This window comes from Cytobacillus sp. T106 (genome assembly GCF_040492155.1).
In the GTDB taxonomy this organism is placed as follows: domain Bacteria; phylum Bacillota; class Bacilli; order Bacillales; family Cytobacillaceae; genus Bacillus_AB; species Bacillus_AB infantis.
In genome coordinates this window covers 1-55,206 of record NZ_JBEUMK010000002.1, presented here as the reverse complement: position 1 = coordinate 55,206, position 55,206 = coordinate 1, and the positions used below count along the sequence as shown (strand labels likewise).

The following is a 55,206-nucleotide window of genomic DNA, read 5'->3' as shown; positions in this document are numbered from 1 at the left end:
CCATCTGATTGTTCTTTTGCCCTGCTGAGCATTTCTGTTCCTATCCCTATACCCTGATAGTCAGTATGAATATAAAGCTGGCTGATTTCGGTTTTATTATAGGCGACGATGCCGACTACTTTTTCACCCGACAATGCCAGATCGATCTGACACTGGCGTGCTAGAATGTTATTTAAAAAATATATATGTTCCTCAAAGCTGTGGATTTCTTTCTGCCCAATCGCCTTCTCCTTGCTGTCCCTCCACATTTTCACGGTCTCTGAGGCATAGCGCGGGTGATACGGGATCATTTTCATTTCTTTTCTCCTGAAAATGATGCTGCAAAAATAAAATGATCGTTGGGATCCCAAATATGCAGGTAATCCGCAATATAACCGCGCAGCCATATGGCGCCGTCCATGCTTCTTAGATAAAAGCCCTTCGGGAAATCATGGTCATCTGTCAGTACGGCTGAAGCAATGGTGATGGAGCCGGTAGGTGCCTGATGACGCTGTGATAATTCTGCGGATAACTTTTCAGGCTGATCCTGATACTGCAGCCTCATGTAAGGACCCAGCTCCAGCGGACACAAACCCAGCCCCAGTTCACCCGCTCTTTGAAAAATCCGATCCAGAGGAGCTCCCTGCTGAAAACCAAGCCCAGCCACTGTCAGTTCAACGGTTTCAATCATGTATGTTTCAGCAGAAGCCGTGAACAGATCATCAGAAAACAATCTTTCTCCATATTCGTTCATCAGGATAGAGGCTTGCTGCAATCTCTGGAGAAGCTGTTGTTTCGTCATGCCGCCCGCTTCTATTGTTCTTTTTACAATAGGGCAATCCGGGTATATTTTTAGGCTGTTAATGGCCAATGTGATCACTCCTAATCTGTGCTTTTATATATTCATATTCAATGCAGCAGGCCTATTTCCTTTTTCTATTCTCCGGACAAAAAAAACAAGACAAGCGCTCAGATGGCTTGTCTTGTTTTTACCGGGTACGAAACTTCCTTGAAACATAAATGAGCAGAATGGCGGCAATCACGATTGCGGCTATTCTCCACTCCCATTCCATATTGATAATCTGGTATACCGAAAAACCTTCAATCAGGATGGCTGGTATTTTTCCAAGGGTGCTGGCAAGGAAGAACGTGAGAAAAGCGGTTTTTCCAATTGAGGCAATGAAAGTGACAAGGCCTGAAGGGACAAAAGGAAGAATTCTAAGAGCAAGAATCAGGGAGAATGCTTCCTTGCCGTTGGCTTCCAACAGTTTCTGTACTTTGGGATGGGACAGGCCGCGCATGTCCTTTAACCTTCGAAATCCTTTTCTGTAGAGGATGAAGGCAACGGCTGCCCCAGCGGCCTCACCTGCAAAAGATACAGCGATTCCTCCCCATAAACCAAATACCGCCAGATTCGCGGCAGTCAGAAAAACACTGGGTACAACCCCAAGCAGGCTGATGATAATGTTGATTATAAGGCTTAGCACCAAAGCTATATGCGTATATGACTCAAATAAATCAATGATCATTTCCTTCATACTAAATAGGCTTTCCTTCCTTATAAGGCTGTTTTGTGAACTTTGTGGCTTTTTTGATGAAAATTACTATAATAGTACAACCGAATGTAAAATATGTTAGTTCCGGAGGGGAAGGTATGGCAGGCTTTAGAGTTTTTATCTTTATATTATTAGGAATCAGCATTTTATTTGCAGCTGCATCCAAAATTTTAAAAGGTTCTGTACAGAAAGACAAGTACCTTAAAGCAGGCTTTTCAGCTTTAATAATAATCAGCATAGCCATTATCATTATCAGTCTGTTTATCGGCGGCTGGAGCGGTATGGGATATGGATTTATTGGAGTTTGTATTTTTATTGGAACTATTTTAACCGGAATTATAAATTGGCTTATGAATTCTATTCGTAATCGAAAAAAATAGCCGTATACGTCAGATAGCTTTATTGCAATGGCTAAAAAAGAAAATTTAATACTTAAAACGGCTTATAGAATGAAACAGAGGGACAAAAAATGCCCCTCTGTCCTTTTATTTCTGTTCTGCTTCCCACTTGGCAATTTCCTCACGCACAATCGGCGCAACTTCCCTGCCGAGCAATTCAATGCTTTTCATGACATCTTCATGCGGCATGCTTCCGACTGGCACATGGTGCATGAAGCGGGTAACGCCGACGTTCTTTCGAAGGTCGATGATTTTTTTAGCAACAGTTTCCGGATCTCCTACATACAGGGCGCCTTCAAAGCTGCGTGCCGCATCAAAGGCTCCGCGGTCATAATGGCCCCAGCCCCGTTCTCTGCCAAGGACGTTCATGGCCTGCTGGGTCGGCGGGAAGAATTTGTCCGCTGCCTCTTCATTGCTTTCTGCCACAAATCCGTGAGAATGGGAGGCTACCTGGAGCTTGGAAATGTCATGGCCGGCTTGTGCTGCAGCCCTGTAGTACAGCTGTACGAGCGGGGCAAACTGCACCGGACGGCCTCCAATGATTGCGAGGACAAGTGGCAGTCCCAGAAGTCCGGCGCGGATGACAGAATCACTGCTCCCTCCGCTCCCGATCCAGATTGGCAATGGATCCTGGACCGGGCGCGGATACACACCGAGATTTTCAATTGCCGGACGGTGATTTCCAGCCCAAGTCACTTTTTCAGATTTCTGCAGTGCCAGGAGCAGGCCCAGCTTCTCATCGAAAAGCTCATTATAGTCCTGGAGATCATAACCGAAGAGCGGGAACGATTCAATGAACGACCCTCGACCCGCCATGATCTCAGCCCGGCCGTTCGAGATGCCGTCGAGTGTGGCAAAGTCCTGGAAGACCCGGACTGGATCGGCCGATGACAGGACGGTGACCGCACTTGTCAGGCGGATTTTTTTGGTCTGCGGCGCGGCAGCAGCCAGGACGACTGCAGGTGAAGAAGCAGCATAGTCCTTCCTGTGGTGCTCGCCGACACCGAAAACGTCCAGCCCAACTTCATCAGCCAGGATAATTTCTTCAACAACCTCGCGCAGCCGCTGTGCATGGCTTGCAGTTTCTCCTGTTTTAACGTCAGGGGTCGTTTCCACAAATGTGCTGATTCCGATTTCCATTTTCATCTCTCCCTGATCGTTTAGTCTCTATCTAATAGTGCAGCACCGGCGATGCCTGGATGTGTCATCTCGTACGGATCCAGGATCAGGTCCAGTTCTTCTTCTGTCAGAACATCATACTGCAGGCAGAGTTCCCTGACAGGGGCGCCGTTCAGGATGGCTTCCCTGGCAATCCGGGCCGCCACTTCATAGCCAATATGAGGATTAACGGCTGTGATAATGCCAACGCTTTTTTCTACATATTGCTTCATCCGGTCCTCATTTGCTTCAATCCCTTTGACACAGTGGTCGGTAAACGACTTGAAAGCATTCGTCATAATGGTGATCGACTGGAGCAGGTTGAAGATCAGCACTGGCTCCATGACATTCAGCTCCAGCTGCCCGGCTTCAGAGGCCAGTGAAATGGTTTGGTCGTTGCCGATGACCTGGAATGCAGTCTGGTTGATCAGCTCAGGCATAACTGGATTAACCTTGCCCGGCATGATGGAAGAGCCCGGCTGCCTTGCCGGCAGGGAGATTTCCCCCAGTCCTGCCCTGGGACCTGAAGCCATCAGACGCAGGTCGTTTGCAATTTTAGACATATTGATCATACAGATTTTCAGCGCGCTGGAGACCTCTGTATATGAATCTGTATTCTGAGTGGCATCAACCAGATGCTCCGCCCCTTTAAACGGAAGGCCGCTGATATCTGCCAGATACTCAACCACTAATTCAATGTAACGGGGCTGTGCGTTCAAGCCTGTGCCGACAGCCGTCGCTCCCATATTCAATTCATACAGATGCTGCCTTGATTGCTTGATGCGCTTAATATCGCGTTCAATCACGCGGCTGTAGGCTTCAAACTCCTGCCCAAGCCTGATTGGCACAGCATCCTGCAGATGTGTCCGGCCCATCTTGATGACATGGTTAAACTGATCAGCTTTATCCATAAATGCCTTATGCATGTGCTCCATAGAAGCAATCAGCTGCTCGAGCACCTTGAGAATGGATATATGCATCGCTGTAGGAAAGGAATCATTCGTAGACTGTGACATATTCACATGAGTGTTCGGGCTGCAGTATGGATAGTCCCCTTTTTCCCTGCCCATGATTTCAAGCGCCCGGTTTGCCAGCACTTCATTCATGTTCATATTAAAAGAAGTCCCTGCTCCCCCCTGGATCGGATCGACTATTACTTGATCATGCCAGTTGCCGGCAAGCATTTCATCTGCCGCCTGGACAACCGCATCTCCAATGCCTGAGTAAAGAGCCTTGACCTCCACATTCGCCATTGCAGCCGCCTTCTTTACCATCGCCATCGCTTTGATCAGCTCAGGATGGATCCGGTAGCCGGTAATCGGGAAATTTTCTACCGCACGCAGTGTTTGAATCCCGTAGTACGCATGTGCAGGGACCTCTTTTGACCCCAGAAAGTCCTTCTCTATTCGAAAACCGTTTGTCTTGACTGACATCGTTGCCTCATTCCTCTTCTTTTCGCTATTTGTTTTTGATGTTATATCTTATTGCTAATCCCACTCTATTGTAAATGACTTCGGTCCAATATTCATCTTTAATATCTGTTTTAGGATGGCCTTTTTTGACGGTGTTCAGCAGGTTATTTCCTTCCAGTGCGGAGGGGTAATGGCGGGGAGAATGGCACATACTATGATGGATGGCTTAGTCGGCTGGTGCGGGGCAGAAAAAATAGCGGATTGCTACCGCGGGCTGGAGCAAGCATTATTATTACAAGCAATTGCACCCATTTCCCTCCCCTTAAAAGGTCTTCACAATACCAGCGTTTAAATCTTAAATTCCAATTAATATTCCCCGCTTCCCCTGCATTTTGAAAATCCGAAAAAAATTTGTTCCACGTGAAACATTGTCAGAAATTTGGAACAATCCTCCTTCTCACCCGGTTAATCCCCTTCTTGCTATGCTATACTTGAGAAAAAATGGGTATGAGAGAAGGAATGTTTTATGGATAAGCTGAATCCTAGAGCCAAAATGGATCCAGCCAAGCAGTATTTATTTATTGCGGGTATCATCCTGGTTGCTTTTAACCTTCGGCCTGCCATCACATCATTAGGGCCTCTGGTGGGGATCATCCAGGATGATATCGGCCTGGCGCACTGGAGTGCTGGTCTTCTGATGAGCCTGCCGCTCCTGGTATTTGCGTTCATGTCTCCCCTGGTGCCAAAAATCGCTTTGCGCCTGACTAATGAGCGGACACTGCTGATCGGCCTGCTTTCCCTTTTCACCGGCATTGCTATCCGCTCGATTCCAATGGCCTTTTTTCTTTTTGCCGGGACCTTTCTGGCCGGATTAGGCATCGCTATCGGCAATGTCCTTCTGCCGGCAGTAGTGAAGGATAAATTTCCGAATAAGTTCGGATTGATGACAAGTGTGTATTCCACTTCTATGGGTTTAATTGCTTCGCTTGCATCCGGAGTAAGCGTCCCCCTGGCAGTCGATGCGAATCTTGGCTGGCAGGGCGCCCAGGCGGTATGGGCCATTCCGGTGATTGCGGCATTCACTGTATGGCTTTTCCTTTTCAGATCTCACCAAAGCAATCCTGGCACCGTCATGCCAAATCCCGGGACAGCTTCCGGGCAAATGTGGAAAACGCCTCTAGCCTGGCAGCTTGCGCTTTTCATGGGTTTTCAGTCATCCTTGTTTTATATTACGATCTCCTGGCTGCCGGAAATTCTGCAAAGCCACGGGATCAGCATCACAACGGCAGGGTGGCTGCTGTCTTTTACCCAGCTGGTAGGACTGCCGGCAAGCTTTTTCATCCCTGTCCTTGCAGGCAGATATCAATCACAGGTCTGGATTGCCTTCGCACTCAGCCTTTGTGCAGTAGCCGGCTACTGCGGGCTGCTGATTGGTTCCACCTACCCTCTCTTAATCATCAGCATCATCCTGATCGGAGTCGCACTTGGCGGCAGCTTTCCGCTCGCCCTCAGCTACATAGGACTCCGGGCCCGGAATGGCAGGCAGGCTGCTGAGTTATCAGGCATGGCCCAATCTACCGGCTATATCCTTGCCTCCATCGGACCACTTTTCATCGGCTACTTATTTGACCTGACACATTCATGGACAATGCCGCTGATTACACTGATCGGCATTTCAGCTATAGTGATGGTGTTTGGAATGCTGTCAGGTAGGAATCGTTTTGTATAATTGGATTTAGTGAAAAAGATATTATATAATCTGTGATATTGTTTAGCTGTGTATGGGGTTGCTCATTTTTACCAATGTTATAAACATCTATAGATGAGGAGATTTGCATGGACAGTTTAATTGTGGATTTGTATCACGAGTATAAGAAGAATAATGGCGGACATATCTGCTATCTTTATAACCAGGAAGAAAATTATATCAATAATGCCGTTTCTTTTATCTCGGCGGGCATCAGGAATGGCGATTTCATCTTTCTTCTTGAAAATGATCGAAATCTTCGCCTGATTCAGGAAAGGCTCCATAAAGAATTTAGCACAGATCAATTATCCAACTTGCTAGTCATGAATAATTACGATTTCTATTATGCCCAAGGTAATTTCCATCCTCATATTGTGGTCCGTGAATTTTTAAAAACACTTGAACCGCATTTAGAGAAAAAGACTTCTATTAGTACTTGGGGACTCGTAGAATGGAGAGAAGACAAGGAGATTTACGAAAAATTAGCAGAGTATGAACAGATAGTCGATAAGAGTGTCAACGAAAAAGGTATCCTGTCTGTATGTGTTTATCCTGCAGGAAAGACCCCTGGTTCATTCAGGAAGGCTTTGCACAATTGCCATAATATAGTTATAAATGATGAGGAAGTCATGTACCTTTCTTAATCATATTTAACCCGGTTCCAACCCTACTGGAACCGGGTTTTTTGCTTAGTTTATCGGCTTTTTGCTTCTTTAATGTATAGATTTCTCATCCCATTCACCCTATGATACAATTAATCAACTGAATATTCATAACATTTTACTGATCTGGTATGGAACCATATCATGCCATCGGCCAGGCAGAAATTGTCAAAGGGGTTTGCTATTTTCGGTGACTCTGCATCTCTTTTGCCAGCATCAAATCGTTCTCTATACTGGGAGGTAAAAACAATGAGTCATTCTCGAAGAAAGGCCGCACTGATAACAGGTGCGAGCAGTGAAAATGAAATTGGTACAGCAATTTGCCGCAAGCTGGCTTCACAGGATATAGATATATTTTTTACACACTGGCATTCTGATGCTGAGTGGATTGAACAATTTCAGCAGGATATTGCTGATATTGGTGTACGCTGCGAGGCACTAAAGGTGGATCTGACAGATGCAAATGCGGCATTGGCCATTTATGAAGAAGCTGCAGGCCGACTGGGCTCTCCGTCCATCTTGGTTAACAATGCCGCTCATTCTGTTAATAATGATTATAAATCGTTAGATGCAAGCACACTTGACCTTCATTACTCGGTCAATATGAGGTCCACCTTTCTTCTGTGTGCTGAGTTTGCCCGCCGGTTTAAAGACTCAGGTTCACCGTCTGGCCGCATCATCAACATGACATCCGGTCAGGATATAGCCCCAATGCCAGGGGAACTGGCCTATGCAGCGACCAAAGGCGCCATTTCTGCTTTTACGAGATCATTAGCACAGGAGCTTGCACCGCTTCGGATTACCGTTAATGCTATCAATCCAGGTCCAACCGATTCGACGTGGATGACAGACGGTATCAGAAATCACCTCCTGCCTAAATTTCCAATGGGCCGGATTGGCACACCGGATGATACTGCACGTCTTGCTGCCTTCCTGGCAAGCGAAGATGCTGAATGGATCACCGGCCAGATTATCCATTCGGAAGGCGGGTTTATGAGGGGATGATCCTGCAGCTCAAAAAAGGTGCCTGCCCCCCTGTTCCGGGCAATGGCACCTCTTTTTTATCAATCCTTCGCCAAGTCCCTGCGATTTGCTGCCAATGGCGGCTGCTCCATCCATTCGTTTTCAATCATCAGATTTACTCCATCCTCAGATAGCTTGAGGACCTCTCCAGTAAACCGCTCATAATCAATAACCAGATCGCTTCTATTGCTCTCTGAAATGGCTATTCCATAGTTCCCGATTCCGGCATAAATCATCAGGCCAAAGTGGAACATCATTAATTTATCTGAAAATGGCGACTCGGTTGATTCGGTTACTTCCTGGTCAAAGCCCATGGGGACAGGCAATGAACACATCTCCAAGTAGCGGCTCAGAACCTTTATATGTTTCCGGGAAACTTCTTTTCCTCTTAATATATATTTCCGGACCTTATCTGATTTGGCCACCTGGCTGAAGGCTGAAGCCATACAGGTTCCTAAATGATTCGTCTGGATATTTGCATGAAGATTCGTCACCTCTGACCCGGTGAGGGATTCCCTCCTCCCCAGCCCTTCCAGAATAAAGGACTGCTTATGAACAAACTCCGTTTTTTCCGGATATGGAATGCTTGGCGGGCGCACACTCAGTCCCTTTTCCAATAACAGCTCATTGGCCTCGGTCTTTAACTCGATTGTTGAGGTTAAGCACTTGGAATAGAATGAATGAATATCAGACCGCCATGTATTCTGCAGCACCCGGCCATAAGTGGCAAGACCCCCCTTTGCCATATTGTGCATGTAGCGCAAATAAAAAACGTCGGAAAACAATCGCTTCGCCTCTAAATTCACATCTTCCTCCGTAAATCCCTGCGGAATCCGGATGCCTTCTTCTGTAAAGATCCCTCTTATGATCTCCACATGCTGCTGTGACAAATCCAAAGCATGGGAACCAAGCTTTTGGATATCTTCATCTTCAATATGACGAAGAAAATACTTTAATACACAAACCGCCATACTGTCTGCCATGAAAGAAGCCCATAAATAACTCAATTCTGCGGCGGTTAGCTTCATATGATTATGATGAGTCTCCATGCCTTTTCCTCCTATTTAAGTCCATAAGGGTTATTATCTCCTGAATAAGGAGAAATATGTTTGAACACATACCTAAGGGCTAGGGGGAACAGTTCCCTTGTCCTTCCTTTTAAAAGCAAGCTCCTCCCAAGTATAAAAGACTTGGAGCCAGACACCATCTCACTTTGAAATTCATAGCCTACTAACGTAATCTGCCCTCTAGGAGTGATGTACATGTACTTTCATGATCCTTATTCTCACCGTTTCATCGTTGGCCATAGGCATAGTGTAAGATATCCATATCCCCATCATGCTGCCAGGCAAAAATCTTTTTCCAAAGAGGAAGCAGCTGCCATCGCTTTGCTGCTGGGAATCGATTTTACTAAAAGCAGGTTTGATTTAAATGAATTTTGGCTTGGTGTAAATACTGAGCTTGAGCACGGTAAGATCTCCAGCCAAACGAATGTAACAGGTGATGACCCTCTCATCACAGGAAAAATTGCCCTCGCACACCTTAACGAGTTTCCTGATTACTACAAACGGCTAAAGGTGCTGGAGAAAGAAGCGAAGGCTTATTGGAATAAATGAGATGCATTCCCCCACTTTCTTAAGTATCTTGGGACAGCGGGACAGGTCGCCTCACTCTTTTCTTCTATACACAGCTAAAACAAGAATAATCACCGCGCCGGCCGCAAAGCCTGCCAGGACACCCAGTGGAAATCCCCCGTTTATAAGATATACAATGAGTCCTCCAACTAAAGCCCCCACTATGATAAATATCAATCGCAAAGACATGGTTTTCACCCTTGCACCCTCCTTATTAAAAAAATGCCTGACTCCATAAGCACAGCTTGTATGCGTTTGGAGTCAGGCACCTTTTTTTTAATGCTTATTCAACAATCCAGCCAATAACCCTTTACCCAAAGCGCCTTTCCTGGCTCTTCCTTCATTCTTCCACCAGTAGGCCCTCTCCGGATTCTTAAGGACTTCCTTCACTTCGCTCTGATGCTCAACAACCGGTGCAGAACCGCGAAGCGATCTTCCTGCCGTCTCCCTGACAAACAGGGTGACAACAATGATGCCGAACAGGCACATGCCCATCAGGTAATAAGCTGGCACCATATTATTGCCGGTTACGCTCACCAGCCATGCGACCAGCAGCGGTGTTGTGCCTCCGAACAGCGACGTTGCTGTATTATACGTGATTGCCAGTGCCCCGTAGCGCACTTTCGTATAAAATAACGACGGGAGTGTTGCCGGCAGTGAGCCCTGCATAGTCGTCAGCAGCAGGCCGAGGATCAGCAATCCAAGGAAAGTGCCCATGGTGCTGCCCGAGCGGACGAGCATGAAAGCAGGGATGCTCAGGACAACCGCGCCAATCAGGCCGGCTTTCAGGATGCGGTTCCGTCCGAATTTGTCGCTCAAATGCCCCATTGCCAATACCATCGGGATCATGACGATCATCACAAGAACAAGCATCAGGAGCCCTTTCCCTTCACTGTACCCGAGCTCTTCTGACATATAAGACGGCATATAAGTCAGAACGGTATAACTCATAACATTGTAGAAAATAACAATCGCCGTACAAGTCAATAATGCTCTCCAATGTCCGGCAAAAATCTCTTTTAGCGTAACACTTTCATTCTTTTTCTCTTCAATCGACTCATTCATCGCCTCAAAAGCCGGCGTTTCACCTAAATGATTACGGAAATAGAAGCCGATGATTCCAAGCGGAGCGGCAATGAAGAACGGAATTCTCCAGCCCCATGCCGTCATCGCCTCGCTGCCAAGCATAAAGGTCAGCAGCGTAACAAGGCCGGCGCCGGCAATAAAGCCGACCAGTGTTCCAACCTCAAGGCCGCTGGCCATGAAGCTGCGTTTTTTATCAGGAGTTGTTTCGGTTATGTAGGTCATAGCCCCGGCATATTCCCCGCCGGTTGAAAAACCTTGCACAAGCCTTGCTGATAATAGTAAAATTTGAGCTGTGATCCCAATCGCTGCAAAGCCCGGGATCAAGCCGATGCTGAGCGTGGAAGCCGCCATCAGGATCATCGTAATGGCCAGCACATTCTTCCTGCCTATCCGGTCACCAAGCATCCCGAAGAACATACCGCCGAGCGGACGAGCAATAAATGCCACCGCAAACGTGGCAAACGCGTATATTAATTGAAAAGATGGGTCAATCTCCGGAAAAAACACCCTGCCCATCGTAACTGCCAAAAATGAATAGATACCAAAATCAAACCACTCCATCGCATTCCCGATGGATGTCCCCATCATGGACTTCTTCGCCATCGAACTGTCCACAACAGTAATATCTTTTGCCTCTAGTGTCTCTCGCTGTTCCTTCACATTTCCCCCTCCTAAATACTATCTAACTAACTAGCTTAGTTGGTTTTTCCCTTTATTTGGGGGTTAAAACATAGGAATACTAGAAAAACAGGCGGGACTGGCAGGAAGAATTTTCGAGAAATGAAAAAAGCCGCCTCGCCGGCAGCCGCAAAAACAACATGATAGATATCTCTTAAAGCTTCACCACTACCTCAGTACCATCCTTCAATTTCGTGTCCACAAGGGTAACCCCTCTGTAATCAGAAATGGCCTCCAGCAGCAGCTTCAAATCCTTTCTGTCAATTTCAGGAAAAACAAACTTACTTCCGTCTTTCTCGATGGCTTTATTGATTAAGCGGTTAATCCTTCTGGATGTGATAACCAGACCGGCTGCGTTCAAAATAGCATAGGGCACGGGTATGGAAAACCTTTTATCCTTTGCTTTCACCTTGACCTTTAACATAATTATTCGATCACCACTAGCACTTTGTCGCCATTGGCCGAGATGATGTCAACGATTTGTCCGTCCAATTCATTTTCAATCGCTGCAATAAGCAGGTCGACATCTATATCTTTCACATATTTGGCTGCATCAGGAATCCTTTCAGCAATATTGGTCCCTACTCTCAGGACAGCCTTGACCAGGTTGATCGGCAAATCCACATTTACATTATCGCCTTCACTGGAGTTCACACGAATCTTCAGCATTTTATTACCATAAGACACTTCTTTTTTCACCGCCACCAGCTCTGGCTGATCTTTGCCTTGCAAGACATTAATTAGCTCACCTGCTTTTTCCTTATCAAGCTTTCCTTCCTCCACCAGCGTTAAGACCCTTGAAATTTCATCTTTCATGGTCTATTCTCCCTCCTTTAATAACTGAATGGCTTTCTCTGCTGAAATCTCGCCTTTTTCGAGCATTGATACAATCTTTTTCTTATCCACTTCAGGTTTCTTTTGAGTGGAGTACCCAAGAGCAGTGATGATTTCATCCAATTTGCCTCTGACAGTCGGATAGGAGATGCCAAGTTCCTTCTCGACCTCTTTGATATTCCCGCGGCTTTTTAGAAAAATCTCAATGAAGTGCAGCTGCTCCTGCCCAAGTGCCGCCAGTTTGGAAACCTCAAATTCATTTTCTACGGTGGTTTGGCAATGGCTGCATTGCAGCTTGGTGATCGTCAGCGCATTTGTGCAAACAGGACAATTAGTGAGTAAAGGATACGCCATACCATGCTCCTTTCTTTTAGTTAATCAAATCATACAACAGGATTTTCATTTTTTAAATAGTTAATTTATAATTTTTATTAAAAGTGTATATTTTATTAAATAATTCAATTTTAACTTTATAAAAATTAATTTTCTTAATGATAACCAAGGAAATTACACAAAAAAAAGCGACCCTCATTGATGAGGCATCGCATCAATTAACGGATATACAATTCTGTCTTAATTCTTTTCATTCAGGAAACGAATATAATTAAACATAAGATCGTAGCACAGCTCGACTTGCCGGCGGCGAAGGCAGACGGCTGATTGTCCATTGACCAGTATCATGAAAAATTGGTGGAGCTGTTTATGCTCGTTACTATGTCCATATGTAAAAGCTTCTTCCTTCTTATTTTACGAATTATCCACCCATTCCTTATATTCATCCTTGTCTATTTCAGAAACCTTCTCCACCTTTCCGCCAATTAACTTGCCCTTTGATTCGATTTCAGTCTGATAAAGTCCATACATATTTTCATTCTCAAGTGAATCAGCAGTATAATAGATGGATTTCCCTGTAACATCCCATTTGACACCGTATATATCATTAAAAATGAGTGAACCTGCAGGAGCCTGAAGTTCCTCATCCATATCAAAGTGATAAATATTTATTCGGGCTGAATCATTATATCCACCGATAAAGGCGATTATATTCTGGTCAGGCGCCCAGGCAATTCCACAGGATGAATGGTAGCCATTGTAGTCATACTTATAACCGATCGTTTCGGACAAATTGACCTTTTCACCCGTTTCTAAGTCAACGACAAAAATTTTAACAGCGTTACCCTCGACAGCATCATAAGCTAAATACCGATTATCATATGAAAAATGAAAACTTTGAATACTGCTGTGATATTCAGGTAAAGAAACCTCGAACTTTTTCTTTTTGCTGTCTATAATTAATTGATCATCCGCTACGGACAGCTGATAGTCACCTCTTTGAACACGATTATTATCTTGAAGCACAGCAACATCTGGATTTGAATAATATTGTATTTCCTTTTGAGAGCATCCGTATAATAGAATGGTCATGATTGCCATCAATATAGATAGCCTGGCTATATTCTTCACCGGTCCCCCCTCCTTTTCTTTTCCCTTATACGGAACAATAGAACACTATTGTTTCATGGTACCATCTATTTTTACTTTGTTGGGGGGTTATAAAGAAAAAGCCGCCGGATCGGCAGCTGAATATAGTGTCAGACTGGCTGGAAGCCAAGGAGCCGCTGTGTAAATAGTTTGCAGATGAGCTCCAGTCAACCTTGAGGACAATTGGCAGAGTTGGCAGATCATTGGGCCAAATAATCAAATTCCGCTCAACACCACGAAAGAGCCTCCTCCTTTTCTTACCGCAATTGCAGTCTAAAGACTTTACCGGCAATCAAATAAGCAATGATCATAATGCCAAGGCACCAGGCAAGTGCTGTCCAGATACCGCTGCCGACAGCCCCATTATAGAAGAGGGCACGAACTGAATTGACGATGGAAGTCACTGGCTGGTTCTCAGCAAATACCCGAACAACTTTAGGCATGGTTTCAGTGGGAACAAAAGCCGAACTGATAAATGGGAGAAATATCAACGGGTAGGAGTATGCTGTAGCCCCTTCCATTGAATCGGCAGTCAACCCCGGAATTACCGCCAGCCATGTCAGCGCCAGCGTAAACAGCAGGAGAATCCCACCCGCCGCGAGCCAATCGAAGATATTAGCATCCGGACGAAAGCCCATTATGAATGCGACGAGGATTACCACCACAATAGCAAGTGCATTGGAAACAAGCGAGGTCAGCACATGAGCCCACAATATAGATGAGCGCTTAATGGGCATGGTAACGAAACGGGCCATCAGCCCGCTCTTTACATCATTAAAGAGCCTCAAGGATGTGTAAGCGACGCCGGACGCGATCGTGATCAGCAAGATTCCAGGCAGTAAATAATTCACGTAGTTCTCCGTGCCCGTTTCAATAGCACCGCCAAATACGTAAACAAACAGCAGCATCATCGTAATCGGCGTAATGGCTACCGTGACGATTGTGTCCGGGCTGCGCAAGATATTGCGCATTAATCGTCCCAGCAGTACCCCAGTTTTATTTTTCATTTCCATCTCCTCCTTTTTTGCCGATAATTGCAAGGAATATCTCCTCTAATGTCGGCTGCTTCTCAATGTATTCTACTTTTGCCTGCGGAAACATCTCCTTGAGTTCAACAAGGGTGCCCGTGGTGATGATCTTCCCGTCATGCAGGATGGCAATGCGGTCGGCCAGCTGTTCGGCTTCCTCCAGGTACTGGGTCGTCAGTAATATAGTCGTACCATTGCCGGCTAGCTCTTTGACAATATTCCAGACTTCAATCCGGGCTTCAGGATCAAGCCCTGTGGTAGGTTCGTCGAGAAAAATGACTTCTGGCTTCCCAATCAGGCTCATGGCGAGATCGAGCCGGCGCTTCATCCCGCCTGAATACTTTTCTGCCCGGCGGCTGGCCGCTTCTGTCAGACTGAATCGGGAAAGCAGATTGTCGGAGACTTCAGCTGGATTGGATACTCCCCGGAGCTTGGCAATCATCATTAAATTTTCCCGCCCGGTCAGCATGCCGTCTATTGCGGCGAACTGCCCGGTCAGACTGATACTCTGGCGGACGTGCTCCGGCTGGCGCTGAACATCAAAACCACCAATAACTGCTTTACCATCATCTGCCTTCAATAACGTCGAGAGAATATTTACAGTCGTTGTTTTGCCCGCCCCATTGGAACCCAACAATGCAAAGATCTCGCCGCGCCTCACCTCAAAATCCACCCCCTTTAAAACTTCCTTGTCTTTGAAGGATTTTGTTAACCCTTTTACAAAAATCGCTTTATGGTTCATATAGATTCCTCCTTTTGATTTGCAGCAAAAACCGAGGTCCGAGAAACAATCTGTTTTCTGCCTTCGGACAAAAAGACACAGGGCTTTGATCACATAATCTTATTCGCTACTCTGTTATACCGATTATCAGTATTACTTACTACCCGCTTAAAAAAATACTGAATAGCAGCAGTCAATCAGACCTGGCTATTCAGCAGGTTTCTAATTCAATTGTTAGATTATTGCCTATCCGCGGCCGATGGTATCATTCAGCTTCTTACGATATTTGTCATTCCAGGTTTTCTCATCCTTCACCAGCTCATCACAGAAAGCAGCAACATCCTCGCCCGTCAGATCAGTGACTTTCTTGCCTTCCGCTGCCCCTTCCTCAAAAAGGTCCAGGATGCCGGTGAAGATGCGATTCGTGCCTTTCCAATCAGTCGGACCGCCTCCAGCCGTCCACATATATTTCTGGATCGCTTTATACGCGGCAGAGTACTCGCTTGGAAGTGCCTTCGCACGCGCCTCCATCGCTTTCCATTCCCGCTTGTCATCCAGGCTGCCGATGATTTTTTCAAAAATACTCATTTCGCATTCTCCTTTTTGATTTGTTTAGTTTTCAGTTCGTCAATTTTGCCCGAGACAAAGGCCCATTTTTCCCAAAAGGCTTTGAGTTTTTCCCAGCCAGCTGCGTTTAGGGTGTAGAACTTTCTCGGCGGTCCCACAGTGGAGGGCTTTTTCTCGATATCCACCAGATTGTTTTTCTCCAGCCGCATGGTAATGGTGTAAACAGTCCCTTCAACCACATCAGTGAAGCCGAGCTGCCGGAGCTGCTGCGTGATTTCATAACCATATGTTTCGCCGCGGCTGATGATCTCAAGCACACAGCCCTCAAGCACTCCTTTCAGCATTTCCGTGATATTTTCCAATTCTTTTACCCCCGTCTATATCTCACTTGTATATTTGGTACTCTGTATAACCGGTATTCAGTAATGCTTATTACTAACTATATAGTAATACCGAGTAGCGTTGTCTGTCAAGTACGTTAAAGCTGTTTGCTGCCCATTTTTGCAAAAAAGAAAAAAGCCGCCTTGCTGGCAGCTGATCGAGAATACTTTATTCATTTAAGGATGCAAATCTTTGTTGCGGATATCGACATCAATTAGAAAACAGCATCCACTGCCCTTCGGAAACAACTTCTACTGCTCCGTCAACCACTTTGATGGCCGTTTGATCATCCATTGCATAAGCTGGCCCCTTCATCCCGGCGGCCCATTTCTCTGCGGCAGCCATGGTGTTTCCCGGAAGCATCTCGTGGTCCAGATGCGGAAACATTGCAAATTCGACCAGTCCAAGCGCGGCATCACCACCGTCGGGCGGAGTCCAGCCTACAAAGTATTCCCCGATGTTAGGTGCCATCACCATGCTTCCGGCACTCATCCCAACATAGACTGACTGCAGGGACGGCAAAAGGTCTGCCAGTCCTGACTGCTGCATCCAGTGGCTAAGGTAGAGGGCGTCCCCTCCTGACACCAGCAGGAAGCTCTACCTTCAATTTAAGGTATCTTCCAATGTGGTCCTTTGACACATCAAGAATCTGAAAGTTATCTAAGTTCATAAGCAGGGCCGTACCTCCTTCTGCATAATGATTGTTTAAATGGGAAAAAGACACTCTCTATATACTTTCTACGTATTTATTGTCAGCCCAGCCATTGCTGATTGTATGCCACGATTCCAAGTATCACCCCAACACCTGCACCCAATGCTAAACCGATCCCTGCCCACATAACTTCTGTTTTCTTTTTATTAGGACCCAAAATAAAAGCCCCCCAACTTCCTATCTTTATTTACTTTAGGTAAAAATCAGAATACATTTTCACCAGAACTATAGCGGAGGTGTATCTTACGCATCAAGCCATAACTGAATATATTCCTGGATGATCCGATTCTTATCCCAATTCTTTTGGAAAAAAGGAAAGATTTCATTTTGATAGACAGCCAAGCCAAATAATGGCGCAATTCTTTGAACGTTCAGGTACTCTTTGCGCAGGTCTTCCTCTAAACCCCACTCTGCCCAACAGCTTAAGTACGCTTCCAGCAATTCATCCGCGAACTCTTCAGAAAAAAGTTCGGCTGCCTCATTTAAAAACACAGTGACGCTTAAGAAAGGATGTGACAAAGAGCTGTCTGACCAGTCATAGATAATGGGCAGCCCTTCCTCCAGTATGACGTTTCCTCCAAAAAAGTCTCCGTGCTCCAGCGACAAGGGCACCAGCGGAGTTTGTAGCATGCTGCAAATCAAGTTTGCTTCAGAGGTACTTTCCGCCAGCCTTGAAAATTGGCCATCTGAAATGGTGCCGTCTTTTAAAAGTGATTCAACAGCCGTCCTTAGCCCGCTAATCACAACAGAGGCAAGCGGACGAACAGGGATACCTGCTTCCCTAAGCCGCCCTGCCTCTTTGACAGACAGCTTTTGAACCCCGGCCAGGGCAAGGAGCGCATCCCTCCAATCCTGCTCTTTTCCAGCTCTGCCTAGAAGCTCTCCCTGTATCTCCTTTATAAGCAGCCAGCCTTCGCTGTCATCTGCAGCAATTACGGCCGGAATATATTTTATGCCGGCTTCCCAAAGAAATGTGCTGACGTTCACTTCATGCCTGAAGATCTTTGGCACCGCTTTAAAATAATAATTTTCCTCACCGGTGATTATTTTAAAAAGAACTGAACGTTCCCAGCTTCTGATCTGCTGGAAGTCTATTCTCTCAGTCCGCAGCTTGTTTCTGACCCACCGCTCCATTCCCTCCCGCCAGTCCGGAGAAAACCATGGTACAGAGCGGTCTGCCTGGAGGCTCTTCCATTCGTTTAAAAAATGAGCGTCCTTTGCAGAAAGCAGACTGGCTGCTTCGTGATAAGGAGCCCAGTAAATATCATTTTCCAAGCCTGACTCAAGGATGGACACTGAATAGACCCTCATACCCCCTTCATCATGGACACACTGCAGGACATTGGCCTTAACCCCAAACTTCTCCTGTAAAAAAGCAGCAATCTCCCCCGTCTCTGCCAGATGTGTCCGGTTAGGACTGAAGCAGGGCAAGGCGAGCCCATGTTTAAAGGTTTCGAGCAATAACCGATCCTGCCAGAAGGCAATTATTTTGTATTGCATATGTTCACTCCCTGCATTTATCGAGCCAAGGGGACAGGTCCCTTGGCTCAGATCCACTAAAAGAAGGATTTTCCCAGCTTTCAGTACCATCTACAAACCTGGGACAGGCCCCTAATTTAGAGTGCTTTTTGAAAAAAGGCTACTTCTCTTGAACCGTTTTATCAGTACTATCGTGTATTTTTTTCAGCGTATTATTGATGTTATTCAGGCTCAACAATATACCAAGCATGATAAAAGTTACAATCTCCCGCGTGAAAAAAGACACAACTCCTAAAATTACGAAATATAAACTATACCACCAGTTGCTCATTAGAAAGCCTCCTCATTTTTGAGCCGAGGGGACAGGTCCCTTGGCTCAGCCCACAGACCTGCACCATATCTCCTATTGTAATGATCATTCCTCAGCTTATTAAAGACGCTGCTCCTCAATCAAATCAATATTCCTCTTATGTATGGCATAATCCTGAATTTGCTTTCCTATGTCTGCATAGAGCTGAATATCTCCAAGCCGCGATAATGCTATCCACTTTACGCCCGTCTGATTAGGGTCTGGCTGTTCTGGAAGCCTTGCAGCCGAGCCGCTCAGTTTAGTACAATCAAACATCATCACCAGGGTATGGACCGGCCCATATTTTTCGCCATTCAAATGCGGTGCATATTCATAGACAAAGGCCAATGGGCCGACCTCCACTTCTATGCACGCTTCTTCTTTAGCTTCTCTTTTAACAGCATCTGTTATAGTCTCGCCAGGCTCCACACCTCCGGCAGGCCAATCATACAAGATACCCCTGTTTGGATCGTTATATTCTATCAGCAGAATTTTGTCCTGCTCGATAATGACTGCACCTGCTCTAACTCTTATATGATAGGACACACTCTATGTCTCCTTCCCTTAAACTACCGCACTTCCCCTTGAAAGACATAGGGAGCTGACTGACCCAGCAAATACCTGATCCCATTTTTATGATATGGCATCATTTCATCAGCAGTTTCTAAACTTACCCATCTTACTTCTGCTATTGTTTCAGCATCTTGTATACTGATCTCGCCGCTTATGACTCTTGCTTTGAATGTAATAAAAACGGCATGTTGGTCATGATTTATCATCATCGCTTCATTTACAGAAATTATGTCATCAACCTCAATCGTCAGGCCTGTTTCTTCTTTAGCTTCCCGAATAGCTGCTTGCGATAGAGTTTCTCCTGCTTCAACCGAACCGCCCGGCAAAGACCAGTTATCATATTTAGAATTCTTAACAACCAATACCTTCTCCTGTTTTTCGTCAAAGATAAATGAATAGACTACATCTACTCTTTCCATGAACACACTCCTTTTTTCTGCCTTACATACCTTCTCTAACACGCAGAACAATTCCTTCTTTTACCAGCCGGCTCCTCTTTCTGGATAAAAGCACAAAGTATGTTATACTTATTATCAATTATTTAAATATGTTGGGAACTACGAGACTTTACTTAGTCACCTCCCCCCATAGTGGAAGGAGGCTGAGACTATATGTCTTTAGATCACATGAGAACAATGTTAACTACCATACAGGAATACCCTAACTGTGAAATTTCATTAACTTTCAATGATGACAACCAGCAGCCGGTATTGTATGTATGCTATAAAGAAAACCTATTTGAAGTCACACATGCCCATACACAGGCTGTTGACACATTTTATACGATAGAATCAACACTCAAAGCGATTGACAAAGAATTGAATTCTGAATTGCAAAAAAACCTCTGATTCAGAGGTTTTTTTGTTTGCCTGCGGGTCGGATAGCCAGTTTTCCTTGTACCCGCCCTTTATAAATGGAACAGTAAAACTGTCCCATTATCTCTTTTTTATATACCCAAAACAATGAAAGCCCTGCCTCTCTTTCATCCTTACGGCTCCGTGTCCGTGCCAGTGTGAATCAGGATTTGCCAAAAACTTTAGGGACAATTTTATCGAGTTGTATGGAGATACTTTGTCGTAGAAATATGAATGATTGAAATGGATGACGGCAGAAATAACAAAAGAGGTTAATTTTCTAATGGTGAGTTGGAGAAGTTGAGTGTCTTGGCAGCCTTACTTTGATTAAGGATATTTTAAGGCTGCTTTAACAGAAACTTTTTATTTGGTTTTCAGTGATTCCTTTCATTAATCCCAGTTCACTGATCAAAATTTCATGTGCGTTATTCAACATTTGTCTTTCGCTTGTGTTAAGTGCTTTTTCTTTCTTCATACGCATTAAATCGCGTACAACTTCCGTACATTCCTGAATTTTCCCTGTTTTTATTTTATCCGTATTCACTTTAAATCGCTGCTTCCAGGGCAGTAATCTATCTGTTTCCCCATTCTGGAAAATATTCATAAGTTGCTTTAATGCAATGATGTCAGTAACAGGACGTATACCTGAATTCACTATCTTACCTGCAGGAATCATAACTTCCATATTGCCGACCAACATTTTAATGACATAATATTGTTGTTTTTCCCCTAAAACTTCCTTTTCTTCTATCGCTTTAATGATCCCTACCCCATGCATCGGATAAACAACATTATCGTCAATTTGAAACAAATAATCCCCTCCATATCGCAACTTCCTTAATCTTATCACATATGTATATTTTAATCAAATTTTTAATAATACCACAAATTATTTTTCACTGTCAATAACTTACCCTTCTAAAATTAAAAAAAGCCAAGGGGACAGGTCCCTTGGCCCATTCCTTTAAAACAGGGACAGCAGACCTGCCCTTATGCCTATAAGCAGGGAGCAGCTTTTACTCAAACTGTATACTTAAATAAAAGCTCTCCATTCTGAGGATCTATTTCGTTCATATCCTCAAAACCGATACTTTTGTATAAACGATAAGCTGTCCTGTTTTCTTCTTTGATACTTAAGTAGATAACATTTACATCATATTGTCTTGAAGCGATATCAATCAGTTTTAACATCGCCAATTTCCCCAGGCCTTTGCCCTGATATCTTTCATCGATCATGATTCTGTCAATCCATGTATCTTTATTGGGTCCAAAAGAGCCGTACATGGCAAAACCAATCACTTCTTCATCACTATATATAACTACTGGCTGCCATTCACTGTATGTACCTGCTTCTTCCAAACACTCATCAACAGTTTCAATGAATTTTTCCTGTCCGGGCTTTAGTTTGATCTTCCTGACTTCACATTCATTGGAAGCATCCATTTTTCTGATATGCACATTACTCATGAGTTAAGCTTTACCTCCACTCCTCTTGGTAAAAAAAGCTCCCCTGGCTGCTACTTAAATTCTGTTATTACAACAACAGTTTTAGTGAAAGGATAATGGTTAATATTGATATGGATGTGATAGCATAAGCAAACGGGGATTTTTTGTTGTCTTTGAAGGCCTGGATGCCCAGAATGATCAGATTTAACGACAGTAAGATATAGCCGATGTATATCAGCTCTCTGTATCTATCATTGCTCAATGCGAATAAGACTAATAACACCGCTGGAAAAACGAGCATGGCCCTTAATTTTTTCTCCATCGTATCTCCCCCTCTTAAGATGCCCTTACTATAATATACCAATATTGACCAGACACCTGTACCTTTTCTGAAACAAGAAAAGCCGCCTGGATGGCAGCTGCTTCTGCTTTCAAGTATTCAGACCGGATCAAAATGACTGTATGTAAAGAAGTGTGATTCGTCACATATTCCTCTCGCTATATTTGACACCAATGCCATCTAACCATTCTCTAAGCTTCATTCTGGGCATATACTCTTTTAATGTATAGATAAACGTGTCATTTTCACTTTCAAACTCCAGCTGTTCGGGCTTGCCATTATCAAGGACGATGACAACCTGATTAATATCATTCCAGAGAGTTACTTCTTCTTTAAATCCCTCCAGCGGTGCAGTGTGAATCCCTGTTGAATCAATATAGGTGTATGTATGAAGGGCACCAAATATAAGCATAAATGCAATCAATATGGCAAGCCCACCAATAGCCTTTATCCACAACTTCTCAAGCAAGAAAAGCAGAACACCTGCTGTTATAAGCAGACCGCCCACTATATTCACCATATAGGCTTTACTCGGCGTATCCTGAAAATAAACAGTATCCGGGAATATATTTATTTTTTGATAAAACATCAAGACTAAAAAGCCCAGAGGAAGCCAACCTAATGCAAAGATTAACCCTAAAGTAAATATCTTCGGCCTGTTTGAAAATTTAATATCCAACTATATCCCCCCCTAAAAATGAAAATCGCAGACAGAAAAGCTCCCGTCCTAACATGGCGATTAGTATGTATGGGCTCTTATATATGAATATACGAATGAGGCAAGGCCAAAGTAACAGTATTTGGTAAAAACAGTCGAGTTTGCGTTAGTAGTTTAACTGGCTGCCATAGTAAAGAATGTTAACCTATACATGAAAGGTGTGTTATGGTTTTAATGAAGGACAAGAAACTTTTCTTAGTCACTCTTTATTAAGGGGGCGAAATTTGAAAAAAATCAATGTATTCTTAGATGACTATAGGAAACCGCCGGATGGATTCGTATATGTGAATACAATTGTGGAATGTTTAGAACTTCTCCGCACCTATGAAATTGGCCATTTATCACTGGACCATGACCTGGAAAGCAAAAGAGAAAACGGTATGCTTCTGGTCAAAATTATGGTCAGGGAAAAACTCTCTGCAGACCATATAACCGTTCATTCAGCAAATGCGGTTGGCGGAAAAGCTATGTATAAATGCCTTAAGCTGGCACAAAGCAGCCATATTTACTCCTATGACACGACCCTCTCTTTAAGACCCCTGCCCTTGGATTCCTATACTCCCATGATGCTGAAACATTACCAGTAATATAGATTGGCCAAGGGATATGATTCTCTTGGCTTATTATTTTTTCCAGATAATTTATGGCATAAAATTCCCAGACATTACATCATTTCAAGCAATAACGTAATGAGGAGAGACTGTCCAAAACAGATGACTATGTCATTTTGCCAATACGTTTTAGCAAACAAGCTCCAGTTGCCGCCAACTAAACTAAACAGCCTTGCAAACATGAAGGTGAAGATCCATATGCTCATGAATGTAATGAGTAAACCCATTCTATCCCTCCTATAGGTCGCGGATTGCAGTTGGTTTTGAAGATTGCACCAGCTGTCTTAATCTCTTACATCTACAATCTGCTCCCTCATCTGAACGATCCGGTAATACCCCCTGCAGAACACTGCGCCTTTCGGCTTGATTGCTATTAAGAAAGAATTAATGATATCTGCAGCTGAAATGATGAAATTAATCCAGCTTACAAATAAGAGAAGCGTTTGCATTTCTCTTGCTACGAAAAGAGCCACTATGGCTGGCACCACTGACAACCCTATAAACGGCAGGCTCATAAAGACCAGGAATCTTCTTTTTGATAGTATGGTATTGGTATTCAGCCAAAAAAATGTTCCGCTGAATGTCAGGCTTATATCACCTTCTTTATATACGGTGATAATGTGCAGAAGTTCATGAACAATAAAGACAGCAATTCCAATTAGAATGAGCATATAAAGGGGTAATTCAGTAAACAGCCCTCCCATGAGGCCAGGCACCAAAAACATAACAATCTGAAGTAAATAAGCAAATTTCATAAAATGTTCCCGGAACCAGCTGTTCTGTATGAAAGGGGTCCATTCAGAGGAATTCATATGTAATTGGGGCAAGTGGCGGAACCAATGAATCATAGGGGTGCTCCTTTAATTTTTCAGGTTGTCTTCGCAAAAAAAGAGGGTCAATATAGCCTTCCTGCCAAGTTATAAGGATCCATTTCCCAAGTCTCATAAGGAACGATATTCTTCGCTTTCATCGCATCCAGTGTCCGTGATTTCATGTGAGGCCGGGTTATGTATTGGCCAATATTGTGTTCATTTAAAAGCACAAACCTGGCTTCGCTTATCTCTTCAGGCGGGATTTTGATTTCCCCTTTGATGTGCCATGCTTTAAAAACAACAGATAATATCTGCTTGGTCGAATTATAATAAACACCTGTGATGCCAACGGGCTTGATATGCAGTCCGGTTTCCTCAAGAACTTCCCTTACGACTGCCTGATCAAGCGGCTCCCCAAGCTCCACCTGGCCCCCGGGCATTTCCCAGGTATCCTTTCTCCATTGGACCTTAACCAGCAGCACTTCATTCTTTTCGTTTTCAATAAGCGCCGAAACCGCAATAATGTGTTTAGGTATTGTGTGCATATCAGGTGCTCCTATAGTTGATTTATATATAGATTCTAGAGAGAATATGAGAATTCCTTTTTTATCCAAATATTGCTGCGGTAAAAAGCTGAAGCTGCTCAGCTTACTTAACGGAACTAACCTGATTGTATATCACTGTTCATAGCGTTTTATAAACGCCAATGTCTTTTCGAACAGCTTCGGCTGGATTTCAGGATAAGTAAGGTTTACGGGTAAATCCTCAAACAGTTTGATCTCATCAATTTCTGAAGCAGGCAGCTGGCCCAATTCCCTTATTACTCCAAGGTATAGCCTTCCGTATTTTTTAACAGCCGTATCGCCTAATGAATAGTCACATATTGGGATCAACTCGCCATCTATACAGCCCGTTTCTTCACATAACTCTCTTTGGGCCGTTCCCTCCATGTTTTCTCCAAATTCTCTATGTCCTCCTGCAATTTCCCATGTGGTTCTATCCTTATGCCTGACATACACCCATTTTCCTTTGTAGATGGCGCTTATTACTGCAAACTTTAACTGCCTCTGGTCCACTATATCCAGTTGGTAAAAGTCAAGTTTCATATAATCGCCTCAGCAGCTTCCGTCCCCTTGACCTGCACTCGCACCTCACTCAAACACCTGCCTAAATTCAATTTGCCCTTCCCCATTTCCCTGCGGGTCCGGCATCCGCTTAGCCCAACCGATGGCTTCTTCCTTTGACTTCACATCAATCAAAATGAATCCGGCGATCAATTCATTCGTTTCAGCAAATGGACCTTCTGTAATCACCGGATCTTCTCCCGGTTTCGGAAAAGAAATGCGCATCCCATCTGAACTGGGATGAAGGCCTTTCGCCATAACCCTTACACCTGCCTTAACTAGGTCCTCATTGTACTTCGTCATGGCTTCCATTAGTTCAGGGCTGGGAAGATTACGTCCTTCCGAATTCTTTGAGGCTTTGACGATGAGCATAAAGAGCATGAAAACCTCCTCCTTTTTCTCAAATTAGATTTGTCTTTTTTACATTCGACTCCGATAAAAACTAACTATGCCTCCAACTGCCCTGCAGCTTCCGTACATAGACAATCTGCCCAATATGATACGCATTGTGCGTGCATAGATTTCCAATAATAGCCCACCATTCTGCCGATTCAGGAAACCCTTCCACTTCACTTTCCAGCTTTTCCTCGGAAAGCAGATCCTGCCACTGAAATAGCACCTCTAACAGCCGCTCCTTTAAATCACTGAATGTTTTATTTTCCGGTATCCCAAAGCTTTCATCATTGCTCCCAATTGGCGCAACTGCATTGACGTGACCCTTTTGATACCTCTTTTGCCAGGTTTCATTCCAATAAATAAGATGCTGGACCAATTCGGCGATGCTGTTGCTCTCCTCATTCGGCTTCCAAAAAGCATCTTTTTCTGATAAGTCTTCAACAGCTTCTGAAAAAGGAACATACCAGCTCGGATCATTCGCATTTGCTGACAACTGGTCGGCCAGCAGATCAATAGCATGAGGCATACTTGCCACACTCCTTTGATAAGATAATGACTAATTCGCCGCAATTTCCTGACTTCCTGCCTTATTGATAAATTGTGAGCATAACAGAAACCTGATCAGAACATCATTCATTATTTTCCAGTAAAATACATAAATAGAAGTATATGCAGGCAACAAATGTTAATATATAGATAAAGGAGGTGGGCGTAATGCCTTTATGGATCATATTGCTGGCAATCGGAGCCTTTTTCTTAGGTTTGGGGAAATTAATTGATTTTCACTACAGCAGGGAAGGGCGCAGTATAAACACCTCAGCATTAAAGGAAAGTACGAAGGATAATTTAGGCGGGAGCGTTTATTTTCAATAAATAAATTTCAGGTGTCCACATCCTGGAAGGCAATTGAAAAAGAATAAAAAGGGGCTGAGACATATGGGAACAATGCACACTGAATATCAAGGCATAAAAATAACAGCCCCTGCAGATTGTGGAAATGCACCTAAAAAGAAGTTTCTATATGATTTCATAATGGCTGCTGCTACTAACGATTTTCATTTTATTTCTGAACACGCAAGTGACGATATTTGCTGGAATATAGTAAATGATAATTCAATACAAGGTCTTGAAGAGCTCGCTAACACTTTGAAGGCTGCTCCAAAAATAACTGAGGTGGAAATATTAAATATCATTACACATGGTAAAACAGCATCCGTTAATGGAACTGTGAAATTTGAAGACCATCATACAGACTCTTTTTGTAACGTTTACACTTTTGTTAGTGCTGGAAAAAACACAATAAAAGAGATTATTTCCTATATAATCAAAATGGATTAATCCATTTTGCCCTTGGCTGCTTTAGGGCAGCACCTATTCACCTTGCATGTCTGCTTCTCGACTAATATGCTTTATTCAATTGTTTGCACGCATAAAAAGAACCCTAATATTATTAGGGTTCCAGTAATTTTATATATTATCATTCAGGCCGCTCTATCGTAAAAACTTCGCCAATCCTGGCATAATCATTCCCAGCCAGTCTGCTGACGGCAGCAAGCCCCTTCTGGTCGATTCGTCCCTTGTCATATAGATCTTCTTCTATATGGAATTGTACAACCTTCCCGATGATAAAGTCGGTACCAGATGAGTCTGTACCACCTAACTCCAGGGCATGTTCCAGCACGCACTCCATCCGGATTTTTGCTTCCTTTACGCCAGGTACTGCTATTTTTTCGCTTGCCTCTGCTGTAAAACCTGCTGCCTCTATTTCGCTCTGGTCAGGAGGAAGGCTGGCCGCTGTCTGATTGACCTTTTCGACATTGAGCTCATCAACGATGTGAACCACAAATTCCTTTGACTCGAGAATGTTTCTGGCTGTATCCTTCTGCCTTCCCTGCGCACGCTGGATGGATAGGGATATCATGGGCGGGTTGGCCGAGACAATGTTGAAATAGCTGAATGGTGCACCGTTCACCACACCACCCTTTGAGAGGGTAGTCACAAAAGCAATGGGCCTAGGGATGATGCTGCCGATGAGAAATTTGTAATTTTCTCTTTCCGGCAGGCTGACAGGATCGATGGAAAGCATTTGAATCATTCCTTTGCAAGTTAATCTAATTCTCTTACACTAATCGGGATTAGACTATGTTCTAACTGCTCTCTGAACTGCTCATACTTCTCGGGAAGCATCAGCTTCTCTCCCATTGTAGCCTGTGATTCATCATGTGCAAAGCCTGGAGGATCTGTCGCTATCTCAAATAAAATTTCCCCATGCTCCCTGAAGTAAATCGCGTTGAAATAATTTCGGTCTTTTACTGGGGTGACAGCATATCCATTCTCAGCAATATAATTTCTCCAGCTCAGCTGATCTTCGTCATCACTTGCCCGCCAGGCGATATGGTGCACCGTTCCGACACCCATCTGGCCGCGGCCGGCCGGAGTCAATTTCAGGTCGATGATATTGCCGATATCAGCGGAAGAGCGGAAGCGGGCAATATCCTCTTCCACACCAACTCTTTCAAGCCCCATAACATTCTCCAGGAGGTCAGCAGTTTTTGCAGGCTCCGCCGATAACAGCGTCGCGCCCCCAAAGCCCTTGATCGCCACTTCAGGAGTAATGCCGCCGAATTCCCATGCGTTCGCTTCCCCTTCTTCTCTTTCCACAATTTCAAGCTGCAGCCCATGAGGGTCATCAAATGCCAAGTATTGCTCACCAAAGCGCTCGATTTTTGTAAAAGGAACTTCAAACTTCTGGAGCCTTTCTGCCCAGAACCTCATGGCACCCTTTGGAACCATATATGATGTCACACCAACCTGGCCATCCCCAATAACCCCTTGGCGGGCACCGGCCCATGGGAAGAAGGTGATGATAGTCCCAGGTTTCCCGCCTTCATCTCCAAAATAAAGATGATATGTGCCCGGATCGTCAAAATTCACTGTCTGTTTGACCAGGCGCAAGCCCAGCACCCCTGCGTAAAAATCTAGATTCTCCTGCGGATGCCCTACAATCGCCGTAATATGATGAATACCCATTGTCTCTTTTTTCATATATATTCTCCTTTCAGTTTGAGCCAGGGGGACAGGTCCCTCGGCCCACTTGGGCCATGGAACCTGTCCCCTTGGCTCCCCTTTTCGCCGTATAACTTCTGAGCACATCGATCAATTGGATTGATCAGGATCTGCTCAACCTTTATACCCCTTTTTTATATTTAGGATATATACAGGTGCATGAAGCTGCACCTGTATATAATAGACTCTGCCGCCGCTTAGCGGATTGTGGAAAGAGCTGTTGACCAAGGGATCAGTTGATCCAGCATTTGATTGACTGAATCCTCTTGTACTTCTTTTGGTTTGAACTGATTGCCATTTTCAAAGTCTGTGAATAAAGACAGTGCCGGATGTACGCGGACGTCAGCTACTGACAATTCACCCAGAATGCCGCGCAAGTGTTCTGCAGCTCGCGCCCCGCCTACTGAACCGTAAGAAACGATTCCAGCTGCTTTATTGTTCCACTCAACACGCAGGTAATCCAGTGCATTTTTCAGTGCGCCTGTGATAGAGTGGTTGTATTCCTGCACAATGAAAATGAATCCGTCCTGGGCAGCAACGATTTCTGACCATGCAGCAGCCCCAGAAGCATCTGCGCCCGCTTCGCCAAGCAATGGAAGCTTGTAGTCAGCGATATCAATGATGGTATAGTTCGCGTCACCGCGCTTGTCAGCTACTTCTTTCACCCACGCACCTACTTGCGGGCTTACCCGCCCTTCACGTGTAGAACCTAGAATGATACCAATGTTTAATTTTGTCATTGTTTCTTCCTCCTCTTTTTTTGTTCCAAATAGTTTATTTAGAAAACCCATAGAATAGCTCCCCTTCCAACATATCTCCAGAGCCTGGGGGACAGGTACCTCGGCTCATTTGGGCCAATATGTCTGTCCCCTTGGCTCAACATATCTCGAATTCGAGATATGTTTTCAAAAAAAAATTAAATGCGTTCTGCCCTGCAGCCAATTTTTTTCATTAAATCAATCGTTTGATTGACTTCATCCGCACTTAACTCATCGAACACTTCACCCATTTTGCTTTCATGCCGGGGAAAGACATGATCCATCAAAGCCTTCCCCTCAGCTGTCAGCACCGCATATATGACCCGGCGGTCTTCTGGGCACCCCTGGCGCCTCACATAATTTTTCTGCTCTAATTTATCCACCACATAAGTAATGCTGCTGCTCGAGATCAAAACTTTCCTGCCAATCATCTGAATAGGCTGATCACCCTTATGGTATAAGAGCTCAAGAACAGAGAATTCCGTAGGATTCAAGTCGTAGTTGGCTGCATCTTTGCGAATCGCTTCTTGAATGGCTTGGGAAGCACGTAGTATGACCGTTACAGCTTTCAACTTATCATTCATACGTTTTTCTCCTTTAACCGGCAGCTCTTCCATTTCAACTCTTAATTATGCTGCTGGATTTACTTCTAGTTCCACTTTGATTTTAATATCCTTGCCTACAAGTACGCCTCCAGTTTCAAGTGCTGCGTTCCAAGTCAGGCCGAATTCTTCACGGTTGATTTTTGCTGCTGCTTCAAAGCCGTATACTTCAACGCCCCAAGGGTTTGTTCCTTTGCCGCCGTATTCTACATCAAAAGTGACCGGCTTTGTCACGCCCTTGATAGTTAAATCGCCTGTTACTTTAAAATCATCGCCGTCTTTTACGATGTTTGTTGATTTGAAATCAATCGTCGGGTAGTTTTCAACATCAAAGAAATCAGCTGACTTCAGGTGGTTCTCACGGTCCTCGCTGCGTGTATTAATGCTTGCAACATCGAATGTGAATGCGATTGAAGCTGTTGTCAGATCTGTCAAATCTGCTGCTTCCACATCTGCTGTATAAGAATCAAAAGAACCCTTCACCTTTGAAACCATCATGTGCTTCACTTCAAAACCTACTGCTGAATGCGATTGATCTACTGTCCACTTTGCCATTTAAAATCTCCTCCAAAATATAATTTTTATTTATCTCGAATTCGAGACATGTTGTCAAAAAAATAAGCTGCGATGTTTATTCCGAAATAAATTATCTTTAATTCGAGATAAATTTATCATATATTGGGAATGGAAGTCAACAACTATTTAAAAGATTTTTTTTTGAGCCATGGGGACAGGTACCTTGGCCCATTTTTAAGGAGAGAGCCAAGGGACCTGTCCCCTTGGCCCACTGTTAGCGCTGAGAAGGCCAGGTTCCTTGCATCTTCCTTAATTGAATAATCTGCCCGGTATGGTAAGCATCGTGCAGCATGATGTCTAAGAGTTTTTCTTCAAGGTCATTTTGTTCAAGCCTTTCAGGCGTAATCCGGATGATTGCTTTCCTTACGCTGTGATGGGCCAGTTCTGCCCGTTCTATGACTGCTTTCCATACCTTTTCATCATTTACTTGGCCGGTGAGAGAAAAAGTTTCATCACCATCAAGATTTCGAGTCCACTCCCGTCCCGCTAGATTTGCCGCAAGTCTCTCTTTGTAATAGATAAGATGGTTTACATTCTCCCATATGGATTTTACCGCAGCCCCTTCCGGCTTCCAGCTGGCCTGTTCAGCGGATAGCCCTTCTATGGCAGGCTTCAATGGCGCATACCAGTTCTCCTTGTTGAAGGTAGTATCAAGCATCCTTAACAGAAATTCAGTTCGGTTCATTCCTGTCCTCCTTTTAAAGGCTGATTCAGTATAGAATTTCACCAAAACGTTAATAAGTCCTGCTTAAATAGCAGACAAGGCGAAAGGTCACTTCCCTTGCTCCTCTTCATTTTCTTTTTTCTTTTCTGACATCAAGTAAGCAAATGCCACCCCTACCGCAATAAGGGAAACAATCACAGAATAGCGGAATATAGTAAAGAAGTATTCTGCGTATGGCGTTTCGATAGTTGAAGTGTATCCCTCCAAATTGGTTCTTTCATCTACCCTTTTCATAAAAGCCACCAATATAAAAAATGGAATAATAAATGAATAGATTCCTGTTTTCACTAAGATTTTTTCCATGGAAATCCCCTCTCTTTTGTTCTTTATTTCTCCCTAAGCTGACCATCCGGCACCCCGGCCGGCATAAAATTGTGATCACCTTTTGGCCCAGCAGCAGCCATGAACCTTAAGGCTGCTTCTTAATCCGGCTGCCTGCTTTCAATTTCAACATTCTGTTCAGCAAGCAGCGAATAAAAGGCGCTTCTCTTCACAATAAATTCACTTTGCAGGTCAAATTTGTATGTCCCGGCATCTTTTATATGAAACTCTAATCTGTAGGGAACTCCGTGTTTGCTTATTTGTGTGACTTTTTGAATGCTGTCCCATTCAAAGTTCTGTTCGCGGGCAAAAGGCGCCTTTACCTTTAATCCCCCCTCGGTCAGATAGGAATGGGTTTGAAAGGACTGCCAAAGGAAGAAGACTGCAATCGCAGATAAGAGGATATTGGATAGAATCAGCAGAGGCTTAAACTTTGAATCGGCTATACTTAAAAGTAAAGCCAGAATAACAAAGAGGATGGAATATCCGATGATAAACAGGAGATATGCTGTCTTAGGTGTACTGAAAAACAGATGATAATCAGGCTGAAAATAAAACTTCTGAATTGCATTAACGCCTAAAACACTGATTGGCAAACAACTGACGGCTAATATCAGGCCGAGAGCAAAATACTTCGGCTTTAAATCTTTTCCTTGTATAACTTCCAAAAAAACCACCCGCCTTTTTTCTTTTGACTAATTTATACGGACACAAGCTCTAAAGGTTTCCAATTTTTGGGTCATTTATTTTTCGGTATAAAAAAAAGCCGCCTTGCTGGCAGCAAATGGACAACCCGTAATTTCACCTTTTTTCGCTATCATAATTGCAATCGTCACCCATTGTTCTTCCTTGATTACCAAACAGGCCAATAGCAACAGCTACCCCGATTTCTACAGCATTATCTCTGCTAACCAGCTTATACACTCGCCCGTAAACCTGTTGGGACCTAATGGCCAATCGAATGCAGGATCTGTCTAATATTCATAAGCTCCAACGCAATCATTACACTGGATAAGGCGATAACTGCCAAACAAATTACTTTTATGAGATTGTAAAGTTTATCACTCAATAAATTTCTCTCCCTTCTTTAGACTAGATGCCACATGGATAGGGTTTCTCGGTTCTCAGCAAAATGGGCCACGGGACCTGTCCCCTTGGTTCAGAATGCGAGCCAAGGGGACAGACCCCCCGGCCCAGTCTCAAAAAGAGCCAAGGGACCTGTCCCCTTGGCTCATTAATACATATCCTTCTGAGTAAAGTTCCAGAATGCCACAGCCAGGCAGGCAGCCGTCCATACGGCAAGGATGATCAATGAAAATGGCAGTGTCATTCCTTCTATCGGCGGTGCCTGGCCTTCCAGATAGTTGATCAGATCAAAGTTCAGGTTCACCAGATACTTGGAGCTTGTCCAGCTCGACCCGATGGAACTCAACAGGGTGCCGGCGATTAACACCGCCATCATCGCGCCTATTCCAGTCGCTGTGTTTTTCACGAGCACAGAGATCATGAGGCTGATGGTTCCAACCACAGCAGTTACCACCCAGGCAAGCCCGACTGACATGAGCAAGTACTCCCACATCGGCAGGGTATGGATGAATTCTGTTGAAAATTCGCCAGTGGCCGAAACCTGGAATCCGGTTAATATTGGGGCTGTCCATCCGTCATAGCCAAGTATGAGTCCTGACACGGCATAACAGACAATCACCGTTGCCGCCATAAGCAGTGATGTATACAGCAAAACGGTCAGCCATTTGGCCATCAGGATTTTCCACCGTCTGACAGGCCGGGACAGCAAGGTTTTGATGGTGCCGTCATTGTACTCCCCGCTCACGATATCAGCCATGATGATAATAATGAATAATGGCAGGACAAGTGTAAGTCCCTGTGAGAAGAAGATTCGTATAAACGTAGGGGCCCCGGGATAGTTCGGGTTGATATCATTGTCGAGATAATATTGCTTTTGCTTGAGGTCAAATTCCAGGAACTGCCTGAACTCGTCCTGGATTCCGCTTGATGCCAGCCGGTTTTGCCGGTCGACAATCTCCTGCTGCAGGTCCACCCTCCAGTCCAGAGTGCCCTGCTTTTCAATTTTCTCCTGTATCTCCCGGTATTGTGCGTATGTAAACATGGAGACCAGAATGATCAAAATAAGTATGACAACCGGCAAGCGTTTTTTGGAGGCGATTTTCATTACTTCATTGCGGACCAGGCCCGCCATATTCGGATTAGACAATATGATCGCCTCCTGTCAAACTAATAAATAGGTCTTCCAATGTCTGCACTTTTCTTTCGATTGTCCATACCTCAATACCAGCTTTCAATAAGGCTTCATTCAGAATGAAAGTTTTACTTTCGTCCATAAGCGTGTGGATTGTATGGTCATCGTACAGCTCTGCAGCCTGGACATGGGGAGACTCATTCAAAATGGCGAGCGCCCGGAAAGAATCACTGACTCTCCAGTCCACACCTGATGACAGGGAATTGACCAGATCGCTTACGCTGCCGGTCTTTACAATCTTCCCGTGGCTCATTATCGCCACACGATCGGCCAGCAGTTCAATCTCACTTAAAATATGACTCGATACAAGAACGGAAAGACCTGTTTCATCGACCAGCTTCCTGATGAATGTGCGAAGATCTTTTATTCCCATAGGGTCCAAGCCATTAGTAGGCTCATCCAGTATAAGGACATCAGGACGGCCTAACAGGGCTTGTGCAATTCCCAGGCGCTGCCGCATACCCAGCGAATAGGTCCGCACCTGATCATCAACCCTCGCTGTCAGATCAACCAGGTCAATGACTTCCTGTATCCGTTCTTCATCGACTCCAGGCAGCATCCGCGCAAAGATCTGCAGGTTTTCGCGGCCGCTTAAATACTTATACAGTTCTGGATTTTCGACGATGGAACCGAGGCGCTGCATCGCCTTCACAAATTGCTTTCTGACATCAAAGCCGCAGATCTCAACCTTCCCGGACGTTGGCTTGATGAGTCCGACAAGCATCCGGATGGTAGTCGTTTTTCCGGCGCCATTTGGACCCAGGAACCCAAATACTTCCCCCGGATAAATCTCAAATGATATTTGATCAATAATCGTCTTCTTTCCTATGATTTTCGTTACATTTTCCAATCTAACAGTTGGTTTTACGCTCATAGCATCACCCTGATTCTATTTTAGCGAAAAAATCAGGCAGTGACTCTTTTGAATACTCAATAAAGGAAAAGATTGATACAATCACGATAGAAGGAGAGGTCAAACGATGAAAAAATGGAAATGGCCGCTGTTTATCACACTATCCCTTGGCTTGACAGTTCTGTTTGGCTACGGCCTTGTCAGCGCCTATATGGATATTACCAATCCTCCCCAGGCGCAGATATTGGCAAAATCAGAAGAAGCGCCTGCTACCCCGGGCGACACTTATATTGCACTCGGAGATTCATTAACAAGAGGTGTTGGCTCATCAAAAGGTGAAGGCTTTGTCTCGCTGACCGGGAATCAGCTCAAAGAGAATAACCTCGTTGAACGCTATCAGAACCTTGGCATAAGAGGCGCCAGAATCGAGGACCTGCTGGAGCAGCTGGAACAAAAGGAAGTCCAGAGAACGCTTAAAGAGGCCAAAATCATTACTATTACAATCGGGGGAAACAACCTGTTTAACAGCGGGGAAATCTTCAGCAATTATTCAGAAGAGACCGCGCTCGGCATCCTGGAAACCGAAATCCCCAACCTGGAAAAAGTCTTTAAAAACATTCGCGAAATCAATCCCGATGCCGTCACCCTCTATACGGGGCTGTATAATCCATTCAAGCAATCACCGGACGGAGAATCATTCGATTCTATCATACAAAAATGGAATGAATCAGCCCGCACACTAGGCTTGAAATACGGCATTCAAGTCGTCGATACCTTCAATCTCGTCATTGATGCCAAACGCGACCTGTCCAGCGATGTCTTCCATCCGAATGACACTACTTATCAGCAGATAGCAGATAGTACGTATCTTATCATTGAAAAAAGCATTGTTGAATGAGCCAGGGGGACAGGTCCCGTGGCCCAGCTTCACAAAGGGCCAAGGGACCTGTCCCCCTGGTTTTTTATTAACTCTATAGATTGTAAATCTCCGTAGCCTGCGGTTGGGAAAAGTTCAACCAGCCTTATTAGCAATTCTTTTGTTGATAGATCTTTATGTTTATAAAATACTTTACTACTGCATTGTCACGTTCAGCATTTCTGAGTATATGTTTATCGCTTGATACATAACCGATAAGTCGCCAGATGGTTTAGTATGCCGGATTAGCACCTCATTGTATGCCGAATAATATGGACCTAAATTCAGTTCAATCTGATTGACCTTAAATTCATCCTCACGGAAACAACAGGGCCACAGGGACAGGTCCCGCGGCTCAAATGAAAAAAGAGCCAAGGGACCTGTCCCCTTGGCTCATGTTTTAGGAAATGTAAATCCTTCACCGAACACATCCCGCACATCATGCACCACGACGAAGGCTTTTTCATCGATCTGCTGGATCATCTTCTTGAGAAGGAAGAGCTCCTGCTTGTTTATGACCACGTAGAGTATGTCCTTGGATTCTTTGGAGTAGTGGCCCCGTGCATTAATGATGGTGGCTCCCCGGTCCATTTCGGCGCTGACTCTTTCAGCAATGCTCTCAGTATAGGGGGAGATGATGGTGACGGCTTTCCGGGTGTCAAAGCCGTCGATTAGATAATCAAGAATTTTGGTGCTGATGTAGATGGAGATCCCGGTGTACATGGTATTTTCAATCCCAATGACAAAGGCCGATCCGAGAACAACGAGAATGTCGAACACGAACATGGTCGTGCTCACGGCCCAGCCGAATCGCTGGTTGAGCATGCGGGCAACAATGGTCGACCCGCCCGTCGTACCGCCGGATCGGAGCACGATTCCAAGGCCGATGCCAATGAATACACCAGCGAATACCGTACCCAGCATGATATCCAGCGAGCGCCCCATATCTTCTGTGAAGTGCAGGAATACAGATGTAAAGAAGATGGCAAGCAAGGTGTACCACGTCACCCGCTTATTAAGCACTTTATAGCCGATGGCAAGCAGAATCCCGTTCATCACAAAGTTCGTGTAGCCCAGGGACCAGTCCAATACATAAAAGAGGGTCATGGAGATCCCCGTCACGCCGCCCTCGCCCAGCTCATTTGGGATTGCGAACAGATTCACCCCAAGTGCAAAGAACAGGGATCCGATAATAATCAAGATAATTTCTTTTGCTGTCGAATTCATACGATCACTCCGTTCCTTTAGAATACCAGAATACTATAGCATAAAGGAAAGGCCGCGGTGGAGCCAAGGGGACAGGTCCCTTGGCCCATCCTCAAAAAGAGCCAAGGGACCTGTCCCCCTGGCTCTTCTTATTTTGGTGTTCAAGTAATATACTGTTATCACAAATCTAAAATAAGAGGTGTATCCGTATGAGTGACAAAAAAGCTGTCTTAGATCACGGACCTTTTTTTCATGGCACGAAAGCAGCCTTAAAAATTGGAGATTTATTAGAACCGCAGCACATATCAAATTACCAGGATAAAAAATCAAATTATATATACTTTACTGCAACATTGGATGCTGCCAAATGGGGCGCTGAATTAGCAGCATCCTCTTCAAAAGAAAGAATTTATATTGTAGAACCATTAGGTGAGTTTGAAAATGATCCAAACTTAACTGACAAAAGATTTCCCGGCAATCCGACTCGCTCTTACAGGTCTAAATCCCCTTTGAAAATAACAGCAGAACTAAGCACATGGGAAAGACATTCCGACGAAGAAATAAATCATATGCTAGCCTCTTTAAAAAAGCTGCGTGAACAAGGAAAAGCTGTTATTTACGATTAAAACAAAGGCCACGGGGACAGTCCCGTGGCCAAGCTTCAAAAAGAGCCATGGGGTCTGTCCCCGTGGTTCTCCACCATAAAGGTAATAACGACAAATAATAAAAATGCCAGCAGGAGCAGTGTGCCGCCCACGATGAAAAAGACCATGACAAATGTTTCATTCAGCTGAAAGGGATTTAAGTTGTACATCCACATGCCTGCGGTCAATCCCAATGCTCCCGCCATTCCCAGCATACTATGGATGGCTACCAGCTTTTTATATTTAATCTTATAAGCTTTATAGAATATTCCCCATGCGAATACGGAAAGCCAGCCGACCAGCAGAATGTGCGCATGGACCGGCCTGAGGGCATAATCCATCTGACCTGCCATATGAGACCCCAAATAAGTGCCAATGACGCCAAAGATGGCGGCAAATCGAATTAACCGCAGACTCCAGATTTGTTCCATTTTCCTCTCCCCCACTATGCTTTTTTATATAACTGGAAGGGTGATTGTGAAAACCGTCCCCTCACCAGGCTTGCTCGCAACACTGATTTTCCCATCATGCAGGTCGATGATCTGCTTGACGATCGAGAGACCGAGGCCGGTCCCTCCTTTCTTCCTCGCTGAATCAACACGATAAAAACGGTCAAAGATCTGATCCATCTCTTTCTCCGACATCCCTGCCCCCGTGTCTTTAAATGTAATCACAAGGTCTGTTTCTCTTTTCTCCAAACCAATCCACATGCTGTCTCCCGGACTGCTGTACTTGATGGCATTGGTCATGAGATTATCCCATACATTCGTCATCAGCTCGGCATCATATTTGAATACACAATGTTCGAGATTATACGAGACTTCTATTTCTTTTTCCTCTATCAGCCATTGATACCTGCGGATTGCCTGTTTAATCTGCTTATCTGCCCGCACCTCTGATACCTTCATAGGGTACGCGTTTTGATCCAAAGAGGTCATAATCAATAATTGTTTGGTCAAATGAGAAAGCCGCTTTGATTCATCATTGATGATCTCCAAATACTGTACCCGTTCAGTCTCATTCACATCTAACTTCAAAAGTTCGGCATATCCCTGAATATTCATAAGCGGTGACTGGAAATCATGGGATACATTGCTGATGAAGGATTTTCGGGCTTCATCATTATGCTGTAATTGCCTCTGCATGGTGGTGAAGCTTTGTGCAAGCTGGCCAATTTCATCCCGGCGATTGATCGTCAGGTCATAATGGAAGTTTTCACGGGTCAACTCTTTGACCGCCTCTGTCAGCTGTGTAATCGGCTGGATCAGATGCTTGGCAAACCAAATCATTCCGATGATGCTGACGACCGAAACAGCCAGAATGAACCAGGCAAGAATCATATGGATATCAGAGAAAAGCAGTTTGTTATTTGGGCGGATAAACAATGCGAACTGCTGGCCATCAGAAGTAAACGGCACCCCGACCGTATTCCCTACATCATTAGAAAAGTGGCCCATCATAAAGGATTGGCTGGAATCGTCACTCATCCCGTGATAAATCTCTTTTTTATCCAATACTTTCCGGGCTTCCCCTGGAAGATCTGTCTTCGAAAACGCCTCTCCAAAAAACTGTTTTTCCCCTTCCTCATTCAACACGAGCACTTGATATCCCAGCTTCCCTACCGATTCCAAATAGGATATCAGGGCAGTTTGGTGGCCTGGCATTCCTTCGATGCTCGAGACGATCTCCTCTGCAATCTCGACATTCTGGCTGTCGATCTTCTGCTTGGTCGTGGCCGTGTATACCCAGTTTGCCAGGAAGAAACCGGTGATAATACTGATAGCCAGGATCGAGAGGGCAGCAGCGACAAACTTCCGGTACAGCGTCCTCATCCGATAGCCTCCAGCTTATAGCCAATCCCTCTCACGGTTTGAATCTCAACCGTCGCCCCATGTTTCCTGAGGCGATCCCGGATCCGATTGATATGGGTATTCAGTGTTTGTTCGCTTCCTTCATAATCAATTCCCCATACCTGCTCAATCAATAAGGCCCGCGGGGCAATCTTTGGAATGCGGGAAGCAAGAATGCTCAGCAATTCAAATTCTTTCAGCGGAAAAAGAATCGTCTCCTGATTGATCATCACCTCAAAGTTCTTGCGATCCAGCACCATATTCCCCGCCTTGATCACTGTTTCCATTGCCCGCTCCATCCTCCGCAGGACAACAGCTACACGATACAACAGCTCCTTCACCTCGAAGGGCTTAACAATATAATCTTCCGATCCGGACAAGAAGCCCCGCTCCTTATCATCCAGCTGTCCCTTTGCCGTCAAAAGAATCACAGGTATATCATAATCCTCTGACAAAATCTTCGTCAGTTCGAACCCGTCCATTCCCGGCATCATCACATCGACCACCGCTAAATCAACGTTCATCCCTTCTAATATCTTCAAAGCTTCTTCTCCATCATTCGCTTTGACTACCTGGTACCCTTTCCGGCTCAAATGGATGGAAACAAGCTTTTGAATATAGACATCATCATCTACAACCATGATTTTCATGAACGGACCTCCTATTGGCGAATACGGCGGACTGCCTTCGCCATTGTGCTATTGATTATTATGAGAGGTTTGATGATCTTTCTCAAATGCTAATATCAAAGCTGGCAGCAGCACTCCCCGAACCAGGAAAGTATCCATCAGGATACCGACTGCGACCATGAAGCCAAATACGAATAAATCAGCAATCGGCATCGTTGTCAGGGCCGCAAAGGTGGCAGCCAGGATAATACCAGCAGATGAAATCACTCCGCCCGTATTGGTCATGGCAATTTCCAGGGCCTTTTTTACACCATGGGCCTTTCTTTCCTCCATAAAACGGGAAACAAGAATGATATTATAATCCACTCCCAATGCCACCAGGAAGATAAAGGCATAAACAGGCACGCGGGTGCTTATCGCATCGAAACCGAACAGAACATCTACCAGGAAGCTTCCAAGACCCAATGCAGAAACATATGACAGCAGGATAGTCCCCACCATATAAATAGGCATTTTAATAGAACGGGTAAGGGCTATTAGGAGACCCAGAATTAAGACCGTTTCAAGGATCATGATCATCACAATATCTTTATTTTTTACATTTCTCTCATCAACCAGCTTTGCCGTAACTCCTCCATAATACGCTTCCCCGTCAATAGAAAGATTCCGGAGCATTTCTGGTGATGACTCCTGGAGATTCTCCATAAAATCAATTGCCTCTCTTGAATAGGGATTCATCGATAAAGCCACACTCAACTTTAAAGCATTGCCATCCTCAGTTTGTCCATCCTTCCGGACTGATGCGATGCCGTCCAGACTTTCCAATTCTGCTTTGATTTCGTCCGTCTTTTCCTTCGACAGGGACTCACTGCTTTCAATGAGCAAAGTAGAAGGAGCAAGCTCTCCCTTATCAAACTGGGACTCCACAATTTCATATCCGACTCGGGACGGCAAATCTTCAGGGAACTTCTTCACTGTATCGAATTCAAACTCAATGTTCATCACATTGATTGCTGTCACAACCAGGAAAATCCCTGTCAAACCGCCGCTAATCCATGGTTTTCTGACCACCAGCCTTGCAATCGATTTCCAAAACGTGTGTTTCAGACCCTTTTTATCCCCATATTTCGGCACCTTCGGCCAAAACGCCTTACGTCCAAATAGGGTAAATAACGCAGGTACAAGCGTAATGGAAGCAAGCATAATAAAGAACATGGCCAGCCCGAATACCGGGGCAAAGTTCTGATAATCACGGAAATTAGCGAAAAATAAGACCAGCATGGCGGCCATCACTGTACCGCCCGCGAAAAAGACTGGCTCACCCGTAGCGCGCATGGCATTTTTCATCGCCGTATATTTACTCTCCACTTCATTAAGCCCTTCACGATAACGGGAAAACACAAATAAAGAATAATCAATAACAGCCGCGAAGAGCAGGATGCTCATAATGGAAGTCGTCGAGTTATTGATTTCCAGCCCGGCAGCCCCCATCAGTGCAACACTCTGATTTACCACCTGGTAGACGATGATCGTAGCCAGCAGCGGGATGAACGCCAGCAGCGGCGAACGATAAATGACAATCAGCAGCACCAATACAATCACAATCGTTGCTAGCAGCAACACGACATCTGCCTGTTCAAACAGCTTCGTTGTATCTCCTGCAATTCCCGCTGGCCCTGTAATATAGAATTTTGTGCTTTCTAATGTATCCGCAATTTCATTGCCGATTTTTGATGCTCTATCGTTAATTTCTGAATAATCCTTGCTTCCAAGACCTTTTTCCAATTCCATCGGGACAATTACCGTTGATTCATCTACGGAAATGAACCCTTCCATTGCCTGGGGAGGAAGCTTGCTGATATCAACGATTCGATCAATCCCTTTAATATCTTCTGCAAGAATTCCTTTCACAATCTCATTGACTTCATCTAATTGAATATCACCGGATTTATTATGAAAAACAAGGATTCCAGGGGTTCCCTGCTCATTTGGAAATAACTCCTCTATCTTATTCTCAGCAATTATCGATGCCGCCTCATCAGGGAGTGATTGGAAATTACTCACTTTATAGTCGCCAAGCTTTGGCCCGGCACTTAAAGCTATCATCAGTACCAGCCAGACTATGATTGTGATCCACATCCCCCGTTTTGTTGATACCCAGTCTGTAATAGGGGTCAGCCATCTTTTCATTACATAGCCTCCTTTTTATTATTTGCTCCCCATTATAAATTTCTAATATAAATTCAATATCAACTTTTGTTTACAAAAAAGGCGCCTGGCCCCTCATACTTCAAAGAGGGACCAGGCACCTTTTTATAAAATTACTCTTCAAGCTAAATACGGAGATCGAAACTCCTCAACAAACAGCCCCGCCTCCAGGACATTCCTCCGGGCTTGGGGGCAATCCTTATTCGTACCAATAAACATATAATAGTCATAACCAAAATGAACAAAAAACTCTTTTCTGAAGCTTAATTTACACCAGACAGCTTCCCTCAAGGTTAACCTCGCCATTTCCGTGATTTCTTCTTTCCGGACGGCTTTCCCTATCCAGATATCTGAGAGGAAAAGCAGTTTCTCCTGGACCGCTGCCGCTTCCGTCCACATCTCAAGAGCATTAACATAAAGTCTGTCCACTCCCGCCTCATCCATAAAAGCAGTGATGGCTTGAATATAGTTTGTTTCAGTACGCAAGTATTCCTCTTCACCGACCTTGGTGCCTACCTCTGAAAAACTAGTCCATTCGCTGTCATCGAGATAATTGCCGTATGCATCCCTTTTTTGAGGATCATATTTTGTCACTCTATAATAATTCACTATGCACCTTCCTAACGTTAGGGTATGGGGAAAGTGCCAAGGGGTCAGGTCCCCTGGCCCTACTTCAAAAAGTGAGCCAAGGGACCTGTCCCCCTGGCTCCTTCAATCTTGTATGGTGATGCCGGGACATCGCTTTTTTAACTCAGCAATAAACTCCCTTTTCTCTTTTGGAGAAATTTTTATACTTCCGAAGGCTGTTGTTTTGTTGAAAATTTCAAGGGCATCCCTCGATGACAGTATTCTGTATCCAGTAAAAATATCATTTGCAGGAGATACCTTTATTATATTTTCGTAAGAAATCCTGCTTCTAAACGGCCCGCCTTTTATAAATAAGTAATCTTTATAGAAAATATATTTAACCGAAAAAGCAGTCCATAAAATAAAACCCGTCACTAACAGGAAAGTTGAAGCAAGTATCAGAACCGCTGGCAATTGGGTGCCGCCTTCAATGAATAATGGGAAGAATGAGCCAAAAGCAATCACGAGCACCGCAGCCAGAATTAAACTAGTAAAAAAAGCATCTATTTTTGAACGAAACACCATAAAAAGCACCTCCCATAAATAAATATCTTATTATATACGTTTTAATAAAATGAAAGTTTCAGACTTGGTAGGTGACCCAAGAGGCCGGGGGGACAGGTCCAGTGGCCCAGCCTTAAAAGTGAGCCAAGGGACCTGTCCCCTTGGCCCAAGGAGGCAGTGGGCCCACCCGGCAGCCCAGCCCACCCCCGGCCCCTATCTCCCATCCGCCACGATATGGATGTCTATGTTGGATGTTTCTCTCATGATCATGTTGACGATGGATCCTTTTTTGATTTCCTCCCATCGGGTCCTGGCTGACTGGCCTAAGAGTATTTGGGTGACATTCAGTTTTTTTGCTACTTCAATGATGACAGCTGCAGGTTTTCTGCTGCGTTTCTCTTCTAATATTATTGTCGCGTTAAACTGTTCTGCGAGCATTTGCCATTCTTTTATTTTCTGCTCATTATCCGGACTGCTATCACTGCGTTTTTCTGCGGTTACATTCAGGATGTATAGTTCAGCTTTCATCCTATGGGCCATCCGCCAGCCCCGCCTTATTAATTTTTCGGCAGTGGGGCCGTATTGGACGCAGACAAGTATTTTCTCGTTCACACCGATAGGGCCGTTTTCGAGGCTGCCGCTGATCTGCTCGATCCTTTCATCAACATCGTTGGCAATCTCCCTTAGAGACAATTCACGCAGGGCTGATAGATTATTAATCGTAAAGAAATGGGACAGGCTTTGTTCGATTTTCTCTGGTGCATAAATCTTTCCGTCCGAGAGTCTCTTCCGCAATGTTTCCGGCGGGATATCAATCAGCTGAATTTCATAGGCCTTTTGCACAAAGGTGTCCGGGACCCGCTCTCTTACCTTAACCCCTGTAATTTGCTGGACGATATCATTGACGCTCTCGAGATGCTGAATATTCACGGCAGAAAAAACATCAATCCCGGCATCGAGGATAAGGGAAACATCCATATACCTTTTTGGATTTTCAGATCCGGGGATGTTAGCATGAGCCAGCTCATCGACAATGACAAGATCTGGTTTCCGTTCTATGATGGCCTCTACATTCAGTTCATAAAACTTCTTCCCCTTATAGGGAATAATTTTTATAGGAACCTGTTCAAGGTCTTTGATTTGCTCCTCCGTCTCTATACGGCCATGGGTCTCTATGAAGCCAATGACCACATCTTTGCCCTCTTTCTTCCAATCTGAAGCATCTTGCAGCATTTTATAAGATTTGCCGACTCCAGGGGCTGCCCCTACATATAATTTAAGTTTTCCGCGGCTGGATTCAGTGATTTCATGAAGAATCTCTTCAGGTGTTCTTCTTCTAAAATAAGGATGATTTTGTTTCATTCCCGTCACCTCGATTCAAGATCCGCATACGCAAAAGGCACCCTAACCAATATGATTAGGGAGCTTTTTCACTACTGCAATAATTTATCCAAGCCAAGATTAAGCATCAGAACATTAACACGTTCTTCACCAAACATGCCCAGCTCTTTGCCTTGGGTGTTTTCTTGGATCAGCTTTGTTAATTGGTCTTCCGATAGCCCCGTTTCATCTATGATTCTGTTAACCTGGGCCAGCGCTCCCTCTACTGAGATATGGGGATCCAGCCCTGAACCTGAGTCAGTAACTAGATCGACCGGCACCTCACTGATTGGCGTATCAGGATTAGCTGTTTTCCAGGAATCTATTGACTCTTCAACCCGCTGGAGCAGATCTCCATTGGAAGGGGCATAGTTATTGGAACCGGATCCTGCCCCGTTATATTCAATAGCTGAAACCCTTCCATGGAAGTATTTCGGATTTGTAAAATTTTGTCCAATCAATTCAGATCCAACCACTTCATTCTGTTCGTTATAAATCAAGCTTCCTTCTGCTTGATCCGGCATGATGGCCTGTGCCATTCCAGTTGTCGCAATAGGGTATATCAAGCCGGCGAGGATCATGATGGTAAAGCTGGACCTGATGATTGGACCAATAAGCTTTTGTTTTTTTTCCATCAGTAACTTCCTTCTTTCATTTATAGGTTAGATAAAAATTGAGACGAGCATATCTATTAGCTTGATTCCGATGAACGATACAAGGACACCGCCCAGTCCATATATGGTTAAATTTTGTTTCAATAAGCTGTTGGAGCTCATCGGTTTGTATGCGACCCCTTTCATGGCAAGCGGGATCAGCAATGGAATGATGACTGCATTGAAGATCAAGGCCGAAAGGATGGCGGACAATGGCGTTGACAGACCCATGATGTTCAAAGCTGACATCTCCGGGATGGCCAGCATGAACATGGCCGGGATGATGGCAAAATATTTCGCGATATCATTGGCGATACTGAACGTCGTCAGTGCTCCGCGGGTCATAAGCAATTGCTTTCCTATGGAAACCACTTCAATGATCTTGGTTGGATTGGAATCGAGATCCACCATATTGGCGGCTTCTTTGGCAGCTGTTGTACCGCTGTTCATCGCAAGGCCCACATCTGCCTGGGCCAGAGCAGGTGCATCATTGGTGCCGTCGCCTGTCATGGCCACTAGCTTCCCTTGGGATTGCTCATACTTGATCACTTCAATCTTATCTTCCGGTTTACACTCAGCGATGAACTCATCCACACCCGCTTCCTTTGCTATGGTGGCAGCGGTCAGAGGATTATCGCCAGTTGCCATGATTGTTTTAATGCCCATTTTCCGTAGCTGGTCAAAGCGTTCTTTCATTCCAGGCTTCACTGTGTCCTTCAGATAAATCAGGCCCAAGATTTTTCCTTCCATCGCAACGGCCAAAGGTGTACCGCCTTCACGGGCAATTTCCTTTGCTTCTTCATCCAGATCAGCCGGAATCTTTCCTCCCTGGGCCCTTATCCAGCTTTTGACTGAATCGACTGCCCCTTTCCTCACCTGGCGGCCATCCTTCAGATCGATCCCGCTCATTCTGGTCTCTGCCCTGAACTCAATGACCTGGCCTCCTGCAGCCACCGAACCATCGAGCCTGCTGCCTTTTTCCTTCAGCAATTCTATGGTGGAGCGCCCTTCAGGTGTTTCATCATGCAGGGAGCTGATCCCTGTCCAGTAGTGGAGCTCTTCTAAAGAAGCATCTCCCACTGGGATGAAATTGCTCGCCATCCGGTTCCCAAATGTAATCGTACCTGTCTTATCCAGAATAATCGTATTGATGTCCCCTGCAGCTTCTACTGCTTTCCCTGACATGGCAAGAACATTGAACTGGGTAACACGGTCCATCCCCGCAATGCCGATTGCCGACAGCAGTCCCCCGATCGTCGTCGGGATCAGGCAGACAAGCAGTGAAATCAGTACAGGTATTGCAAGCGAGAACCCAAGGTAATTCGTGAAAAATGGAAGAGTGACAACCACGATCATGAAAATTAACGTCAAGCTTGTGAGCACAGTGTTCAAAGCAATTTCGTTAGGCGTTTTCTGGCGTTCTGCTCCTTCTACTAATGAAATCATCCGATCTAAGAAAGACTCGCCAGGATTGCTGGTGATTTTCACTATAATCTGGTCACTGACCACCCTTGTTCCGCCCGTAACAGAATTGAAATCACCGCCAGCTTCCTTGATGACAGGAGCCGATTCACCCGTGATGGCTGATTCATCCACAGACGCCAGGCCTTCGATGACCTCACCGTCGCCGGGAATCATTTCACCCTGTGAAACCACGACTATGTCGCCTTTCTTGAGAGATGTTGAAGCCGTTTTTACTGTTTTTCCATTGGCTTGCAAAAGGTTTGCTGTAATTTCCTGTTTCGATTTTTTCAAAGAATCAGCCTGCGCTTTTCCGCGTCCTTCTGCCAGTGCTTCAGCAAAATTCGCAAATAACACAGTAAACAGCAGGATCAGGGCCACGGTGATATTGAACCACGGTTCAACCTCGCTTCTGCCAAAGGCATCAGGCGCAAAGCATAAGATCAGTGTAATGATGAAACCGATCTCCACCACGAACATAATCGGATTCTTCCCCATTTTTCTCGGGTCAAGCTTCGTAAAAGAATCCTTAAGCGCCTGAACCACCATCGCTTTATCCATCATTTTATTTTCATCCTTATTGTCTTTATGGTTAGGCTGCTGGGGAACATGGGGCTGAAAAGATTTTTTGTCCTCTTTGCCATGCAGCCCTGCAGCTTGATTTGCTTCTTTTAACACATGATTAGCCATGATTATTCACTCCCACCTACAATGTCAGATATTCTGCGACTGGCCCCAATACAAGTGCCGGGAAGAATGTCAGTGCACCTACAATAAAGAAAGTACCGGCCAGAATCACTCCGAAAAGAGGGGTATCTGTGCGGAAAGTCCCGATTGTCTCGGGAACAACCTTCTTCGATGATAGTGAACCAGCGACAGCCAGCATGGTGACAAGCCCAAAGAATCTTCCTGCATACATGACGATGCCTGTTGAAATATTCCAAAATGGTGTTGCATCCCCAAGCCCTTCAAAACCGGATCCGTTATTGGCAGCGGAAGAGGTATATTCATACACAACCTGTGAGATTCCATGGAAGCCGCTGTTTGAGATGGCTCCGGCACCAAGCGGCGTATACAAGGCAATTGCAGATGCACCCAGTATCAAAAGAGGATGCATAAGCATTGTTAAGGCGATGAGCTTCATTTCCCGCCCTTCTATTTTCTTGCCCAGGAATTCAGGTGTACGGCCCACCATCAGCCCTGAGAGGAATACGGCAATCATGGCATACATGATTACATTGATGAATCCTGCTCCAACCCCGCCGAATACTGTATTTAAGAGCATGTTGGAAAGGGCCAGCATTCCGCTTATAGGTGTCAGCGTATCATGCATCGTGTTGACGGCACCTGTTTCAGAGGCTGTTGTGACAAGCGCATAGAAGATGGATTGGCCTGTGCCGAACCGGACTTCCTTCCCTTCCATGCTGCCTTGATCTGTATTAATTCCCAGTGCATTCAATGCAGGATTGCCTTGATATTCATAGAACAGGGCAGTGCCAAGGAATACAGTGAAGACCATCAGCATTGATACAAACAAGACACGTCCCTGTTTGGCATTTCCGAGCATTTTTCCATATGCAAACGGCAAAGCAGTCGGCAATAGGAACATCAGCAATATTTGAATGATGTTGCTGATAGCATTCGGATTTTCAAACGGATGAGCTGAATTGACTCCAAAAAAACCGCCGCCATTATTGCCAAGTTCTTTGATGGATAAAAATGTCCCGACAGGTCCGCGCGCGATCTCCTGGGCAGTCCCCTCGATCGTATTGACTGTTACAGTAGGCTCCAATGTCTGCGGAACCCCCAATGCGACCAGAATTAATCCTGACACAATGGCGATTGGCATCAAAACACGCGTAATGGCTCTGAATAAATCAACAAGGAAGTTTCCAATTTCTTTTCCAGACAGCGCCCTGACAAATGCGATGGCAGCTGCCAAAGCCGTTCCCGGCGCCGCAAACATCATAAACAGAATTCCAATCATCTGCCCGAGATAGGAAAGGCCCGACTCACCGCTGTAATGCTGCAGATTGGTGTTGGTCATAAAGCTGATGGCTGTGTTAAAGGCCAAGGTTGGATCCATGCCAGGATTCCCGCTCGGATTCAAAGGCAGGATGCCCTGCAGCCGGAAAACCATATAGACTAGGAGAATCATAAATCCATTGGCTAAAACAAGCGTCATGGCATACTGCTTCCATGTTTGGTTTATCTTTTTGATACCGCTGATTTTAAAGAGAATGTTTTCGATCGGGCCGAACACTTTATCCAGCCCTGTTTGGCTATAATCAAAAGCCTTTGCCAGATAGATGCCGGCAGGCTTTGCTATCAGAATCACCGCCGCCATAGTGACAATGATTGAAAGAATCGTCGTAATCACCTTTTTTTACCCCCAAGTAGTTAAAATTTCTCCGGATTAAGTAATACATAGAATAAGTACAATGTAGTAAACGCCGTAATGCCAAGCAGCAGAACCATTATTTATTTTCACTTCCTTGCTCTACGGCTTCAGCGGACCAACTGGCAAGTCCGAGCATTAAAGCCGGCAGGATGATGAAAAGGCTGACCATGATAATGTCCGACATTTTGATAACCTCCTGATTTCTAACTTAATAGACATGAAATATTGCTGCTTTTGGAATACACCACATATTTTGCTCCATATGCGCAATAAAGGCGCATTGGATAGCCATGAACCGTGGCATCGACAATGATAGGTGCACAAGTGCTGTTCCTGATGACCTTCAGCAGGGTGCATGTTTCTGCAATCTCACTTTCAAAGACAATCACCTTCCTGAACCGTCCCTGGAGAATCAAGTACTCATCTTTGAGGCCGAACTCCACCACACGCTGATGGCCCCTGCTTTTTAAAGCTCTGATCACTTGAGGATCAGATGAAACAAGGCAGCATGAATGCGAATCGCTCAAATGGCTTTGTACCCGCAGGAGCACTTCTTCATTTGGAATGCAGACAAGTATGGCATCCTCTGTTTGAGGCAGTGTCAACACAGTTACCTCCCTTCTTTTTTAAAGCCCTGATTTACTCGTTGCTCAGAGATCATCAAAAAGCATTATCATGCCTGAAAAGTTGTGAAAGCGTTTGTTCTCAGCTGAAATACTGGAAATAAAAACCATATTCTGAATACAAAAAGAGACCAATGATTACTTCTCCCCCAATATGAATCCAAGAGCACAGATCATCCGCATCTTTGTCCAGATGCAAAAAACTGCATAGAAAAATCTCTTGTTCATTTGGAGAAAAAGCACCCATTGGTCTACTTAACACCCAGCCGGCTGGCATCAGCCCTCTATGTGTTCTGTCTTCCATGTTCACTTTTTCAAGATAGGCATAATAAAAAGACCTTCTTATCACTCAAGCTGCCCTGTCCGTTGTTTGACACAACAAAAATGGGCCCCCTGAAAAGGCGGTCTCTATGACCTCCTTCGCTTTAGCCGACGAAGTTAGCTGACGGGTAGGATGGCGAAAGAGTTTGAATCTCATCCCTTCTGCAATAGCAGAATTAACCCCAGTTGATTGGTTCCTCCGTTCTCGTTTCCGAGACTAGGCCGAATATTGAGTTGTTTGATTGCTGTTTACGAAAGCAATCGTACTCCTGCTCAAGGAAAATGTAAATCTTAAAAAAATGCCATATTTGGCTGTTTTTTTTGATATTGAGGATTTTTCTTTAGTTTTTCTCTTAAATGCTGACTAATTAGCTGTTTTTCGATGTTTTTTGAAATTCATATTTTTATTGACTTTAGCAGTGCCTCTCACTAACATAAACCTTGAAATTCGCTATAACTTTGAAAATCTCAGGGAGGAACTGGAATTGCAATCTTCTAAACGACGATTAGAGGCTGAATTAAGTGAAGCATTCATCAAGCTGCAAAGGGAGCTGATCGGCCGCGGGCCGCAGGAGACCAGGACATATATTGTGGAGGATATGGTCATTGCCAGATTCAAAGGTGTCCTGACTGTGGAAGAAAAGCACCTGGTTGAACATGAAACCGGCAGGCAGCTTGTCAAAAAGATGCGGCAGGTTCTAAGAGAAATGTACAGCACGAACATTGAGGAGATAGTCGAAAAACATACCAAATGCAAAGTCCTTTCAAGCCACAGTGACATCAGCACCAAAATGGGAGAACGCATGGAAGTGTTTGTGCTCGATAGAAACCTGGAAAAATGCCTTGAGTAAAAAAGTTGTATTTCTTTAAAAAAGAGAGCATTTTCGAGAAAAGTGGATTTTTCTAAAGAAATTCAATCCTAATTTCTTATTTTCCGGGTTTTTCCTTTATGCGAGTGGAGATTATCATAAATCCTAATTCTGACCTGATCCGCTGAATCCATACAGAACGGAGGACCCAACTGATTATTCCAGAATAATTATGGGGTGAAGCCGAAAGGCCGGGGGACTTCTGCCTTCCGAACCCGTCAGCTAACTTCGTAAGCGTTGCAGGAGAGAGGAGCGATATCCATCCAGCCTGATTACAATTATATAGCACTGAAACGCTGAATCTTATTGAGCGGGGGAACCAACTTTTGACTGCATGCTGCAGTCTTGGGGTGAAGCCATGAATGGCAGGGAGACTCTTACCTTCCTAATCCGACAGCTAACTCCGTAAGCGTTGTTTAAGAGAGTGATCGTTGCCATACAAGCACACGTTTGTTTACCTGTGCCTAAGCTGCGGAGAATACTCTCCGCAGCTTTTTTAATTTTAGTAAAAGGGGATCGTGCCGATGACTCAGGTATCAGAGCAAAACAAAAATTATATTAAAATAAAAGAAGCCCAGAAAAAATATCATATAGAACTTCTTCATCTTCAATTTGTTGATTTAGAAGGAGTCCTTAAGCATGTGACCATTACCTTTGATCAGCTGGACGATGCCTTAGAGGGGAAAATCATGTTCGATGGCTCCTCCATACAAGGTTTCAGCCCTATCAACCAATCAGACTTATACCTTAAGCCGGACATAAACACTTTTTCCGTCATTCCATGGTCGATAGAAGAAGGATATAGTGAAGCCAGGCTTTTGTGCAGCGTGGCCAATCCTGATGGCACCCCATTCGAGGGTGACCCCCGCAATGTACTGAAGAGGACGGTCGAGAAAGCGGCAAGCTATGATTATTCAATCAGCATCGGTCCGGAACTGGAATTCTTTTTATTTGGGATGGATGAGAGTGGCAATCCTACGACAGTTCCTCAGGATAGCGGAGGATATTTCGAACCGGCCCATGACCTGGGTGAAAAAGTCCGCCTGGAAATCTACCGGACCTTAAAGGCCATGGGATTCAAGATTGAGGCCTCCCACCATGAGGTCGCAATGGGCCAGCATGAAATTAACTTTAAGTTCATGGATGCCCTGGCATCAGCCGACAATGCCACCACATATAAATGGATCGTGAAAAATATCGCCAAAAACTTCAACTTGCACGCCTCCTTCATGCCGAAGCCAGTCCAGGGATTGAACGGTTCCGGCATGCATGTGAATATTTCACTGTTTAAAGACGGGCAGAATGTATTTTTTAACGAAAATGATCCAAACGGACTCTCGGAAGATACTTATTATTTCATAAACGGCCTGATGAAAAACATTGCGACTCTTACAGCCATCACCAATCCGACAGTCAATTCCTATAAGAGGCTTGTCCCGGGGTTTGAAGCGCCTTGCTATATGGCCTGGTCCACATGCAACCGGTCGACCCTGATCAGAATTCCCTCATCACGGGGAGCCGCAACCAGAGTGGAAGCACGCCATCCCGATCCATGTGCAAACCCTTACCTGGCTTTTTCGGTGATTGCAGAAGCAGGGCTGGAAGGAATCCGATTAAAGCAAAGGCCTGCCGATCCCATTAATGAAGACATATACAGCATGCCCGAATCCAAAAGAGAATTACTCCGGATCAGCCACTTACCGGACAATCTGGAAACAGCACTCGATTTATTGGCAGACAGCCCTCTCGCAAGAAAAATTCTCGGCGATCACATTTTCAGGAAGTTCATTTCTCTAAAAAGAGCTGAGTGGAAGGAATACCGGAACACAGTGCACGACTGGGAGCTTAAGAGGTATCAGATGAAGTTTTGAAGATGTGGGGCCGGGGGGTCAGACCCCTTGGCCCAGTCTCAAAAAGAGCCAGGGGGTCTGGCCCCTTAGCTCTTTTTCTGTAAAAAATTGGTGATTACGAGACTCCAATTGATTAAAATAAAAGATAGATTGAGAGCGGGGAGGAATCTAATATTAAATCGCTGATTGGGAGAATAATCTCAGCAACAGGCATACTGTTTTTCATTTCTTTGCCACTTACCATCTTTTTGGTCCTATTTTTGACTGTTATGTCCACAGACGCAGATGAAAAAGGGGCTATAACATTTAGCCTCCTGCTGCCGGCTGCCTATATCATCCTTGTTTTAATTTACATAGTCCTAGTTTCCCTTAAGCAATTTCTTTGGAACAAGTATCAGATAGGACAGAGAATACTTAATAACTGGGAAAAGTACAAAATTGTGATTATTATAGCAGGCATTATTTTAATCATGCTATTCCGCGGTCCTCTGATCGCTATTCTTAGTATATGGTTCATTGATTGGGTTTCTGAAAAAATGAAGAATTGGAAAGCATCTACGGTCTGGTTCTTTGCCCTTGCTCCATTCATATTGCTTATTATTTATATTTTATTGATTGTAGGCATGGTTGGTTAAAAAGGCCGGGGGGTCAGACCCCTTGGCTCTTCGTCCTATCTTCCCAATACATTCCGCTGATCCTTCCTGACGGCTAAAAATAAAGCTGCAAACCAACCTATCAAACTCCACCCTAAGAATATATTTATGAAGTATATTACTACTCTGTTAGACTTATTTTTTCTCTTGGCTATGATGCTAGGGATAAAATAAAAAACTACCCCAATAAGTAAAGGTATAATTTCCATTAAAACTCTTCCCCTTCAGTTTGTTTGAGTCCGCAGATACCGTGGGGACAGGCCCCTTGGTTCTTACCCAGCAGCTATTACAATATAAACTCCATTTTTCTGCTCTTCGTTGTCATCCCAATAGACCTGTAAAATTCAATGGCAGATGCATTTTCCTCAGATACTCCCAGTTCAATACTATCAACTTGGAGGCTTCTCCCAAGATCGAAAATGTATTCAGTAAGTTTTTTTCCGATACCTTTCTTTCTTTGTGCTTCAGCAACACATAAACTCTTTATATACAATATCTTCCTCGCCTTAACAAAAGTATTTTCCTTTACTTCTTCTTCCTTTGCCACTGTAACACCGACAATTTTATTAGATATCACAGCCACAAAAATATGGTGTTTTCCATCGATTAATTGGCTTTGAAAAAAACCCCTTTCGACTGGAGCCAAATTTTCTTTGTACAAATCGGGTCTTACATCAACATGGAATTCATGAACCTGTCTAAATAAAGGCAGCAATGACTCATAATCACTTTGATTGGCATTTCGAATTTGTATATCCATATTTCTCTACCTTTCATTGATTTTCTAAAGGTAACCAGCCCTATTGTTGTTTAAGAAAAGCCACTTGGGATTTCGCAGCTGTTCGGAGATATATGCACTCTTAGGGCGGGTTTGAACAGGCCCCTCGGTTCTTACCTATGCCCCTCTTTACGCGCCTGTATATATCCATAATAACCACAGGTGCCATTCTGGGATAAGTCTTTCACTTCAAAACCGCAGGTCTCATAGAATTTGAAATTGTTTGCTGAAGTATGTGCAAACCAATCTCCATGAGGAAGCTTCTGTACACATAGTTCAACAAGTTTTTTTCCTATGCCCCTTCCGCGATATTCTGATAGAACAGCCAAATCCATTATATTTGCAACCATGATCTGGTCAGAAATCACTCGTACCATTGCAATTATTCTGTTCTGATCCCAAACTGTAAATGCCCAGGTTGAGTTTTGGAATATCAAAGTAAACTTCTCTTTCTGCCAGGATGGCGTATTCCTTGCCCATCCGGCATCTTCAAAGAGAGCTTCAACTCCATCAGCTGGAACACCCTCAGTACCTTCCCGAATTACCAATCCATTGAAATATTGATACATATGTATTCCCCCTTTATAAGGCTTAACCTGATTTATTCTCGTTGCTGTCTGAAATTCCCTTTATTTTTAAGTGCGCCAGGGGGACAGACCCCTTGGCCCACTCTCAAAAAGAGCCAAGGGACCTGT

Annotated in this window: 70 protein-coding genes, 2 pseudogenes and 3 riboswitches (1 of these 75 only partly in view); of the genes and pseudogenes, 13 read left to right on the top strand and 59 right to left on the bottom strand. The window is 44.5% G+C overall.

Features of this window, described 5'->3' with window-relative positions; genetic code table 11:
• The 3 genes from ABU165_RS04665 to ABU165_RS04655 form a co-directional block, all read right to left on the bottom strand.
• A protein-coding gene (locus ABU165_RS04665) for a GNAT family N-acetyltransferase (protein WP_094767889.1) crosses the window boundary here: on the bottom strand, positions 1-296 show its 5' portion. 148 nt of this gene lie to the left of the window's left edge; only the first 296 of its 444 coding nucleotides appear in the window; it begins with the start codon at positions 294-296; its stop codon lies beyond the left edge, outside the window.
• Entirely contained in the window at positions 293-781 is a 489-nt protein-coding gene (locus ABU165_RS04660) for a helicase (RefSeq protein WP_318059653.1), read from the bottom strand. The genes ABU165_RS04665 and ABU165_RS04660 overlap by 4 nt, the downstream gene beginning before the upstream one ends.
• A gap of 187 nt (positions 782-968) precedes the next feature.
• On the bottom strand, positions 969-1,517 hold the full coding sequence (locus tag ABU165_RS04655) for a TVP38/TMEM64 family protein (RefSeq protein WP_318059652.1): 549 nt from the start codon (positions 1,515-1,517) through the stop codon (positions 969-971).
• Between the two features lie 116 nt (positions 1,518-1,633).
• Between ABU165_RS04655 and ABU165_RS04650 the strand changes: the two genes are divergently transcribed.
• Positions 1,634-1,915: a YesK-like family protein gene (locus ABU165_RS04650; RefSeq protein WP_170939460.1), complete on the top strand. Its 282-nt coding sequence runs from the start codon at positions 1,634-1,636 to the stop codon at positions 1,913-1,915.
• Positions 1,916-2,020: 105 nt separating this feature from the next.
• Here ABU165_RS04650 and ABU165_RS04645 read toward each other — a convergent pair whose 3' ends face one another.
• Both ABU165_RS04645 and aspA read right to left on the bottom strand, forming a co-directional pair.
• A complete protein-coding gene (locus tag ABU165_RS04645) occupies positions 2,021-3,073 on the bottom strand; it encodes an LLM class flavin-dependent oxidoreductase (protein ID WP_094767885.1) in 1,053 nt (350 codons plus the stop codon).
• 20 nt (positions 3,074-3,093) lie between these two features.
• Complete coding sequence (gene aspA / locus ABU165_RS04640; protein ID WP_009794546.1) at positions 3,094-4,524, bottom strand: aspartate ammonia-lyase; 1,431 nt, start codon at positions 4,522-4,524, stop codon at positions 3,094-3,096.
• A gap of 505 nt (positions 4,525-5,029) precedes the next feature.
• On the opposite strand from aspA, the gene ABU165_RS04635 reads away from it, so the two are divergent.
• The 3 genes from ABU165_RS04635 to ABU165_RS04625 all read left to right on the top strand — a co-directional run bounded on the left by ABU165_RS04635 (position 5,030) and on the right by ABU165_RS04625 (position 7,917).
• Positions 5,030-6,232 (top strand): CynX/NimT family MFS transporter, encoded by a 1,203-nt coding sequence (locus ABU165_RS04635; protein WP_318059651.1) that lies wholly within the window; start codon positions 5,030-5,032, stop codon positions 6,230-6,232.
• Between the two features lie 107 nt (positions 6,233-6,339).
• On the top strand, positions 6,340-6,894 hold the full coding sequence (locus tag ABU165_RS04630; RefSeq protein ID WP_318059650.1) for an MEDS domain-containing protein: 555 nt from the start codon (positions 6,340-6,342) through the stop codon (positions 6,892-6,894).
• A gap of 267 nt (positions 6,895-7,161) precedes the next feature.
• Complete coding sequence (locus ABU165_RS04625) at positions 7,162-7,917, top strand: SDR family oxidoreductase (protein WP_094767881.1); 756 nt, start codon at positions 7,162-7,164, stop codon at positions 7,915-7,917.
• Between the two features lie 59 nt (positions 7,918-7,976).
• On the opposite strand, the gene ABU165_RS04620 is transcribed toward ABU165_RS04625, so the two are convergent.
• Entirely contained in the window at positions 7,977-8,984 is a 1,008-nt protein-coding gene (locus ABU165_RS04620; protein WP_311225196.1) for a DUF3231 family protein, read from the bottom strand.
• A gap of 213 nt (positions 8,985-9,197) precedes the next feature.
• Between ABU165_RS04620 and ABU165_RS04615 the strand changes: the two genes are divergently transcribed.
• Complete coding sequence (locus ABU165_RS04615) at positions 9,198-9,551, top strand: DUF5661 family protein (RefSeq protein WP_101548667.1); 354 nt, start codon at positions 9,198-9,200, stop codon at positions 9,549-9,551.
• A 51-nt stretch (positions 9,552-9,602) separates the two neighbouring features.
• Here ABU165_RS04615 and ABU165_RS04610 read toward each other — a convergent pair whose 3' ends face one another.
• The 14 genes and pseudogenes from ABU165_RS04610 to ABU165_RS04545 all read right to left on the bottom strand — a co-directional run bounded on the left by ABU165_RS04610 (position 9,603) and on the right by ABU165_RS04545 (position 19,878).
• Positions 9,603-9,767 (bottom strand): hypothetical protein, encoded by a 165-nt coding sequence (locus tag ABU165_RS04610; protein ID WP_180827315.1) that lies wholly within the window; start codon positions 9,765-9,767, stop codon positions 9,603-9,605.
• A 78-nt stretch (positions 9,768-9,845) separates the two neighbouring features.
• The gene (locus ABU165_RS04605) at positions 9,846-11,258 is read right to left on the bottom strand and encodes an MFS transporter (RefSeq protein ID WP_318059976.1); all 1,413 of its coding nucleotides are present in this window, start codon (positions 11,256-11,258) and stop codon (positions 9,846-9,848) included.
• Between the two features lie 229 nt (positions 11,259-11,487).
• Positions 11,488-11,757: a hypothetical protein gene (locus tag ABU165_RS04600; protein WP_094767879.1), complete on the bottom strand. Its 270-nt coding sequence runs from the start codon at positions 11,755-11,757 to the stop codon at positions 11,488-11,490.
• A gap of 2 nt (positions 11,758-11,759) precedes the next feature.
• Positions 11,760-12,149 carry an SHOCT-like domain-containing protein gene (locus tag ABU165_RS04595; RefSeq protein WP_318059649.1) on the bottom strand — a complete coding sequence of 130 codons (390 nt, stop codon included), beginning with the start codon at positions 12,147-12,149 and terminating at the stop codon, positions 11,760-11,762.
• A 3-nt stretch (positions 12,150-12,152) separates the two neighbouring features.
• Positions 12,153-12,521: a DUF2089 domain-containing protein gene (locus tag ABU165_RS04590; RefSeq protein ID WP_094767877.1), complete on the bottom strand. Its 369-nt coding sequence runs from the start codon at positions 12,519-12,521 to the stop codon at positions 12,153-12,155.
• Between the two features lie 393 nt (positions 12,522-12,914).
• A complete protein-coding gene (locus ABU165_RS04585; RefSeq protein ID WP_094767876.1) occupies positions 12,915-13,631 on the bottom strand; it encodes a hypothetical protein in 717 nt (238 codons plus the stop codon).
• A 275-nt stretch (positions 13,632-13,906) separates the two neighbouring features.
• Positions 13,907-14,656 (bottom strand): ABC transporter permease, encoded by a 750-nt coding sequence (locus ABU165_RS04580; RefSeq protein WP_318059648.1) that lies wholly within the window; start codon positions 14,654-14,656, stop codon positions 13,907-13,909.
• Entirely contained in the window at positions 14,646-15,419 is a 774-nt protein-coding gene (locus ABU165_RS04575) for an ABC transporter ATP-binding protein (protein ID WP_318059647.1), read from the bottom strand. The genes ABU165_RS04580 and ABU165_RS04575 overlap by 11 nt, the downstream gene beginning before the upstream one ends.
• A 225-nt stretch (positions 15,420-15,644) precedes the next feature.
• Complete coding sequence (locus ABU165_RS04570) at positions 15,645-15,986, bottom strand: DUF1048 domain-containing protein (protein WP_009794560.1); 342 nt, start codon at positions 15,984-15,986, stop codon at positions 15,645-15,647.
• Entirely contained in the window at positions 15,983-16,327 is a 345-nt protein-coding gene (locus ABU165_RS04565) for a PadR family transcriptional regulator (protein WP_318059646.1), read from the bottom strand. The genes ABU165_RS04570 and ABU165_RS04565 overlap by 4 nt, the downstream gene beginning before the upstream one ends.
• A gap of 229 nt (positions 16,328-16,556) precedes the next feature.
• Positions 16,557-16,937 (bottom strand): annotated as a pseudogene (locus ABU165_RS04560) (Type 1 glutamine amidotransferase-like domain-containing protein); the annotation flags it as partial.
• A gap of 364 nt (positions 16,938-17,301) precedes the next feature.
• Positions 17,302-18,558, bottom strand: a complete 1,257-nt coding sequence (locus ABU165_RS04555; protein ID WP_318059645.1) for an aminoglycoside phosphotransferase family protein — start codon at positions 18,556-18,558, stop codon at positions 17,302-17,304.
• A 409-nt stretch (positions 18,559-18,967) separates the two neighbouring features.
• Positions 18,968-19,432: an NUDIX domain-containing protein gene (locus ABU165_RS04550; protein WP_129613125.1), complete on the bottom strand. Its 465-nt coding sequence runs from the start codon at positions 19,430-19,432 to the stop codon at positions 18,968-18,970.
• Positions 19,433-19,455: 23 nt separating this feature from the next.
• Positions 19,456-19,878 (bottom strand): NUDIX hydrolase, encoded by a 423-nt coding sequence (locus ABU165_RS04545; RefSeq protein WP_165352624.1) that lies wholly within the window; start codon positions 19,876-19,878, stop codon positions 19,456-19,458.
• Between the two features lie 192 nt (positions 19,879-20,070).
• Between ABU165_RS04545 and ABU165_RS04540 the strand changes: the two genes are divergently transcribed.
• Complete coding sequence (locus tag ABU165_RS04540) at positions 20,071-20,307, top strand: hypothetical protein (protein WP_022544585.1); 237 nt, start codon at positions 20,071-20,073, stop codon at positions 20,305-20,307.
• A 355-nt stretch (positions 20,308-20,662) separates the two neighbouring features.
• Here ABU165_RS04540 and ABU165_RS04535 read toward each other — a convergent pair whose 3' ends face one another.
• From ABU165_RS04535 to ABU165_RS04515, 5 genes are all read right to left on the bottom strand, one after another.
• On the bottom strand, positions 20,663-21,145 hold the full coding sequence (locus ABU165_RS04535; protein WP_009794572.1) for a CarD family transcriptional regulator: 483 nt from the start codon (positions 21,143-21,145) through the stop codon (positions 20,663-20,665).
• A gap of 188 nt (positions 21,146-21,333) precedes the next feature.
• Positions 21,334-21,780, bottom strand: a complete 447-nt coding sequence (locus ABU165_RS04530) for a GNAT family N-acetyltransferase (protein WP_129613122.1) — start codon at positions 21,778-21,780, stop codon at positions 21,334-21,336.
• A 67-nt stretch (positions 21,781-21,847) separates the two neighbouring features.
• Positions 21,848-22,081, bottom strand: coding sequence for a hypothetical protein (locus ABU165_RS04525; RefSeq protein ID WP_318059644.1), 234 nt, complete (start codon positions 22,079-22,081; stop codon positions 21,848-21,850).
• A gap of 14 nt (positions 22,082-22,095) precedes the next feature.
• A complete protein-coding gene (locus ABU165_RS04520; protein WP_022544587.1) occupies positions 22,096-22,245 on the bottom strand; it encodes a hypothetical protein in 150 nt (49 codons plus the stop codon).
• The gene (locus ABU165_RS04515; RefSeq protein ID WP_318059643.1) at positions 22,242-22,778 is read right to left on the bottom strand and encodes an HPP family protein; all 537 of its coding nucleotides are present in this window, start codon (positions 22,776-22,778) and stop codon (positions 22,242-22,244) included. Before ABU165_RS04515 ends, ABU165_RS04520 begins: the two co-directional genes overlap by 4 nt.
• 263 nt (positions 22,779-23,041) lie before the next feature.
• Between ABU165_RS04515 and ABU165_RS04510 the strand changes: the two genes are divergently transcribed.
• Positions 23,042-23,404, top strand: coding sequence for a cyclic-phosphate processing receiver domain-containing protein (locus tag ABU165_RS04510; RefSeq protein WP_129613119.1), 363 nt, complete (start codon positions 23,042-23,044; stop codon positions 23,402-23,404).
• Positions 23,405-23,481: 77 nt separating this feature from the next.
• On the opposite strand, the gene ABU165_RS04505 is transcribed toward ABU165_RS04510, so the two are convergent.
• From ABU165_RS04505 to ABU165_RS04480, 6 genes are all read right to left on the bottom strand, one after another.
• Positions 23,482-23,655 (bottom strand): hypothetical protein, encoded by a 174-nt coding sequence (locus tag ABU165_RS04505; protein WP_009794578.1) that lies wholly within the window; start codon positions 23,653-23,655, stop codon positions 23,482-23,484.
• Positions 23,656-23,712: 57 nt separating this feature from the next.
• Entirely contained in the window at positions 23,713-24,276 is a 564-nt protein-coding gene (locus ABU165_RS04500; RefSeq protein WP_253618908.1) for a DUF3267 domain-containing protein, read from the bottom strand.
• A gap of 47 nt (positions 24,277-24,323) precedes the next feature.
• Positions 24,324-24,785, bottom strand: a complete 462-nt coding sequence (locus ABU165_RS04495; RefSeq protein ID WP_101548641.1) for an NUDIX hydrolase — start codon at positions 24,783-24,785, stop codon at positions 24,324-24,326.
• 132 nt (positions 24,786-24,917) lie between these two features.
• Positions 24,918-25,346 carry an NUDIX hydrolase gene (locus ABU165_RS04490; RefSeq protein WP_101548639.1) on the bottom strand — a complete coding sequence of 143 codons (429 nt, stop codon included), beginning with the start codon at positions 25,344-25,346 and terminating at the stop codon, positions 24,918-24,920.
• Positions 25,347-25,391: 45 nt separating this feature from the next.
• A complete protein-coding gene (locus ABU165_RS04485) occupies positions 25,392-25,745 on the bottom strand; it encodes a YciI family protein (protein WP_253618910.1) in 354 nt (117 codons plus the stop codon).
• Positions 25,746-25,806: 61 nt separating this feature from the next.
• Positions 25,807-26,286 (bottom strand): DinB family protein, encoded by a 480-nt coding sequence (locus ABU165_RS04480; RefSeq protein WP_101548634.1) that lies wholly within the window; start codon positions 26,284-26,286, stop codon positions 25,807-25,809.
• 188 nt (positions 26,287-26,474) lie between these two features.
• Here ABU165_RS04480 and ABU165_RS04475 point away from each other — a divergent pair, with 188 nt between their 5' ends.
• Positions 26,475-26,633 (top strand): hypothetical protein, encoded by a 159-nt coding sequence (locus ABU165_RS04475; protein WP_165352622.1) that lies wholly within the window; start codon positions 26,475-26,477, stop codon positions 26,631-26,633.
• Positions 26,634-26,696: 63 nt separating this feature from the next.
• Positions 26,697-27,098 (top strand): hypothetical protein, encoded by a 402-nt coding sequence (locus tag ABU165_RS04470; RefSeq protein ID WP_129613117.1) that lies wholly within the window; start codon positions 26,697-26,699, stop codon positions 27,096-27,098.
• A gap of 139 nt (positions 27,099-27,237) precedes the next feature.
• Here ABU165_RS04470 and ABU165_RS04465 read toward each other — a convergent pair whose 3' ends face one another.
• The 10 genes from ABU165_RS04465 to ABU165_RS04420 all read right to left on the bottom strand — a co-directional run bounded on the left by ABU165_RS04465 (position 27,238) and on the right by ABU165_RS04420 (position 34,959).
• A complete protein-coding gene (locus ABU165_RS04465; RefSeq protein WP_306009757.1) occupies positions 27,238-27,846 on the bottom strand; it encodes a flavin reductase family protein in 609 nt (202 codons plus the stop codon).
• A gap of 20 nt (positions 27,847-27,866) precedes the next feature.
• A complete protein-coding gene (locus tag ABU165_RS04460) occupies positions 27,867-28,805 on the bottom strand; it encodes a ring-cleaving dioxygenase (RefSeq protein ID WP_318059642.1) in 939 nt (312 codons plus the stop codon).
• 218 nt (positions 28,806-29,023) lie between these two features.
• Entirely contained in the window at positions 29,024-29,617 is a 594-nt protein-coding gene (locus ABU165_RS04455) for an NADPH-dependent FMN reductase (RefSeq protein WP_009794591.1), read from the bottom strand.
• 125 nt (positions 29,618-29,742) lie between these two features.
• Complete coding sequence (locus ABU165_RS04450) at positions 29,743-30,168, bottom strand: MarR family winged helix-turn-helix transcriptional regulator (RefSeq protein ID WP_009794592.1); 426 nt, start codon at positions 30,166-30,168, stop codon at positions 29,743-29,745.
• Positions 30,169-30,213: 45 nt separating this feature from the next.
• Positions 30,214-30,741 carry a YceI family protein gene (locus ABU165_RS04445; protein ID WP_009794593.1) on the bottom strand — a complete coding sequence of 176 codons (528 nt, stop codon included), beginning with the start codon at positions 30,739-30,741 and terminating at the stop codon, positions 30,214-30,216.
• 235 nt (positions 30,742-30,976) lie between these two features.
• Positions 30,977-31,447 (bottom strand): DinB family protein, encoded by a 471-nt coding sequence (locus ABU165_RS04440; protein ID WP_101548627.1) that lies wholly within the window; start codon positions 31,445-31,447, stop codon positions 30,977-30,979.
• Positions 31,448-31,534: 87 nt separating this feature from the next.
• The gene (locus ABU165_RS04435; protein WP_318059641.1) at positions 31,535-31,789 is read right to left on the bottom strand and encodes a hypothetical protein; all 255 of its coding nucleotides are present in this window, start codon (positions 31,787-31,789) and stop codon (positions 31,535-31,537) included.
• Between the two features lie 119 nt (positions 31,790-31,908).
• Positions 31,909-32,475 (bottom strand): hypothetical protein, encoded by a 567-nt coding sequence (locus tag ABU165_RS04430; RefSeq protein ID WP_318059640.1) that lies wholly within the window; start codon positions 32,473-32,475, stop codon positions 31,909-31,911.
• A 566-nt stretch (positions 32,476-33,041) separates the two neighbouring features.
• Positions 33,042-34,040 carry an ABC transporter permease gene (locus ABU165_RS04425; protein ID WP_101548624.1) on the bottom strand — a complete coding sequence of 333 codons (999 nt, stop codon included), beginning with the start codon at positions 34,038-34,040 and terminating at the stop codon, positions 33,042-33,044.
• On the bottom strand, positions 34,033-34,959 hold the full coding sequence (locus ABU165_RS04420) for an ABC transporter ATP-binding protein (protein ID WP_129613114.1): 927 nt from the start codon (positions 34,957-34,959) through the stop codon (positions 34,033-34,035). Before ABU165_RS04420 ends, ABU165_RS04425 begins: the two co-directional genes overlap by 8 nt.
• Positions 34,960-35,065: 106 nt before the next feature.
• Here ABU165_RS04420 and ABU165_RS04415 point away from each other — a divergent pair, with 106 nt between their 5' ends.
• On the top strand, positions 35,066-35,836 hold the full coding sequence (locus ABU165_RS04415) for an SGNH/GDSL hydrolase family protein (protein WP_009794601.1): 771 nt from the start codon (positions 35,066-35,068) through the stop codon (positions 35,834-35,836).
• Positions 35,837-35,865: 29 nt separating this feature from the next.
• Here the strand turns inward: ABU165_RS04415 and ABU165_RS04410 are convergent.
• Positions 35,866-36,178 (bottom strand): annotated as a pseudogene (locus ABU165_RS04410) (hypothetical protein); the annotation flags it as partial.
• 69 nt (positions 36,179-36,247) lie between these two features.
• Entirely contained in the window at positions 36,248-37,081 is an 834-nt protein-coding gene (locus tag ABU165_RS04405) for a YitT family protein (RefSeq protein ID WP_129613112.1), read from the bottom strand.
• Between the two features lie 188 nt (positions 37,082-37,269).
• Between ABU165_RS04405 and arr the strand changes: the two genes are divergently transcribed.
• Positions 37,270-37,686 (top strand): NAD(+)--rifampin ADP-ribosyltransferase, encoded by a 417-nt coding sequence (gene arr, locus ABU165_RS04400; RefSeq protein ID WP_009794603.1) that lies wholly within the window; start codon positions 37,270-37,272, stop codon positions 37,684-37,686.
• Positions 37,687-37,721: 35 nt separating this feature from the next.
• Here arr and ABU165_RS04395 read toward each other — a convergent pair whose 3' ends face one another.
• The 13 genes from ABU165_RS04395 to ABU165_RS04340 form a co-directional block, all read right to left on the bottom strand.
• A complete protein-coding gene (locus ABU165_RS04395) occupies positions 37,722-38,135 on the bottom strand; it encodes a hypothetical protein (protein ID WP_022544600.1) in 414 nt (137 codons plus the stop codon).
• 24 nt (positions 38,136-38,159) lie between these two features.
• Positions 38,160-39,536 carry a sensor histidine kinase gene (locus ABU165_RS04390; protein ID WP_009794605.1) on the bottom strand — a complete coding sequence of 459 codons (1,377 nt, stop codon included), beginning with the start codon at positions 39,534-39,536 and terminating at the stop codon, positions 38,160-38,162.
• Positions 39,533-40,204, bottom strand: coding sequence for a response regulator transcription factor (locus ABU165_RS04385; protein WP_009794606.1), 672 nt, complete (start codon positions 40,202-40,204; stop codon positions 39,533-39,535). The genes ABU165_RS04390 and ABU165_RS04385 overlap by 4 nt, the downstream gene beginning before the upstream one ends.
• Positions 40,205-40,252: 48 nt before the next feature.
• Positions 40,253-42,373 carry an MMPL family transporter gene (locus ABU165_RS04380; RefSeq protein WP_318059639.1) on the bottom strand — a complete coding sequence of 707 codons (2,121 nt, stop codon included), beginning with the start codon at positions 42,371-42,373 and terminating at the stop codon, positions 40,253-40,255.
• Positions 42,374-42,511: 138 nt separating this feature from the next.
• Entirely contained in the window at positions 42,512-43,000 is a 489-nt protein-coding gene (locus tag ABU165_RS04375) for a hypothetical protein (protein ID WP_022544601.1), read from the bottom strand.
• 102 nt (positions 43,001-43,102) lie between these two features.
• The gene (locus tag ABU165_RS04370) at positions 43,103-43,483 is read right to left on the bottom strand and encodes a PH domain-containing protein (RefSeq protein WP_353762562.1); all 381 of its coding nucleotides are present in this window, start codon (positions 43,481-43,483) and stop codon (positions 43,103-43,105) included.
• 252 nt (positions 43,484-43,735) lie between these two features.
• Positions 43,736-44,884: a KdpD-like non-kinase potassium sensor gene (gene kdpDN, locus ABU165_RS04365; protein ID WP_148949997.1), complete on the bottom strand. Its 1,149-nt coding sequence runs from the start codon at positions 44,882-44,884 to the stop codon at positions 43,736-43,738.
• A 71-nt stretch (positions 44,885-44,955) separates the two neighbouring features.
• Positions 44,956-45,537 carry a potassium-transporting ATPase subunit KdpC gene (gene kdpC, locus ABU165_RS04360; RefSeq protein WP_148949998.1) on the bottom strand — a complete coding sequence of 194 codons (582 nt, stop codon included), beginning with the start codon at positions 45,535-45,537 and terminating at the stop codon, positions 44,956-44,958.
• 27 nt (positions 45,538-45,564) lie between these two features.
• Positions 45,565-47,580, bottom strand: a complete 2,016-nt coding sequence (kdpB, locus tag ABU165_RS04355; protein WP_318059975.1) for a potassium-transporting ATPase subunit KdpB — start codon at positions 47,578-47,580, stop codon at positions 45,565-45,567.
• A gap of 142 nt (positions 47,581-47,722) precedes the next feature.
• Positions 47,723-49,384, bottom strand: a complete 1,662-nt coding sequence (gene kdpA, locus ABU165_RS04350; RefSeq protein ID WP_396349961.1) for a potassium-transporting ATPase subunit KdpA — start codon at positions 49,382-49,384, stop codon at positions 47,723-47,725.
• 32 nt (positions 49,385-49,416) lie between these two features.
• Positions 49,417-49,494, bottom strand: coding sequence for a potassium-transporting ATPase subunit F (locus ABU165_RS04345; protein WP_083783119.1), 78 nt, complete (start codon positions 49,492-49,494; stop codon positions 49,417-49,419).
• A complete protein-coding gene (locus ABU165_RS25160) occupies positions 49,494-49,601 on the bottom strand; it encodes a hypothetical protein (RefSeq protein WP_009794614.1) in 108 nt (35 codons plus the stop codon). The genes ABU165_RS04345 and ABU165_RS25160 overlap by 1 nt, the downstream gene beginning before the upstream one ends.
• A gap of 19 nt (positions 49,602-49,620) precedes the next feature.
• Positions 49,621-50,022 (bottom strand): hypothetical protein, encoded by a 402-nt coding sequence (locus ABU165_RS04340; RefSeq protein ID WP_318059637.1) that lies wholly within the window; start codon positions 50,020-50,022, stop codon positions 49,621-49,623.
• A 430-nt stretch (positions 50,023-50,452) separates the two neighbouring features.
• Positions 50,453-50,595: riboswitch (cyclic di-AMP (ydaO/yuaA leader) on the bottom strand.
• A 212-nt stretch (positions 50,596-50,807) separates the two neighbouring features.
• Between ABU165_RS04340 and ABU165_RS04335 the strand changes: the two genes are divergently transcribed.
• Entirely contained in the window at positions 50,808-51,212 is a 405-nt protein-coding gene (locus tag ABU165_RS04335) for a Na-translocating system protein MpsC family protein (protein WP_374703153.1), read from the top strand.
• A gap of 130 nt (positions 51,213-51,342) precedes the next feature.
• A riboswitch (cyclic di-AMP (ydaO/yuaA leader) is annotated at positions 51,343-51,482 on the top strand.
• Positions 51,483-51,514: 32 nt separating this feature from the next.
• Positions 51,515-51,658: riboswitch (cyclic di-AMP (ydaO/yuaA leader) on the top strand.
• Positions 51,659-51,754: 96 nt separating this feature from the next.
• Complete coding sequence (gene glnA, locus ABU165_RS04330) at positions 51,755-53,101, top strand: type I glutamate--ammonia ligase (protein WP_148950002.1); 1,347 nt, start codon at positions 51,755-51,757, stop codon at positions 53,099-53,101.
• Between the two features lie 649 nt (positions 53,102-53,750).
• On the opposite strand, the gene ABU165_RS04325 is transcribed toward glnA, so the two are convergent.
• The 3 genes from ABU165_RS04325 to ABU165_RS04315 form a co-directional block, all read right to left on the bottom strand.
• A complete protein-coding gene (locus ABU165_RS04325; RefSeq protein ID WP_009794622.1) occupies positions 53,751-53,942 on the bottom strand; it encodes a superinfection immunity protein in 192 nt (63 codons plus the stop codon).
• Between the two features lie 77 nt (positions 53,943-54,019).
• Positions 54,020-54,493: a GNAT family N-acetyltransferase gene (locus tag ABU165_RS04320; RefSeq protein WP_009794623.1), complete on the bottom strand. Its 474-nt coding sequence runs from the start codon at positions 54,491-54,493 to the stop codon at positions 54,020-54,022.
• Between the two features lie 131 nt (positions 54,494-54,624).
• A complete protein-coding gene (locus ABU165_RS04315) occupies positions 54,625-55,080 on the bottom strand; it encodes a GNAT family N-acetyltransferase (protein WP_009794624.1) in 456 nt (151 codons plus the stop codon).
• Positions 55,081-55,206: the final 126 nt, after the last annotated feature.

Coding starts and splice junctions, on each gene's coding strand:
- ABU165_RS04390 (WP_009794605.1), bottom strand. CDS start 39,536: ATGAGGACGCTGTACCGGAAGTTTGTCGCTGCTGCCCTCTCGATCCTG.
- ABU165_RS04630 (WP_318059650.1), top strand. CDS start 6,340: ATGGACAGTTTAATTGTGGATTTGTATCACGAGTATAAGAAGAATAAT.
- ABU165_RS04590 (WP_094767877.1), bottom strand. CDS start 12,521: ATGGCGTATCCTTTACTCACTAATTGTCCTGTTTGCACAAATGCGCTG.
- ABU165_RS04575 (WP_318059647.1), bottom strand. CDS start 15,419: ATGAACCATAAAGCGATTTTTGTAAAAGGGTTAACAAAATCCTTCAAA.
- ABU165_RS25160 (WP_009794614.1), bottom strand. CDS start 49,601: ATGTCGGACATTATCATGGTCAGCCTTTTCATCATCCTGCCGGCTTTA.
- aspA (WP_009794546.1), bottom strand. CDS start 4,524: ATGTCAGTCAAGACAAACGGTTTTCGAATAGAGAAGGACTTTCTGGGG.
- ABU165_RS04485 (WP_253618910.1), bottom strand. CDS start 25,745: ATGCTCTTTATGCTCATCGTCAAAGCCTCAAAGAATTCGGAAGGACGT.
- ABU165_RS04605 (WP_318059976.1), bottom strand. CDS start 11,258: ATGGCGAAGAAGTCCATGATGGGGACATCCATCGGGAATGCGATGGAG.
- ABU165_RS04415 (WP_009794601.1), top strand. CDS start 35,066: ATGAAAAAATGGAAATGGCCGCTGTTTATCACACTATCCCTTGGCTTG.
- ABU165_RS04545 (WP_165352624.1), bottom strand. CDS start 19,878: ATGGAAAGAGTAGATGTAGTCTATTCATTTATCTTTGACGAAAAACAG.
- ABU165_RS04490 (WP_101548639.1), bottom strand. CDS start 25,346: ATGAAACTTGACTTTTACCAACTGGATATAGTGGACCAGAGGCAGTTA.
- arr (WP_009794603.1), top strand. CDS start 37,270: ATGAGTGACAAAAAAGCTGTCTTAGATCACGGACCTTTTTTTCATGGC.
- ABU165_RS04480 (WP_101548634.1), bottom strand. CDS start 26,286: ATGCCTCATGCTATTGATCTGCTGGCCGACCAGTTGTCAGCAAATGCG.
- ABU165_RS04600 (WP_094767879.1), bottom strand. CDS start 11,757: ATGTTAAAGGTCAAGGTGAAAGCAAAGGATAAAAGGTTTTCCATACCC.
- ABU165_RS04655 (WP_318059652.1), bottom strand. CDS start 1,517: ATGAAGGAAATGATCATTGATTTATTTGAGTCATATACGCATATAGCT.
- kdpC (WP_148949998.1), bottom strand. CDS start 45,537: ATGGAAAAAAAACAAAAGCTTATTGGTCCAATCATCAGGTCCAGCTTT.
- ABU165_RS04580 (WP_318059648.1), bottom strand. CDS start 14,656: ATGAAAAATAAAACTGGGGTACTGCTGGGACGATTAATGCGCAATATC.
- ABU165_RS04445 (WP_009794593.1), bottom strand. CDS start 30,741: ATGGCAAAGTGGACAGTAGATCAATCGCATTCAGCAGTAGGTTTTGAA.
- ABU165_RS04505 (WP_009794578.1), bottom strand. CDS start 23,655: ATGGGTTTACTCATTACATTCATGAGCATATGGATCTTCACCTTCATG.
- ABU165_RS04320 (WP_009794623.1), bottom strand. CDS start 54,493: ATGGATATACAAATTCGAAATGCCAATCAAAGTGATTATGAGTCATTG.
- ABU165_RS04345 (WP_083783119.1), bottom strand. CDS start 49,494: ATGGTTCTGCTGCTTGGCATTACGGCGTTTACTACATTGTACTTATTC.
- ABU165_RS04660 (WP_318059653.1), bottom strand. CDS start 781: ATGACGAAACAACAGCTTCTCCAGAGATTGCAGCAAGCCTCTATCCTG.
- kdpB (WP_318059975.1), bottom strand. CDS start 47,580: ATGATGGATAAAGCGATGGTGGTTCAGGCGCTTAAGGATTCTTTTACG.
- ABU165_RS04650 (WP_170939460.1), top strand. CDS start 1,634: ATGGCAGGCTTTAGAGTTTTTATCTTTATATTATTAGGAATCAGCATT.
- ABU165_RS04525 (WP_318059644.1), bottom strand. CDS start 22,081: ATGGAGAAAAAATTAAGGGCCATGCTCGTTTTTCCAGCGGTGTTATTA.
- ABU165_RS04475 (WP_165352622.1), top strand. CDS start 26,475: ATGCCTTTATGGATCATATTGCTGGCAATCGGAGCCTTTTTCTTAGGT.
- ABU165_RS04435 (WP_318059641.1), bottom strand. CDS start 31,789: ATGGAAAAAATCTTAGTGAAAACAGGAATCTATTCATTTATTATTCCA.
- ABU165_RS04625 (WP_094767881.1), top strand. CDS start 7,162: ATGAGTCATTCTCGAAGAAAGGCCGCACTGATAACAGGTGCGAGCAGT.
- ABU165_RS04440 (WP_101548627.1), bottom strand. CDS start 31,447: ATGAACCGAACTGAATTTCTGTTAAGGATGCTTGATACTACCTTCAAC.
- ABU165_RS04325 (WP_009794622.1), bottom strand. CDS start 53,942: ATGGAAATTATACCTTTACTTATTGGGGTAGTTTTTTATTTTATCCCT.
- ABU165_RS04570 (WP_009794560.1), bottom strand. CDS start 15,986: ATGAGTATTTTTGAAAAAATCATCGGCAGCCTGGATGACAAGCGGGAA.
- ABU165_RS04455 (WP_009794591.1), bottom strand. CDS start 29,617: ATGGGTTTTCTAAATAAACTATTTGGAACAAAAAAAGAGGAGGAAGAA.
- ABU165_RS04405 (WP_129613112.1), bottom strand. CDS start 37,081: ATGAATTCGACAGCAAAAGAAATTATCTTGATTATTATCGGATCCCTG.
- ABU165_RS04420 (WP_129613114.1), bottom strand. CDS start 34,959: ATGAGCGTAAAACCAACTGTTAGATTGGAAAATGTAACGAAAATCATA.
- ABU165_RS04460 (WP_318059642.1), bottom strand. CDS start 28,805: ATGAAAAAAGAGACAATGGGTATTCATCATATTACGGCGATTGTAGGG.
- ABU165_RS04385 (WP_009794606.1), bottom strand. CDS start 40,204: ATGAAAATCATGGTTGTAGATGATGATGTCTATATTCAAAAGCTTGTT.
- ABU165_RS04645 (WP_094767885.1), bottom strand. CDS start 3,073: ATGGAAATCGGAATCAGCACATTTGTGGAAACGACCCCTGACGTTAAA.
- ABU165_RS04470 (WP_129613117.1), top strand. CDS start 26,697: ATGGGAACAATGCACACTGAATATCAAGGCATAAAAATAACAGCCCCT.
- ABU165_RS04495 (WP_101548641.1), bottom strand. CDS start 24,785: ATGCACACAATACCTAAACACATTATTGCGGTTTCGGCGCTTATTGAA.
- ABU165_RS04540 (WP_022544585.1), top strand. CDS start 20,071: ATGTCTTTAGATCACATGAGAACAATGTTAACTACCATACAGGAATAC.
- ABU165_RS04615 (WP_101548667.1), top strand. CDS start 9,198: ATGTACTTTCATGATCCTTATTCTCACCGTTTCATCGTTGGCCATAGG.
- glnA (WP_148950002.1), top strand. CDS start 51,755: ATGACTCAGGTATCAGAGCAAAACAAAAATTATATTAAAATAAAAGAA.
- ABU165_RS04595 (WP_318059649.1), bottom strand. CDS start 12,149: ATGAAAGATGAAATTTCAAGGGTCTTAACGCTGGTGGAGGAAGGAAAG.
- ABU165_RS04635 (WP_318059651.1), top strand. CDS start 5,030: ATGGATAAGCTGAATCCTAGAGCCAAAATGGATCCAGCCAAGCAGTAT.
- ABU165_RS04315 (WP_009794624.1), bottom strand. CDS start 55,080: ATGTATCAATATTTCAATGGATTGGTAATTCGGGAAGGTACTGAGGGT.
- kdpDN (WP_148949997.1), bottom strand. CDS start 44,884: ATGAAACAAAATCATCCTTATTTTAGAAGAAGAACACCTGAAGAGATT.
- ABU165_RS04530 (WP_129613122.1), bottom strand. CDS start 21,780: ATGAGTAATGTGCATATCAGAAAAATGGATGCTTCCAATGAATGTGAA.
- ABU165_RS04450 (WP_009794592.1), bottom strand. CDS start 30,168: ATGAATGATAAGTTGAAAGCTGTAACGGTCATACTACGTGCTTCCCAA.
- ABU165_RS04555 (WP_318059645.1), bottom strand. CDS start 18,558: ATGCAATACAAAATAATTGCCTTCTGGCAGGATCGGTTATTGCTCGAA.
- ABU165_RS04620 (WP_311225196.1), bottom strand. CDS start 8,984: ATGGAGACTCATCATAATCATATGAAGCTAACCGCCGCAGAATTGAGT.
- ABU165_RS04500 (WP_253618908.1), bottom strand. CDS start 24,276: ATGATTCATTGGTTCCGCCACTTGCCCCAATTACATATGAATTCCTCT.
- ABU165_RS04395 (WP_022544600.1), bottom strand. CDS start 38,135: ATGGAACAAATCTGGAGTCTGCGGTTAATTCGATTTGCCGCCATCTTT.
- ABU165_RS04380 (WP_318059639.1), bottom strand. CDS start 42,373: ATGAAAAGATGGCTGACCCCTATTACAGACTGGGTATCAACAAAACGG.
- ABU165_RS04465 (WP_306009757.1), bottom strand. CDS start 27,846: ATGCTTTCCATCGATCCTGTCAGCCTGCCGGAAAGAGAAAATTACAAA.